Origin of the sequence: Corynebacterium sp. ACRPQ (assembly GCF_022347225.1) — a bacterium.
Taxonomy (GTDB): Bacteria; Actinomycetota; Actinomycetes; order Mycobacteriales; family Mycobacteriaceae; genus Corynebacterium; species Corynebacterium tuberculostearicum_D.
Map to the genome: position 1 here is coordinate 283,448 of NZ_JAKRNF010000001.1, position 42,541 is coordinate 325,988.

The window sequence follows — 42,541 nt, forward strand, 5'->3', positions numbered from 1 at the left end:
GGTATCGACTTCCCACGCGAGCTGGTGCTCGCCGCACTTAATTCCGGAAAGTCCGTGGTGACCGCCAATAAGGCCCTGGTTGCCGCGCACGCAGACGAGCTGGCGGAGGCCGCCGACCGCGCCGGTGTAGATCTCTACTTCGAGGCTGCCGTAGCCGCCGCGATTCCGGTAGTGGGCATGCTGCGGCGCTCCTTGGCTGGCGATCAGGTAGAGCGCATCTCCGGCATCGTCAACGGCACCACTAACTTCATCTTGGACGCGATGGAGTCCACGGGCGCTTCCTATGATGAAGCGCTGGCGGAGGCTACCCGCCTGGGCTATGCCGAGGCCGATCCCACCGCGGATGTAGAGGGCCATGATGCTGCCTCTAAGGCCGCCATCATGGCGTCTTTGGGCTTTCACACCCGAGTGAAGTTCGAGGACGTCCACTGCGAGGGCATCACCAAGGTCACCGCAGCGGATATCGCCGCGGCCAATGAAGCCGACTATTCCATCAAGCTACTGGCCATTTGCGAGCGCCTCCAGCGTGCCGATGGCTCCGAGGCGGTCAATGCCCGAGTGCACCCCACGTTGGTGCCCAAGGAGCACCCGTTGGCTTCCGTGAGCGAGTCTTATAATGCCATCTTCGTTGAGGCAGAGGCCGCAGGTTCCCTGATGTTCTACGGCAATGGTGCAGGCGGCAATCCTACGGCGTCTGCCGTGCTTGGCGACGTCGTCGGGGCAGCCCGCAATATCGTCCACGGCGGCCGCGCACCGGGTGAAAATACCTACGCCAACCTGCCTATCGCAGATTTCGGTGAGGTAGAAACCCGCTACCACATTGATATGGAAGTCCAGGACCGCACCGGCGTGCTGGCCGCCATCTCCGCCGTCTTTGCCGACAATGACGTTTCCCTGCGCACCGTGCGCCAAGAAGATGGCGCGGACACCGCCCGCCTCATCGTGGTCACCCATGCCGCAAAGGAGGCCACCTTGGATACCATTGTGGCTGCTTTGGGCGAGCTCGAAGAGGTCAAGGCCGTTCATTCCGTAATCCGCCTCGGCAGCTAGCCCCGGCCCATAGACTAGACAGCTATGAGTATCGAAGTTGAAGTCGGCACGAAAGCCATCGTGACTGTTCCTGCCTCTACGGCGAACCTGGGCCCAGGATATGACACCTTGGGCATGGCGTTGAGCCTGTATGACACCGTCGAGGTAGAGGTCACCGCATCGGGCCTTACGGTGGAAATCTTCGGCGAGGGCGCAGAAGACCTGCCGCGCGATGGCTCCCACTTGGTGGTCAAGGCGATTCGCTCCGCACTCTCGGCGGCCGACGCCACCGTGCCCGGCCTGCGGGTGGTCTCGCATAATAATATCCCGCAGTCGCGCGGCCTGGGTTCTTCCGCTTCCGCCGCGGTGGCGGGCGTGGCCGCCGGCAATGCGCTGGCGGGAAGCCCCCTGACCCGAGAGCAAGTGGTGCAGCTTTCTTCCGCCTTTGAGGGCCACCCCGATAATGCGGCCGCCTCCGTGTTGGGCGACGCCGTGGTGTCGTGGACAAATGTCCCTGTCGACGGCCATTCTTTGCCGGACTACCGCGCCGCGTCCATCAAGGTGCACGAAGATATCCGCGCCACCGCGCTCGTGCCTGATTTCCACGCCTCCACCCAGGCGGTGCGCCGCGTCCTGCCTTCACACGTGACGCATTCGGATGCGGCGTTCAACGTCTCGCGCACCGCGGTGCAAGTGGCGGCATTGCAGAACTACCCGGATCTCCTGTGGGAGGGAACCCGCGATCGCTTGCACCAGCCGTACCGCGCGGATGTGCTTCCCGTGACCGCGGAGTGGGTCAACCGCCTGCGCAACCGCGGCTATGCGGCCTACCTATCCGGCGCCGGCCCCACCGTCATGGTGCTGCACACCGAGGATATTGAGCAGAGCATTCTTGCCGACGCCCGCGAGCAGAACCTCCGCGTCATCGACCTCACCGTGGCCGGCCCCGTCCGCGTGGAGCTTACGCAGGCTTAATTTTTAGCCGGCACACGTTGGGGTGCTGGCGCGGTACCAAGGTGATCGAGGTGTCATCATCGCTGGTTTCTTGCAGGAAGCCAGCGTGTACCGCGCACAGGAACGGCGAAGGCTCAAGACCCGAAGAGACAAAGGGGCAAGCATGAAGCTCGATGTCGGTCGAGTCCGGCTTGGTGGCAGGATCAAAGCCCATATCGCGCAGGGTGGCAAAGAGCGTATCGAGCGCACCATTGGAGGCATCCGCGCCCGCGGCGCGCGCCCAGCGTCGCCCGATCTCTATGGCCTTGGCCGAGGCGGCGTCATCAAGCTCTTCCTTATCCGCCAGCATCGTGGTCAGCACTTCCACCAAGGTGATGTATTCCTCTGCCACCGCTTTATTATCCGGAATGCGGGCTTGGAAGATGAGGGAGGGGCGCCCGCGGCCCTTACTCGGCGCGGAGACTACGTTGACGGCCCCAGCGTTGACCAGCTCATCGATGTGTCCGCGGGCGGTGTTGACGTGCATGCCTAGTTCCTCGGCAACGGTGCCGGCCTTGGCGCCTTCGGGGTGGCGCTGCACAGCGGTGAGCACCTCGCGCTGCTTGGGCGAGAGGTTGAGGGCCTCCGGAAAGAGTTCGGTGGTGGACCGGGGAAGTGAATCAGGCATGGTGGAAATCCGCCTTGGGGTCTGCGAAAACAGAAATACTAGTTGGGGTGGACAAAAACGTTTGCTTTAGACACTGTTAAGGATACGATGTTACCCGCCGCGACGCTTAAAGCGAACTCGCGGTCTACCGGTACTGTAGCCTCTTGGCCGCCCAGATCAACGCGCAGCTGCGCTGCCGCGAGGCTGGTGGCCTCGACAGCCAAGACGCGAGCTGCCCATTGGTTGCAGGCCTCTGGCGCTGCGCCAATTGTGGCCGCATGCGGGTCAAAGGTCACCGCCACCTTCTGCCCAGGCTCAATAGACGCAGCCTCCTTAGTCGCCAGAACGGTAATATCGCCGCACGCGACCTCGACGGCGGACGCGCTGATCCCGGTCACGGTTCCTTCGAGGCGATTGAGCCCCGCTAGCACCGCAACGAAGCCCGTTGGCGGTGCCTCAAGCAGACGCGCGGTTGCGCCGTGGGCCCGCACCTGGCCGGATTCCATGACCAGCATGTCCTGCGCCAGGTGCGCGATATCGAGCGCATCATGGGTAACAAGCAGCGTGGTACGGTCTGCGCGGGCCGCGTGCAAGAAGCGGCGCCACCTTTCGGCCGATTTCACATCGACGGCGGCAAGGGGCTCGTCCACAATCAAGACCGCCGGCCGTGCGGCTAGCGCACGCACCAACGCCACGTGGGCGGCCTGGCCGCCGGAAAGGGCGGGAACGGGGACGTCGGCAAGCTCGTGCAATCCCGCTGCCGCCAGGAGCTCCTGCGCACGTACCTTATCGCGGGTGACCATGGCCACCGCCTCCACGGCCGTCGACCGCGGCGGCAACCCCGGCCGCTGGGTGAGCAAGACGACGTCGGCGCCCTCCGGGGAGACCTCCCCGCCGCTCAGGCGCCCGGCAATGCGCCCCATCAAGGTTGTTTTGCCGGAACCATTCGGGCCCACCACGGCCGTTATGGCGCGCGGGGAAAAATCCGTGCGCACACCGTCGACGGTCACAGACAGCGCCGGCAGATCAGTGGGCCGGGTAAGGGCGCGGAGCTTATCGACGTCCATCCCATGCAACCTCCTGGCCTGCGGCTGGTAGCTTCGCCGCCGCAGCACAGGCAAGCCCGCAAGCGCCAGGCAGGCCAAGGCCAACCCGATAAGCAGCGCGGAGAGCACGTACGCGCCATCCGCATCGACTTCGCGCTCTAAATAAATGCCCAGCGGCATGGTGCGGGTGACCCCCGGCTGCGAGCCGGCAAAGGTCAGGGTCGTGCCGAACTCGCCCAGCGAGCGCGCGAAGGCCAACCCCGCACCCGTAGCCAAGGCCGGGGCGATGGACGGCAGGGTAATTTTGCCCAGGACCTCCCACCGACCCAAGCCCACGCCGCGCGCAGAGGCGAGGATTTCCTGGTCCAGCTGGCGCAGCGCCGAATCGACCGCCACCACCACGAAGGGCAGCGCCACAAAGGTCTGCGCCATAACGACCCCGGGGAAGGCGAAGGCGAAGTGGATGCCGAGGGCGTCGAGAAGCGGGGCCAGGTATCCCTTGCGGCCAAAAGCTGCGGTAAGGGCCAAGCCGCCCACCACCGGTGGCATGGCCAAGGGCAGGTAGACCAAGAGGCGCACTACGGCGCTGCCGCGGCCGAGCTGCTGCACCCACAGGGCCAGCCCCAAGCCCAGCATGAGCGCAAGGATCATGGATTGGAAGGCGGCCGCCACTGAGATGGGCAGCATGTCCCGGATCTCGTCGCGCGCGAGGTAGTCGCCGATGCGCGCCCAGGGCACGCGCAGGCCAAGGGCGGCAACAGGGACGATGATGGTCGCTACCGCAATGAGACCAATGAGGCCGATAAGAAGCGGGGCTTTGGGGCGAATAGGCTGTGGGGCGGACATAGTCTACTCTGCCGGGGTGAAGCCGCGCTCGCGCCAGGTGGACGCAAAGTCGCCGCTCAAGATATCGAGCACCGCGCGAGCCTGGTCGGGGTGGGATGCTTCTGCGGTAACGGCGCCCACAATCTGGTTAGTGAATTTCTCTGCCCCAGGAATGTCAATCACCTCGACATCATCGCCGGCCGCGGCGGCATCGGTGGAATAGACCCACCCAGCATCCGCCTCGCCCGAGGCGACCTTTCCTAAAACGTCGGCTACCTGGCGTTCTTGGGAGGATGGATGGACGTCCAGGCGCTTATCAGAGATGATCTGGGAGGAGATATCGCCGCAGGGAACTTGGGGATCGCAGAGCACGAAGTGGTCGGAGTGGGGCAGATCCTCCACGGAATGGATTCCCGCCGGGTTGCCCTTGGGCACGACCATGACCATGACATTGGTGGCAAGCACCTCGGGCGTGGCAACCGTGCCATCCTGCACCGCCTTATCCATGGTCTTTTTCGAAGCCGTGAGGAGAAGATCGGCCGGGGCGCCCTCGCGCAGCTTGCTCACCAAATCGGAGGAGCCGCCATTTTCAAAGCTCAGATTTACCGGCGGCGCGAGCTGGCCGGCGCGCTGAGTGAGTTCATCATTGATGACGCGGGTGGAGGATGCAGCCAAGACATTGAGCGTGGCAGCATCCGCGTCCTGGGCGGAAGTCGTTGACGTTGGGGGAGCGCAGGCCGCAAGGGCGAATGCGAGGGCGGCGAGGAGTGCGGCGGCGCGCTTCTTCATCTGCGGAGGGCTCCTTCTACGGCGGTAGTGTGACCTATCCAGGATAGCCCTCCGCCCCGCGCGGGTTTAGCTCACGCGGGTGAACTTGATGTGGAAGTCGTTTTCTTCTTCCTTGAGGTAGTCCAGCTCAAAGCTCTCCTCGCGGGCCTCTACCTCCTTGAGCAGTGGAATTGGATTATGCGGGGCGATGAGGATCATGGACTCGCCTACGTTCAAGGTGTCCAGTGCGCCATGGATGGCGCCGTGGCGAACAGCGTGCGGAATTTCGGAGGCATTCAGAGTTGGGATGGAGTGTGGCTTATTGGCATCGGAGATGGGCAGTTGCATAGCGAGTGGTCCTTTCTTAAGGGGTGCGAGTTTCGCTCTGTAGCCAATATTAGTACGATAAAACCCGTGCAAAATAATAGCGTGGCGCATCGCCTCATCTTCCTCGCCTTCGCAGGTCTATCGTTGCTGGTAGGCCTGGCTGCGGGTGCCACCCTATTGGGGTTGACCGCCACCCCTGGCGCGTCTTTCGCCGCCGACCACGGACCACTCATGGTATTCGGCTTCGTGGGCGGAGCCATCGGCCTTGAGCGCACCGTTGCCGTGCGCACCTCCTGGGCGTGGGCCGGGCCCGTCTGCCACGTTGCCGGCGTGCTGGGCATTCTCGCCGGCCTGCCGCGGGCGGTCCCGGCCGTGTGTTTTGCCGCCAGCTTCCTTGTCCTTGGCTTCATTTACGCCACCATCTATCGCCGTCAGGCGAGCCTCGCGATCCTGGTGCAGGCAGCCGGTGTGATCGGGGGAGTAGCAGCAGCTGCCCTGTGGGCCATGGGCCCGGGTTTTGCCGCGGCGATGCCGTTGTGCGTCCTCTACGCGGTGGCCACCATCATCGGCGAGCGCATGGAACTAGCGCGCGTCACCATGGCCGGAACCCGCGCCGAAAACCACCACACCCTTCTGGTTCTGGGGCTGGCGGCAGCCAGTGTCGTCTACGTGCTTGCCCCAGCGGTGGGCTATCGCGCCATGGGCTTGGTGCTCATCGCCATCGCTGCGGCCACCGCGCGGGTAGACGTGGCCAAGAATCTGGTGCGCTCTCACGGCCTGCCGCGCTACTCGGCGGCGTGCATGTTGGCCGGCTACGGCTGGCTCGCCCTCGGCGGTTACCTCTGGCTGCTGCACGGGCAGTCCACCGGCTTTGCCTATGATGCCGCAGTGCACGCCATCTTCTTGGGCTTTGTCATGTCCATGATTTTCGCGCATGCTCCCATCATTTTCACCTCCGTTATCCGCCGCCGATTGCCGTACCGCCCGGTCCTCTATGTGCCGGTAGCGCTCTTACACGGCGGCCTCGCGTTGCGCATCCTTGCCGATTGCGCCGAGCACACCACTGCCCTCCGCACCGGCGGGGTGGTTACGATAATCGCCGTGTTAATTTTTCTCGCTTGCGGCATTGTCTTGACTGCGAAGGAGGCGCAACGTGCGCATTCATGACGTGTCCCTGGCCGCGCGCGGCCGCTGGCATACCCTGAGCGCCGCCATTATCGGCCTGTGGATCCTTACCGGCCTCGGCCTGCTCATCGCTGCATCCTTGGGCGCTCCTGTGGTGTGGTGGGATATCATCCACCCCTTTACCATTGGTGCGCTGACCACGGCAATCATCGTCTTTTCCACCCATTTCACCGAGGCCTTGACCCGGACTGCGGGCGGGGACTACCGGGGCGTCGGCAGTCGCGTGGGCCTAGTGCAGCTCGGGCTTATCTTGCTGCTCATTGATAGGGCAGGGTATGACTGGGGCCCGCTTGCCGACGCCGCCTCTGCCCTCATCATCGCCGCCCTCACCTGGCACCTGTGGTTCATCGCGCGGCGCCTGCGCGGCTCATTGTCTGGTTCTTTTGCCGTGACCGTGCCCTTTTATATCGCGGCGTCTGTGTTCATGATTGTCTCCGTAGTGCTCGTGATCCTCAGCGGTAATGGGGTAGGTGAGTATTCCCTCCTCGTCGGTGCCCACTCGCGCGGCATGATCTGGGGTTTCGCGTGGCTTACCGTCATCGGCACGGTGGTCACGTTGCTCCCCACGCTATCGGCCACCGCGATTTCGCCCACCGCTCGCGCGCGGTGTACTCGCGCGCTCATCGTGCACTGCGTTGGCTTGTCCTTGGCGATGGCGCTGTATGCGGTGGGCCTTACCCGCGCCGCAGGCGTGGCCCAACTGCTCGTGGTCCTGGCGGCGGTGCTCATCATCCAGCCGGTGCTTGCCACCGTCATGGGGCGCTCGCCGCGGCTGACCACCGCCACCGTTGCCGTTATCGCCGGACTGCTGTGGATGCTGGCGCTGTGTGCTGGTGACGCCATTTCCGCAGCGGTGGGCGCCTACCCGCGCGCCATCACGCTGGTTTTGTTGCCCGCCTTCCTCGGCGCCGGCCTCTTGCAGTTGGTCACCGGTGTCCTTCACCACCTGCTTCCCATCCTTACCGGCGCACGCCCTAATACCACCGAGCGCACCGGCTACGCCCGCCTGTTGCTCATCAACTTAGGCGGACTGCTGACATTGCTGGGCGCTACCGTGGCCGGGCTTATCATGATGGGGATAGGCCTTGCCGCCAACGTCATCGCCGTCGGCCGAGCCATCTACCTTAAGAAAAGACTGGAGAGTTAAATGCTGAGCGTTTCTTCCTCACAACCTGCGGACAAACCCGCGCCGAAGGATTCATCGTGGGCCTCGTGGTTGCTCATCGGCATCGCGCTGGCAGCGGTCATCGCGCTCGCGGTGGTCAATTCCACCGGCAAGGGCTCGGAGTCTGCGGCACCGGTATCCTCTGGCGAAACGCAGACCATTGACGTGGGCGTAGACGGCATGGCCTTTACCCCCTCGTCCATCGATATCGACCCCGGCACCCACCTGGTGGTCAACTTCACCAACTCCGGCGACCAAGTCCACGATCTTAAGATTGGCGACGCCGAAACCGGCCGCGTTGACCCCGGTGAGACCGTCCAACTCGATGCCGGAGTCATCGACTCCTCCGAGGAAGGCTATTGCACCATCGCCGGCCACAAAATGCAGGGCATGACCTTCCAAGTCAACGTGGGAGACGGCGCCGCTGCAGGACATGACCATGCGGTGTCCTCAGCTAGCAATCCGCATGTGGACGTGCCAACCGCCGCCGAACTCGGCGCACAGCGCGACGACTTTTCTGCCTTCGACGCCACCTTGCAGCCGGCCGCTGAGACGAAGACGCACAAAGAGACCTGGACGATGACCGAGGAAGTCGTGGAGGTGGCCCCAGGCATCAAGCAGATGCGTTGGCTTTTCAACGGCCAAGCCCCTGGCCCCACCCTGCGCGGCAAGGTGGGCGATAGGTTCGAAATCACCATCAAGAACGAGGGCTCCATGGCCCACTCCATTGACTTCCACGCCGGCGAGGTCAACCCAGATAAGACCATGAAATCCATCCAGCCGGGCGAGGAATTGACCTACAAGTTCACCGCGAACCGCTCCGGCATCTGGATGTATCACTGCTCCACGATGCCCATGTCCCTCCACATTGCTAACGGCATGGCCGGCAACGTCATCATCGATCCACCGAACCTCAAGCCCGTTGACGCGGAGTATAACCTCATGGCTACTGACGTCTTCCTGGGCGAGGAATCCACCGGCGCCGACGCCCAGCGCGTTGCCGACGGCCGCTTCGACCTCATGGCCTTCAATTACTACCCTGGCCAATACGATGCAGAGCCCATCAAGGCCAAGGTAGGCGATACCGTCCGCCTGTGGTTGACCAACCTAGGCCCCGACCAGCCTTTGAGCTTCCACGTTGTGGGCGAGCAATTCGATACCGCCTACAAGGAAGGCGCCTACCTCATCAAGAATGAGGACTCGACCGGCTCGCAAGCCCTAGACCTCCTCCCGGCGCAAGGCGGATTCGTCGAGATGACCTTCAACGAGCCCGGTACCTATTCCTTTGTCAATCACATCATGACTAACGCCGAGAAGGGCCAGCACGGCAAGTTCATCGTTACCGAGTAGCCCTCCAGCGGTACGGCCCCTCCCGCTCCTCCCGCCCTTCGCGCTCACCAGCGACCGTTCGTGGTCACATTTGATGCCCACCGTGAGCGCGAAGGGCGGGTTTCTGTATTCGTCCATCCCTCGCGCTCACGGAGGCGGCGATTTCGCGCTTGCTGCGGCTCTCAGTGAGCGCGAAGGGAGGGGAGGCGGAGACTTCTCCCTTGGCGGTCACCGGCGGAAGTGGAGGACTAGCCGAGCGGCTGCCGGTGAGCGCGAAGGGCGGTGTGGGGAGGGAACGCAGGAACCTCGCGCAGCTCCGCACGGGTGTCGTAGTCGCGTTCAGAGCCGGTGCCGGGAATCTCGATGAAGTTGGCGCCACGGATGAGGCGGCGGACGGAGACGTTCCGGGTCGTAGGAAGGGACTCGAGCTGTGTGCGGAGCGCGGGAGCGCGCCAGAGGGAACACAGCGGCTGGAGGTAGCCGTCGGCGGCGCGGGTGAGTACGGCATCGGCCGAGGAGGAGGCGAGGGCCGAGCACAGACGGGGAAGCAGTAGCGGCGAATCGGGGGCATCCACGGCGAAGAGGGCGAGCTCGGAGCAATGGGATAACGCCTGTGCGCCGGCCGCGATGCCGGCGACGGGACCACCGTAGAGCGGTGACTCGCACACCTGGGGCAGGCCGAGGCGATGCGGGGAGACGGCCACGGTCGGGGTGCCGTAGGGAAGCTGGGCGAGCAGGCGGTCGATAAAGCGCGTGCCGTGGGCGGAAAGGGAGGCTTTATCGGCGCCGCCCATGCGCCTGCCGTGGCCGCCGGCGAGGATGACCGCGCCGAGCATTAGGACTCCGGGAGGGTGCGGGACCAGTCCCCAGAGCGGCCGCCGGATTTCGCCACGATTCCGCAGCGGCGGATATACGCGGAGCGGTCCACGCCCTTGACCATGTCGATGATCGCGAGCGCGGATACGTTTACGGCCGTCAGCGCCTCCATTTCCACGCCGGTGCGGTCGGCGGTGCGGACGGTTGCGGAGATGGAAACGTGGTCGTCGGCAAGCGTGAGCTCCACTGCGCAGCCGTGTACGCCGATGGTATGTGCCAGTGGAAGCAGCTCGGGGACCTTCTTGGCGGCCGAGATTCCGGCAATGCGGGCTACCGCGAGGACATCGCCCTTGGGTACAGTGCCATCGCGCAAAGCGGTCATGACCTCCGGAGAACAGGCAACCTCGCCCTCAGCGGTGGCGGTGCGCACCGTGGGCTGCTTCTCGGTGACGTCGACCATGTAGGCGGCGCCGTCAGAGTTCAGGTGGGTAAATTCCATGGTTGCTCCTTAATACAGATAAACGGTGATGTCCTCGCCCATGGCCGGCGGCTCGGAGTCGATGAGGCAAAAGCCAGTGGTGCCGGCCAGCGACACCACGCGGTGGCTGCCGTGGGGTAGGTGCGAGGTGATGGCGGGCGCTGCCTGAAAGTCTACGGTGACGGGAACAATGGTCGGCCGGCCGCGGGAGGCGGGAAGGGGAGACTCCACTCGAGCGTGCAGGTTGACCCGCTGGCGTGGCGCGGGGTGACCGGACAGTGCGGCGATAAGTGGCCGGGCATAAAGCTGGAAATCGACGAAGGCTGCCACGGGATTGCCGGGCAAGCACAGCACCGGGGTGTCATTCCACAGGGAGTAGCCCTGCGGGGCACCCGGGCGCTGGTCGACGTGCCCAAACCACGCGGAATCCGTGCGCCCGAGTACGGTGTGCACGACGTCGAAGGCGCCGGCTGACACTCCACCTGAGGTGAGGATGAGGTCGTGGGACGGGGACAACTGATCGAGCGCAGCGGACAGCTCGGCGGGGTTGTCGCCCACGTGCACGTGCGTATCTGCGCCGGAGAGGGCAGCGAGCATCGGGCCATTGGAATCCGGTAGTTGGCCGGGGGCGAGCTCTACTGGGGAAGAGACGAGTTCTTCGCCGGAGGAGATGACCGCGATGCGTGGGCGCCGGTAGGCCGTAACGGTATATACGCCGGAGGAGGTGAGGGCGGCGATGACGGCGGCGTCGATAAGCGTGCCGGCGGTGGCGACTGGCGCGCCGGGCTGTATGTCCTCGCCGGCGGGGCGGATATGTGCCTTGGTGGGGGCCTCCGTGATGGTGGCCTCGTCCGGAAGTGCTACCGGGCCGGCCGGGGTGGTGGTGTTTTCCACGGGAATGACGAGCATTCCTGCGGTATCGGCAACCGGGGCGCCGGTCATGATGCGAACGGCGTGGCCGGCGGGCACAGCGATGGGAGCCGCGCCGGCCGGTACATCGCCGGCGACGGGGAGGGTCCATGGCGCGGAGGAGGAAATATCCGCGGCATGGACGAGGAAGCCATCCATCGCCGAATTGGCATGGGGCGGCACGGGGAAGCGCGCGGTGGCGTCGGCGGCGAGGACGCGGCCGATGAGGGAGGCGTCGACGGGCGCGGACTCGGCCGGCGGCGTGGAAGCCAGCGCGAGTACGGCGTCGAGGTGCGCGGAGATGCTGCGGGGCGTGGACATAAGATTCAGGTTAGCCGCCGATGGCGGACATCGGACGGTCTGGTTGGAGAAAGCCCTCGTCATCAATGCCATGACCGGGCTTTTTGGTCCACATTTCCCCGGCCCAAGCCTCCATGATGTCCTCATCGCTCGCGCCGGAGCGCAGCAGGTCTCGCAGTGGGGTTTCGGAATTGCCAAAGAGGCAATTGCGAATGGCGCCATCGGTAGTAAGTCGGGTGCGGTCGCAATCGCCGCAGAAGGGGTGGGTGACCGAGGCAATGATGCCCAGCGTGCCGCGCGTGCCATCCGGAGCGCTGACCTCCCACAGGGCGGCGGGGGCGGAACCGCGTGGCTCGCGCGCCGGCGCCATGGAAAAGTGGGTGCGCAGGCGGGCGAGGATATCTTCGGCCGTGACCATGTCCTCGCGGCGCCACTGCTCGCGTGGCCCAAGCGGCATCTGCTCGATGAAACGGAGCTGGGCGCCGTGGTGGACGGCATAGTCCGCCAGTGGAACGATGTCTTCTTCGTTGACCCCGGGCATGACCACGGCGTTGATCTTGATGGGATGCAGGCCCGCGGCATCCGCGGCGGCGATGGCCTGCAACACGTGGTCGAGCCGGTCGCGGCGGGTGAGTGCGGCGTAGCGCTCGCGGTCGATGGTGTCGAGCGAGATATTGATGCGGTCGAGCCCGGCCGCGGCGAGGGCGCCGGCGCGCTTTTCTAGGCCAAGCCCGTTGGTGGTCAGCGCGGTGGATGGGGAGCGGCCTTGGTCGGTGCGCAGCTCCTTGGTCGCGGCAATAATTTTCTCCAGCGACCTGCGCAGCAGGGGCTCGCCGCCGGTAAAGCGTACTTGGCGGATGCCCAGCTTGTCGACGCCTATCCGGATCAGCCGGATGGTTTCCTCATCGCTCAAGGTTTGCTCTGTGGGCATCCACTCCAAGCCTTCGGCCGGCATGCAGTAGGTGCAGCGCAGGTTGCAGCGATCCGTGAGGGAGACGCGCAGGTCGCGGGCTTGGCGTCCATAGCGATCCACCAGTGCGCGCGTGCCATCAGCGGCCGGTGCAGGCAGATCCGCCGGCGGTTTCGCTCGGCCCACGGTAGGCAGGGGCAGGGAAACCACGGGCTGCTGGGAGGAAGGGGTCATTGGTGCCAGTCTAAGAGAGGGGACGAGGTACACCAAGCTGCTACGGCGACTGACGCCAATTTATTCCTAGTTTTCCCGGCTTAAATCGGCGGCGTTGGTGGCATCGAGGCGCTGGGATTCACCCGGTCCTTTGAGCCGGATGATGTTGTACTCGCCCTCTGCCAGGTGGGCGCGCAAATCTTTCTTATCGAACTTGCCCACGGAGGTCTTATCGATGGACTTCACAAAGGTCCAATACTCCGGCAGCATCCAGCTTGGCAGCTCCTTGCGCATGCTGGCGCGCAGGCGCTCCGCGGTCTCGATGGTGGGCGAGGCGCCCTCGGCCAATACTGTGACGGCGAGTGGGCGCTCGACCCATTGCTTATCGGGATAGCCAATCACGGCGGCCTCGACGACAAGCTCGTCAGACATGATGAGGTTTTCTAGCTGCACGGAATAGATCCATTCGCCGCCGGAGCGAATGACATCGCGGGCGCGGTCCTCCACGGTAAGGAAGCCATCCTTGGTCACAGAGCCGACGTCGCCAGTGCGCAGCCAGCCATCGGCGGTGAACTTATCCTCCGCGGCCTCGACTTGTCTGCCGCGGAATTCGGAGGCGATTTCGCCCGGCTCAGCGGTGGGCGAGTGGTAGTAGGAACCGGTGACCAGGTTGCCGCGCACCTGCAGCTCGCCGGCATTGCGGTCGGTGCGAGCGACGACTTGCCCATCATTGACCACGCGGTATTCCAGCGAGGCGGGGATGCGGCCTTGGGATACGCGGTAGGCCCAGCGGGTATCGCCGGAGGCACCCTGGGGCGGGCGGGCAACGCTGCCCACGGTGGAGGTTTCCACCATGCCCCACACGTGGACCACATCGACGCCGTAGCGCTCCTCCCACATCTTGATCAGCGTCGGCGGGACGGGGGAGCCGCCGGCGTAAATCTCGGTGAGTGTCATGCGCTCTGGTGGATGATGCATGTAGTGGACAAAGAGCTGAATCCAGATGGTGGGCACGCCGTGTGCCACGCGCGGAGAAGTAGCGGCGATGGCCTTGGCAAGGGTGGGGGCGGACACGTCGGCGTCGGGAAGCACCAGCGGGGTGCCCGTCATGAAGCAGGTGAAGGGAACGCCCCAGCTGAGCACGTGGCAGATAGGAATGCAGCACAGGAAGGTCTCGCCGTGGGTAATACACAGCGAGTCCGAGGAACGCAGCTGCATGGCCTCCAGGTAGAGGGACCGGTGCGAATACAGCACTCCCTTGGGAGCGCCCGTGGTGCCCGTGGAATAGCACAGCGCCGCGGCCGTGCGCTCATCTAGTTCGGGCCAGTCATAGACGGTTGAGCGGCCGTCGATAAGAGCCTCATAGGAATACACCTCAACCCCGCGGGGGAAAAGGTGGGCAAATTGCTGCGCTGGTTGGGCGCCGGTGATGATGACGCTTCCCACGGAGTTGGTGCCCATGAGCACCTTGCCCAGCTGCTGCGCCAGGCGGGGATCGCAGACGATGGCGGAGATTTCCGCATGGTTAATAATGTGGCGAATCTGGTCATTCATCAGCTGTTTATTCAGCGGGGCAAAAATCGCGCCCTTGCAGGCGGTGCCGAACATTACCTCCAAGTGTTCGGCGCAATTCCACATAAAGCTGCCCACGCGCTCATCGCTGGTGATACCCAATTCATCGTGAATGGCGTGGGCGAACGCGGCGGCGCGGGCGGCGATATCGCGGAAGGTAACTTCCTCGGCCGGATCGAATTCCGAGCCGGTGCCCTCACCGTGCCAGGTGGTAACCGTGGTGTCCCCGTGTACCGAGGCACCGTATTCCAAAATGCGGGTCAGGGAGAGGGGGATATCCATCATCGTGGAAAGCATGCCTCTACTGTAGCGGTGTCATGGTGCGGGCGTTGCGCCCTATGCGTTATACTTGTTCGCGACTGGTAGGAAACCGGAAAGTTTTAGCTCCCCTTTCCTATGCATTCGGGCCCAGAGAAGTATTTTTGCCCGCAGTCGTTTCTTGATTTCTTCCGGTTCGCGCACTAGCTGTGCGAAGTCTCCTCGAGGACACGGAAGAGGCCTCATACTTATTGCCCGGCAGGACGCGCATGCGCCTTGGCACGAGGGCGAGAAGTCCTAGAAAAATACACATTGGCTTCCAGTGCAACGCCGCGAGCATAGGCTGCGGCGGCTCCCGCATAATCGGACCTGGTCAAGCAACGAAAGGATATCCGTGAGCGAAACGGACAACACCGCAGCACAGGATCTTGCATCCCTGAAGCTGCCGGAATTGCGCAAAATGGCCGCAGAGCGCGGCCTACGTGGTGTCTCTGCCCTGCGCAAGGGGGATCTCATCACCGCCATCAAGACCGGACAGGTTCCGCCTAAGGCCAAGGCCAAGGTGGAAAAGGCCGCTCAGGTAGAAAAGGCGGACAAGGCAGAGAAGCCTGAGAAGGCAGATAAGCCGCGCAATAAGGCGCAGGATGAAGCGCCGCACAAGGCGGAAAAGCAGGAAGAATCCAGCGAGAAGAAGGATAATCGCCAGCAGGGCTCTGGTGAGGAGCAGCGCTATGAGTCGCGCTCCCAGGCCCGCCGCGCTCGCCGCAACCGCGCCCGCCGCCAAGAGCGTCAGGAGCGCCAGGAACGCCAAGAGCGCGAGGAGCGCAACCGCAACGAGGAGCAGGGCGGCACTAAGGACAGCCGCGACAAAAACTCCCAGGACGGCTCCGATAGTCAGGGCGAGAAGAATGACCGCGGCGATAATAAGCAGCGCGGCAACCGCCATGAGGACAACAATAACCACGAGCGCGGCAACCGCCGTGGGCGCCGCAACCGCCGCAACCGCCGCGGCCGCGGAAATAACAATGACAATAACGGCGGCAACGATTTGCAGGTCCGCGAGGGCGATGAGCTGCAGGCCGTCGGCGGCATCTTGGACGTCGTAGACAATAATGTCGCCTTCCTGCGCACCACGGGCTACCGTGCCGCGGCTTCCGACGTCTTTGTGAACAACGGCATCGTCCGCCGCCTGGGCTTGCGCTCTGGTGACGCTATCACCGGCCAGGTCAAGGTCTCCGGCCCGACGCATACGCACGGCAATGGCCGCAACCGCCGCAAGTACAACCAGCTGGTACAGGTCGATACCGTCAACGGCATCGATCCGGAAGGCGCAAAGCAGCGCCCGCACTTTAATAAGCTCACCCCGCTGTACCCGAATAAGCGCTTGCGTTTGGAAACGGATCCGAAGATCCTCACCACCCGCGTCATTGACCTCATCATGCCGATTGGTAAGGGCCAGCGCGCGCTTATTGTCTCCCCGCCAAAGGCCGGTAAGACGACGATTCTGCAGAATATCGCCAACGCGATTTCTACCAATAACCCGGAGTGCTACCTCATGGTCGTCCTCGTAGACGAGCGTCCTGAGGAAGTTACGGACATGCAGCGCTCCGTCAACGGTGAGGTAATTGCCTCCACCTTTGACCGCCCGCCATCAGAGCACACCTCCGTGGCGGAGCTGGCTATCGAGCGCGCCAAGCGCCTGGTGGAGCAGGGCAAGGACGTCGTGGTCCTGTTGGATTCCATTACCCGCCTGGGCCGCGCTTATAACAATTCTTCCCCGGCTTCTGGCCGCATTCTCTCCGGCGGTGTGGACTCCAATGCGCTCTACCCACCAAAGCGCTTCCTGGGTGCCGCCCGCAATATCGAAGAGGGCGGTTCGCTGACGATTATCGCCACCGCCATGGTGGAGACCGGCTCTACCGGCGATACAGTCATCTTCGAGGAATTCAAGGGCACGGGCAACGCCGAGCTGAAGCTGGATCGTGGCATCTCCGAGCGCCGCGTCTTCCCGGCCGTGGATGTCAACCCGTCCGGCACCCGTAAGGACGAGCTGCTGCTCGTTCCAGAGGAGGCACGCATCATGACCAAGCTGCGTCGCATCCTCTCCGCCCTGGATTCCCACCAGGCCATTGACCTGCTCATTAAGCAGCTGAAGAAGACCCGCTCCAATGGCGAGTTCTTGATGCAGGTGGCCTCCTCGGCCCCGATGGCTGCGGATAAGGATGAAGAAGATTATGTCTAATCAGGTTTCACTCGTTGATGACATCGTGTCCGAGTACCAGGGCATTGAGATGCAGATGGCCGATCCGGAAGTAGCCGGCGACCAGAAGCAATTCCGCAAGCTCTCCAAGCGCTACGCGGAGCTGCGCCCCATCATCATGGTCAATGATGAGCTGACCCAGGCGCGCGAGGATCTCGCTGATGCCAAGGAGATGGCCTACGAGGATCATGACTTCCAGGAAGAAGCGGACCGGCTAGAAAAGTCCGTGGAGAACTTGGAAGAAAAGCTCGCTGACCTGCTCGCGCCGCGCGATGAGCAGGATTCCGAGGACATCATTATGGAAATCAAGGCCGGCGCGGGCGGCGAAGAAGCAGCCCTCTTTGCCGGCGACTTGGCCCGCATGTATGAGCGCTATGCGGATAAGACGGGCTTTAATTGGGAGGTCTTGGGCCTCAATGAGTCCGATTTGGGCGGGGTGAAGGATATGACGATTTCCTTCCGCTCCAAGTCCCCGTCGCGCGATGGTGCATGGTCCGTATTCAAGTTTGAGGGCGGCGTGCACCGCGTACAGCGCGTTCCGGTCACTGAGTCCCAGGGCCGCATCCAGACCTCTGCCGCCGGCGTGCTGGTCTACCCGGAGCCGGAAGAGGTCGAGTCCGTCAATATCGATGACAAGGATATTCGCGTCGACGTCTACCGCTCTTCCGGTAAGGGCGGTCAGGGCGTGAACACCACCGACTCCGCGGTGCGTATTACCCACCTGCCCACCGGGCTCATCGTGACCTGTCAGAAGGAGCGTTCCCAGATTCAGAATAAGGCGCGTGCGCTGCAGGTTCTGCAGGCCCGTCTGGATCAAATGGAGCGCGAGGCCCGCGAGGCTGAGGCCGGCGAGCAGCGCGCCTCCCAGGTGCGAACCATGGACCGTTCCGAGCGTATCCGCACCTATAACTGGCCGGAAAACCGCATCACGGATCACCGCATTGGTTACAAGGCCAATAACTTGGACTCCGTGCTGAACGGTGACATGCATGACCTTATTAAGGCTCTGCAGGACCAAGAGCGCGCCGAGCGCCTCGAGGCCGAGGGCTAAACCAGCGTGGAAAACACGTATGGACAGGCGCTGCGCCGCGGGGTGCAGCGCCTTCGTGCTGCCGGGGTGGCCAGCCCTGAGTGGGATGCACGCATTATGGCCGCGCACCTCATCCACTGCGGCCACATGGATATCCCGCTCGATCAGGCTCCTATGCCCGGCTTCGACGTGGCCTATGATGCGCTGCTGCGCCGCCGGGAGGCCCGCGAGCCTTTGCAGTACGTACTAGGCAGCGCCTGGTTCGGACCGCTGGAGCTCAAGGTGGGCCCCGGCGTGTTTATCCCGCGGCCGGAAACCGAGGTTATGGCGGACTGGGCGGTGCGCAATGCGGACGGCCCGCGGCTGGTTGATTTGTGCACCGGCACGGGCGCGCTAGCGCTCTACCTACACCACTATCTGCCTGACGCGCAGGTGAAGGCAGTGGAGCTTGCCGACGCCGCCCTCGCCTACACCCAAGCCAATGCCCGTAACACCGGGGTAGAGGTCATCCAGGCTGATGCCACGGCCGACGATACTTTGGCGGAATGGAATGGGACCGTGGATCTCCTCGTGACCAACCCGCCCTACGTGCCGGAGACCCCGGATCTTGAACCGGAGGTCTACCACGACCCGCATAACGCGGTTTTTGCCGGAGCGGATGGGATGGGGGTCATTACAGGCCTTATCCCGACCATTGCGCGCCTTGTGCGCCCCGGCGGCAAGGTAGCCATCGAACACGACGATTCCACGAGCGAGGCCGTCCAAGCCGCATTGGCTCGACACGGCGGCTTTGCACAGATCGCCCCGCTGCAGGATCTGACGGGAACGCCCCGCTTTGTCACTGCGGTGCGCGGAGTAGACTAAGACACCATTGAGGGCAGGAAGGGGAAAAGAATATGCAAGGAAAGATTTTTAACTGCGCCGATGATGCCGAGCGCGAAGAGGGCATGAATATTGCGGTCAAGGCCGCGCAATCCGGTCGCCTTGTGGTCATGCCTACCGATACGCTCTATGGCCTCGGCTGCGATGCCTTTGATAATGATGCCGTAGCCAACCTCTTGGCCACTAAGCAGCGCGGCCCGGATATGCCGGTGCCGGTTTTGGTGGGTTCCTGGGATACCGTTCGCGGTCTGGTTGCTTCCTATACGGATACTGCGCGTGACTTGGTGGAGGCCTTCTGGCCCGGTGGCCTGTCCATTGTCGTTCCGCAAGCGCCGTCTCTGCCGTGGAATCTGGGCGATACCCGCGGCACCGTGATGCTGCGCATGCCGTTGCATCCCATCGCCATCGAGTTGCTGCGCGAGGTTGGCCCCATGGCTGTCTCCTCTGCCAATATTTCTGGCCACCAGCCGCCGACCACGGCGCTTATGGCCAAGCAGCAGCTTGGTAAAGCCGTGACGGTTTACTTGGATGGGGGAGAGACGGCCGTCGGCAAGCCCTCGACCATCATTGATCTCTCCGGCGAGCGCCCGTACCTGCTGCGCGAAGGTGCGCTTTCGGCCGAGGAAATCGGCGAGGTCATTGGCGTCGACGCGCAGACCCTGCGCACCCGCCCACAGGCTTAAGGAGGCATTCGCGTGAGCGGCAGCGGTGTCCCGCTGCGCGAGCTGGCCCTCGTCATCCTCGTCGCAGCAGCATTTACGTATCTCACCACCGGTGTGGTGCGCTCCTTTCTGGTGCGTACCGGCCGCGTGGCGGAAATTCGCCAGCGTGACGCCCACACTCAGCCCACTCCTCGCCTGGGAGGCGTGGCCATGTTTACCGGCTTCGCGGCGGCAATATTCCTCGCCGCCCAGCTTCCAGCTTTGACTCGCGGCTTTATGCCCGTCACTCCGGAGATGAATGCAGTGCTCTGGGCCGCCCTGGCGCTAGTGCTTGTCGGAGTGGTCGATGACCTGGTGGAACTCAGTGCCATAGTAAAGCTTTTTGGCCAGCTCTTTGCGGCCACCTTGATGAGTGGGCTGGGGCTTACCTGGACGCTGCTTTTCATCCCTTTTGGAGGAGGCACCACGGTCGTCCTCGACCAATTGCAAAGTACCCTGGTCACCGCATTCTTTACCGTTCTGCTCATCAATGCGATCAACTTTGTCGACGGCCTCGATGGCCTAGCGGCAGGCCTTGGCATGATTGCGGGCGGAGCAATTCTGGTCTTTTCCTTGACCGTTCTCCACGACCAAGGCGGTGCAGTCTCGGCCTACCCACCGGCCATCATCAGCGCTGCCTTGGTGGGAATGTGCGCTGGCTTCTTGCCGCATAACTTCGAACCGTCGCGCATCTTCATGGGCGATTCTGGCTCGATGCTTATTGGTCTCTTGCTCGCTGCGGCCTCGACTTCCGCGTCTGGCAAGATCAACATGTCGCTTTACGGCACGGTGGACATTGTCGCTTTGATGTCTCCCATCATCGTGGTGGCCGCAGCGGTGTTTATTCCAGTCCTAGACCTTGTCTGGGCCGTCATTCGCCGTCTGTCCCAGGGCCGCTCACCGTTTTCTGCGGATAAGGCGCACATCCATCACCGCCTACTCTCGCTCGGCCATACCCACCGCCGGACCGTGCTGGTTCTTTACCTGTGGGTCTCCGCCGTAGCCTTCGGCGCGGTGTCCTTTTCCATCGTGCCCGCGCCGGTGGCCATTGGCGTCACCATCGTTGCCTTGCTCCTCGCGTTCGCGGCGACCCTCGTGCCTTTGCGCCAAGGAAAGATTGGGCCTGCCGCGCGAGAGACCGTCGTGGTGAAGGAATCTGAGCCCTCGTGAGGTAGGGTGTGTAGCCGTGAGTGAAGCACAAGCGACTACGCAACCCTCGGAATTTGATGACCACCGCCGTCCCATGCAAAGGGCGGTCAAGCTGGGTGGTCTTGCCCTGCTGGTTATTACGGTGGTCTCCTTAGCCGTCTGGGGCGGTATCAGTGGTCTCCCCGGTATTTGGGGAGTCCTGGTCGGTGCCGCTATCGGTGGCGGCTTCGTCTTATTTACCGCCTTGTCGGTATTGCTAACCGCCAATACCACTCCTGCCAACACCATGGCCGTGGTGCTGGGCGGTTGGCTGCTCAAAGTCATCGTCTTGGTCATGGTGCTTCTCGTAATCCGAGATATGGATTTCTATGACACCGTGGCGCTATTCGTGACCGTCATGCTGGCCCTTTTCGCCACTTTGGGCACGGAGGTGTGGGCCGTCGTCACCTCGCGGGTTACGTACGTCTCGTAGCAGGGAAGTGGCCTTTGTTGGGGCCCACCGCTTTTCTGGAAGGAAAGGTGGTGGGCCCTTTTGCTTTGCGTGCATGCAATCGTTTCTGCTGTGGTTACCCCCGTCAAGGTGGGGAAATAGGCAAGTGTGATGAACTCCACGTAGCAGGATTTAGGCAGAATGTGGCCTTTTTGTTGTGAATTTGTGGCGGAATTGAGCCCGCAGCGGTGAAACTAGGGGCGTTAGTGGCCCCCCACGTGCGAAAACTCTTGATCTAACTGATACGCTTTTCTTCGGGTTACCGCGGGTTAGCACAAAAGCTGGCTTTCGCAGCGGTGAATCCCTGTCTTGCGCACGCTGATGTGCGACGGAGTCCGTGTGTGAGGCAGAGAGTTTGAGACGTCCATCGCACCACACGGCCTTCGACAAGCTGTGTGGCCCGAACACGGGAGAGAACGCTGAGCGTTACAACATTGGCCATGAAGGGTAGCTTCCACGCACCCGAACTGGACCCAGAATTTTTCCCGGGGCACGTAACCGATGATGGCGGAGTCGTTGACCTCTGGTTGAGCGATTTTGCCAACGGTTGGTTCGCTTTGGATCGCATCATGCTCGTTCGCCTTCTGATGGCGGCCGTGCTGGTGCTCCTATTTGTTGTCGCCTTCAGGAACCCCAAGTTGGTTCCTAAAGGAATTCAAAACGTAGGCGAGCATGCGATTGACTTCGTGCGAGTTCAGATCGCAGAAGACATCTTGGGCAAGAAGGAAGGACGTCGCTTCCTTCCACTTTTGGCCTCTATCTTCTTTGCAGTTTTGTTCTGGAACCTCACAACTATTGTGCCGGGCCTGAACATTTCTCCGAACGCCCGTATCGGTATGCCAATCGTCTTGGCAGCTGTTGCGTATATCGCCATGATTTACGCCGGCGCTAAGCGCTATGGCTTTGGCAAGTTCATCAAGTCCTCGGTGGTTATTCCTAACCTGCCGCCGGCCTTGCACATTCTTGTCGTGCCGATTGAGGCTTTCTCTACGTTTGTTATGCGCCCAGTCACCTTGGCTCTTCGTCTTATGGCGAACTTCCTGGCTGGTCACCTCATTTTGGTCCTGTTGTACTCGGCTACGAACTTCTTCTTCTTCCAGTTCAACGCTTGGACCGCAGTGGGTGGCTTGACCCTGGTCGCAGCGGTTCTGTTCACGCTTTACGAGCTTATCGTCATCTTCCTGCAGGCATATATCTTTGCCCTGCTGACGGCGGTATACATCGAATTGTCGTTGCATGCAGATTCGCACTAACAACAACGCGAACCTCGCGGTTAACTAAATACCCCAAAATCAAACCAACACCGCCCCGCAGGACACTCCCGCGGGATATACATTGAAAGGGAACGACTTTCACATGAACGAGATCATCCTGGCTCAGGACGCAGCAACCACCTCCTTCGACGGCCTTCAGTCCCTCGGCTACGGCCTGGCCACCATCGGCCCGGGCCTGGGCATCGGCATCCTCGTTGGCAAGACCGTTGAGGGCATGGCACGCCAGCCTGAGATGGCCGGCCAGCTGCGTACCACCATGTTCCTGGGTATCGCCTTCGTTGAGGCACTTGCCCTCATCGGCCTCGTTGCAGGCTTCCTGTTCTAAAGAACGCTTTACACAAGTAAATCGAACTTTAAGAACGGAGACCCATGAACAACGTCATTTACTACCTTGCAGCAGAAGGAAGTGAGCACCTGCCGCTGGAGAGCGGCAACTCCATCCTCCTGCCCAAGATGTACGACTTAGTCTGGTCAATCATTCCGTTCGCCATCATCTTGCTGATTTTCGCGAAGTTCGTTCTTCCGAAGTACAGCCAGATGCTGCAGGAGCGTGAAGACCGGATCGAGGGCGGCTTGAAGCGTGCCAAGGCCCAGCAGGCCGAGGCTAAGGCTGCTCTGGAAAAGTACAATGCTCAGCTGGCCGACGCCCGTGCAGAGGCAGCCGAGATCCGCGAGCAGGCGCGCGAGCGCGGTAAGCAGATTGAGGCCGAGGCTAAGACCAACGCGGAAGAAGAGTCCCGCCGCATCGTCGCCAATGGCGAGAAGCAGCTGGAAGCCTCCCGCTCGCAGGTTGTTACTGAGCTGCGTTCCGAAATGGGCCAGAACTCCATCAACCTGGCGGAGAAGATTCTGGGCGGCGAGCTTTCCGACGCCTCTAAGAAGTCCTCCACCATTGATGGCTTCTTGTCCGAGCTCGACTCTGTGGCACCGGCCGGAAAGTAGGCAACTATGAAGGCAGCTAGCCGCGAAGCACTCGCAACCTCGCAAACCCGCTTGGATGAGATCCTGGCAGGCGATAACAATGTCGCCACCGCCGCGCAGGCGGGCCTGGATATCTTCGAGGTTGTCGATGTCTTGGATGCAGACCGCGAATTGCGCGTCGCATTCACCGATATCGCCGCCCCGAGCGAGGCACGTAAGTCCCTGGCAGAGACCCTGTTCGGCTCCAAGATTTCCGGTGGCGCATTGCGCATCATCCAGGAAGCTGCGGCCGCACAGTGGTCCACCCCGAAGGACTTTGTCAAGGGCTTGGTGTCCCTGGGCCGCCGCGCACTGCTGCGCGGTGCTGAGGCGCAGGGTCAGCTGGGCCAGGTAGAAGACGAGCTCTTCCGCCTGTCCCAGATCCTTGACCGTGAGGGCGAGCTCACCCAGCTGCTTTCCGACCGAACTGCTGATTCCGCCCGCAAGCGCGGATTGCTGGCAAACGTGCTCTACGGCAAGGTCACGATGTTTACTGAGGCACTCGTGCTTCAGGCCATCTCCCGCCCAGAGCAGAACCCGATCGATGACGTAGCCGCACTGGCCGATACTGCAGCTGACCTGCAGGACCGCACCATTGCGCGCGTTACCGCAGCGGGTGAACTAAACGAAGGCCAGCAAGCAGTACTCGCTGAGAAGCTGGGCAAAATTTATGGTCGTGCGATGTCCATTCACTCTGAGGTTGACACCAGCCTCCTCGGTGGCATGCGCATCCGCGTCGGCGATGAAGTCATTGATGGCTCCACGGCAGGCAAGATTGCCCGCCTGCGTGCCCAGATGGCGTAGCCGAAACGACAGAAACGATTTAAGTAAGTGCTGGAAGATACTACCGAGAGCAGGAAGAACATGGCGGAGCTGACGATCTCCTCCGACGAGATCCGTAGTGCGATTGCGAACTACACCTCGAGCTACTCCGCGGAGGCCTCCCGTGAGGAGGTCGGCGTGGTCATTTCGGCAGCTGACGGTATTGCGCAGGTTTCTGGCCTGCCATCCGTTATGGCGAATGAGCTGCTCGAGTTCCCAGGCGGCGTTATTGGCGTCGCACAGAACCTCGACACCAACTCCATCGGTGTCGTGGTCCTGGGTAACTTCGAGTCCCTCAAGGAGGGCGACGAGGTTAAGAGGACCGGCGAGGTTCTCTCCATCCCAGTGGGCGAGGAATTCCTCGGCCGCGTAATTAACCCATTGGGTCAGCCGATTGACGGCATGGGCCCAATCAACGCTGAAGAGGAGCGCGTCCTCGAGCTGCAGGCACCGTCCGTGCTGCAGCGCCAGCCGGTTGAAGAGCCAATGCAGACCGGCATCAAGGCTATCGACGCAATGACCCCGATCGGCCGCGGCCAGCGTCAGCTGGTCATCGGTGACCGTAAGACCGGTAAGACCGCGGTCTGCATCGATACCATTTTGAACCAGAAGGCTAACTGGGAGTCCGGCGACAAGGATAAGCAGGTACGCTGCATCTACGTCGCTATCGGCCAGAAGGGCTCGACCATCGCCGGCGTGCGCCGCACCCTTGAGGAGCACGGCGCACTGGATTACACCACCATCGTGGCTGCACCGGCTTCCGATTCCGCCGGCTTCAAGTGGCTGGCACCGTTCTCCGGTGCAGCGCTGGGTCAGCACTGGATGTACCAGGGCAACCACGTCCTGGTTATCTACGATGACCTGACCAAGCAGGCTGAGGCCTACCGTGCCATTTCCTTGCTGCTGCGCCGTCCGCCGGGACGCGAGGCATACCCAGGCGATGTGTTCTACCTGCACTCCCGCCTGCTGGAGCGTGCTGCAAAGCTTTCCGACGACATGGGTGCTGGCTCCATGACCGCCCTGCCGATCATCGAGACCAAGGCAAACGACGTCGGCGCCTTCATTCCGACCAACGTCATTTCCATTACTGACGGCCAGGTATTCTTGGAGTCCGACCTGTTCAACCAGGGCGTTCGCCCGGCTATTAACGTCGGTGTTTCCGTCTCCCGTGTCGGTGGCGCTGCACAGACCAAGGGTATGAAGAAGGTCGCAGGTAACCTGCGTCTGGACCTGGCTTCCTACCGTGACCTGCAGGCCTTCGCGGCATTCGCATCTGACCTGGATGCTGCTTCCAAGGCTCAGCTGGAGCGCGGTTCCCGTCTGGTCGAGCTGTTGAAGCAGTCCGAGTCCTCCCCGCAGCCGGTGGAGTACCAGATGGTGTCCATCTACCTCGCCGAGGCTGGCATCTTCGACGTCGTTCCCGTTGAAGACGTCCGCCGCTTCGAGGACGAGGTGCACGAGTACCTCAATGCCAATACCCCAGAGGTCTTTGAGCAGATTTCCGGCGGCAAGCCGTTGACCGATGAGTCCAAGGACGCATTGGTTGCGGCAGCTAAGGACTTCCAGCCGACCTTCCGCACCTCCGAGGGCCACAACCTGGGCTCCGAGGCGCCGGTAGAGCCTTTGGATGAAAGCGACGTAAAGAACACCGAGCTCAACGTCTCCCGTAAGACGGCTAAGTAGAGTTCAGAACTCACAACTAACCGTCTAGATTAAAGAAGGGAGGAGAAACGATGGCTAATCTTCGCGAACTACGTGACCGCATCCGGTCCGTTAATTCGACTAAGAAGATCACCAAGGCCCAGGAGCTCATTGCTACCTCGCGCATTACCAAGGCGCAGGCTAGGGTAGAGGCCTCTCAGCCGTACGCGGCTGAGATGACCAGCATGATGAACAAGCTGGCTGCGGCTTCTACGTTGGAGCATGACATGCTGCGTGAGCGTGAAGACGGAAACGTCGCCGCCATTCTCGTGGTCACTTCTGACCGCGGTATGTGCGGTGGCTATAACAACAACGTCTTCAAGAAGGCTGCACAGCTGCAAGCTCTCCTGGAAAGCAAGGGCTACGAGGTAGTTCGCTACGTTACTGGTAATAAGGGCATCGGCCACTACAAGTTCCGCGAGGACGAGGTAGTTGGCAGCTGGGGCGGTTTCTCTCAGGATCCAACCTGGGAGACCACCCACGATGTGCGCCGTCACTTGATTGATGGCTTTATTGCTGGTTCCCATGGCACTACCAAGGACCGCGACGGCCTGCATGCGCAGGGTGAGGGCGCCGGTGTACGTGGCTTTGACCAGGTACACGTTGTCTACACCGAGTTTGAGTCCATGCTGACCCAGACCGCGCGTGCTCAGCAGCTGTTGCCAGTTCAGCCGGTTATTCAGGATGAGGAGTACCACCTCGGTGACTCCGCTCTGTCTGACTCCGAGTCTGCGGACGACGTTGCCGCAGGATTCGAGTTCGAGCCAGACGCAGATACGCTCATGGAAGCCCTGCTTCCGCAGTACGTCTCGCGTATCCTGTTTGCTATGTTCTTGGAGGCTTCCGCTTCCGAGTCCGCTGCACGCCGTACAGCTATGAAGTCTGCTACTGACAACGCAACCGAGATGGTCGAGGACCTCTCTCGCGTGGCTAACCAGGCCCGTCAGGCACAGATTACCCAGGAAATTTCAGAGATCGTCGGTGGCGCTGGCGCGCTATCTGACAGCGCAGAAAGTGACTAGATTATGACTACAGCTCTGCAAGAGCAGAATGCACAGTCTTCGGCAGTCGCCGGTCGTGTCGTGCGCGTCATCGGTCCGGTTGTGGACGTGGAATTCCCACGTGAGGCACTGCCGGCCCTGTACAACGCACTGCACGTCGACATTAAGCTCGAAGCTGTTGCAAAGACCGTCACCCTCGAGGTCGCTCAGCACCTCGGTGACAACCTTGTCCGTACCGTGTCCATGGCACCGACCGACGGCCTCGTCCGCGGTGCCGAGGTCATCGACTCCGGAAAGCCAATTTCCGTGCCGGTCGGCGACGTCGTCAAGGGCCACGTCTTCAACGCCCTCGGTGACTGCCTCGACGAGCCGGGTCTCGGCCGCGATGGTGAGCAGTGGGGCATCCACCGCGAACCGCCAGCGTTCGACCAGCTCGAGGGTAAGACCGAGATTCTGGAGACCGGCATTAAGGTCATTGACCTGCTGACCCCGTACGTTAAGGGCGGCAAGATTGGCCTCTTCGGCGGCGCAGGTGTGGGTAAGACCGTTCTCATTCAGGAGATGATTACCCGTATCGCCCGTGAGTTCTCCGGTACCTCCGTCTTCGCCGGCGTCGGCGAGCGTACCCGTGAGGGCACCGACCTCTTCCTGGAGATGGAAGAGATGGGCGTGCTGCAAGATACCGCACTTGTCTTCGGCCAGATGGATGAGCCGCCAGGAGTCCGTATGCGCGTGGCTCTGTCCGGCCTGACCATGGCGGAGTACTTCCGCGATGTGCAGAACCAGGACGTGCTGCTGTTCATCGACAACATCTTCCGTTTCACCCAGGCCGGCTCTGAGGTTTCGACCCTGCTGGGTCGTATGCCTTCTGCCGTGGGCTACCAGCCAACCCTGGCTGATGAGATGGGTGTTCTGCAGGAGCGCATTACCTCGACCAAGGGCCGTTCCATTACGTCCCTGCAGGCCGTTTACGTTCCTGCCGATGACTACACCGACCCGGCCCCGGCAACGACGTTCGCTCACTTGGACGCCACCACCGAGCTGGACCGTGCTATTGCTTCCAAGGGTATTTACCCAGCAGTGAACCCGCTGACCTCTACCTCTCGTATCCTCGAGCCGGGTATCGTTGGCGAGAAGCACTACGAGGTTGCACAGCGCGTCATCGGTATTCTGCAGAAGAACAAGGAGCTCCAGGACATCATCGCCATCCTTGGTATGGACGAGCTGTCTGAGGAAGATAAGGTCACCGTTCAGCGTGCCCGCCGTATCGAGCGCTTCTTGGGCCAGAACTTCTTCGTCGCACAGAAGTTCACCGGCCTGCCGGGCTCCTACGTGCCGCTGTCTGAGACCATCGATGCCTTCGAGCGCATCTGCGATGGCGAGTTTGATCACTACCCAGAGCAGGCCTTCAACGGCTTGGGTGGCTTGGACGACGTCGAGGCTGCATACAAGAAGTTGAACGAGAAGTAGGGAGAGGCACATGGCTGACATCACCGCCGAATTGGTTTCCGTCGAGCGCCTGCTGTGGTCTGGACAGGCCTCCATGGTCACGGCTGAGACCACCGAGGGTGAGATCGGCGTGCTTCCCGGTCACGAGCCAATGATCGGTCAGCTGATCGATAATGGCGTGGTGACCATCCACCCAGTGGACGGCGAGCGCCGCGTCGCCGCCGTGCAGGGTGGCTTCCTCTCCGTTACCCAGGACAAGATCACCGTCCTCGCTGATTGGGCCATCTGGTCCGATGAGGTGGATGAGGAGAAGGCTCAGAAGGATTTCGTTTCTGAGCACGAGCTCACCAAGTCCCGTGGCGAGGCCGCACAGCGTGCAGTTCGCCGCGCCAAGGCTTAATACCTTGGATTGGTAGGAGAGGGCAGCAATAGCCGCCCTTCCTGCTCTCTTAAGGCGCATCGGTTTATAGCCGGTGCGCCTTCTTCGTTTTTTCTTTGCCTTTTCTTATTGGCGTGTAGGCCCTTCAAGGCGCTACAATCCAAAGAATCAGTTTCCCCACAGAGCGAGGATGGCGTGAAAAGGCCCATGAATTCAACGGTGGTTGCAGTGCTTCTGTGGGCCCTTGGAGTGGCCCTGCTGCTAGTTATTTTTCTGGCTGCGCTTCGCTTTTTCACCGTGCGATCGCGCGGTACTTCAGTCCTCCTGCGCCGAGTTCCGGCTAAGAATTCCCTTTCTTGGCGCCATGGTTCGCTGCGTTATGAAGGAGAATTCGTGGAGTATTTCAAGCTCCGTTCTGTCTCTCCGCGCTGCGATCTGCGCATCAACCGCCTCGACATCGAAGTAGTGAGCACCCGCCCGCTTGATGATGACGAGGCTTCTTTTATGTCCGCTGCCACCGAGGTCGTTCGCTTTCGGGCTAAGGGAAAAGAATATGAGCTGGCTTCCGACGCCCACGGCATCATGGCCTTCGGGGCGTGGGTCGAGGCCGCTCCATCCAAGCGCCAGCAGCGCTTTGACTTCCGGCAATTGCGCGAGCGCGCTACCCGTCAATCCAAGCGATAGGCCCACCCGCTAGGGTAGAGAGCATGCGTTTAGTAATCGCCCGATGCTCAGTAGATTACGTGGGCCGCTTGGATGCCCACCTGCCGATGGCAGACCGCCTGCTCATCGTCAAAGCGGACGGTTCCGTGTCCGTGCATGCCGACGACCGCGCTTATAAGCCGCTCAACTGGATGACACCCCCGTGCACCCTGAAGGAGTCCGCGATTGAGGACCTCGACGGTGAAGATACGGGCGAGGTCTTGTGGCTGGTGGAAAACCCTAAGGGCGAACAGTTGCGCATCACCATTGCTGAGATTCATGAAGAAATCTCCTATGACATGGGCGAGGATCCAGGCCTAGTCAAGGATGGCGTGGAGGCCCACCTACAAGAGCTCTTGGCGGACCAGATTGATACCTTGGGCGAGCGCTACACCCTGGTGCGCCGCGAATATCCCACCGCCATCGGCCCCGTAGACATTATGGCGAAGGATGAAAACAACAATAATGTGGCGATTGAGGTAAAGCGCCGGGGTGGCATCGATGGCGTAGAGCAGCTGACGCGGTATCTGGAGCTGCTTAACCGCGATGAGCTTCTCGCCCCTGTGTCCGGTGTATTCGCGGCCCAGGAAATCAAGCCGCAGGCACGTACCTTGGCTGAGGACCGCGGGATTCGGTGCGTCGTACTGGATTACCAAGAGCTGCGTGGGCTCGAGTCGAATGAATTGCGGCTGTTCTAATGCCACGGCGAAATAGGCGCAAACCCGTAGAGATCCGATCCCTGCCTAAGGACGGCTCAACTTTCCTCGGCTCGCAAACGGTCGAGGGGCCAAGCTGGACGCACGGCGAACCCTATGTCATGCGGCATATCGGTTCTGCTCGGGCCCAGAAGTATTACGTGTGCCCGGGGTGTAACCAGAACATCCCACCCGGGGTGGCACACATCGTTGCCTGGCCGCGGGACGTGGGCCGCCAGGGCGACGATCGCCGGCACTGGCACCGCCACTGCTGGGAGCGTAGGTAGACTGGCGGGCATGATTGTTGCATTTTCTGTAGCCCCTGCGGTGGTCAATAATGACTCCCAAGAAATGGCCGATGCTGTGTCCGAGGCCGTGCGCGTGGTCCGCGAATCCGGCCTGCCCAACGAGACCAATGCCATGTTCACCTTGCTCGAAGGCGAATGGGACGAGGTCTTTGACACGATTAAGAAGGCCACCGATGCAGTGCGTGCGGTTTCCCCGCGCACTTCTTTGGTGGTTAAGGCCGATATTCGCGAAGGCGTAACTAACCAGCTAACGGATAAGGTAGATGCGGTTAATCGCCGCCTTGCAAAGGAGGACTAGATGACTTCACCAAATAATGCTTATGTAGGAGGAGCGCTCGACCTCAGCCAAGTCAAGGCGCGAGCCGAGGCCCGGCAAAAGGCACAGGAGTCGCCGCAGGCAAATGCGGGCGGCATCCAACCCTTCTTCGCGGTAACCGAGGCCAACTTCGACCAAGATGTGGTTCGCCGGTCTACGGAAGTTCCGGTCGTGGTCCTCATCGGTACTGCTCGCTCTACCCAGTCGGAGCAGTTGAAGACTGACCTTGCGGATTTGGCCGCGCAAGGAAACTTGAGCTTCTTGGTTGCTTACGTGGATGCGGATGCTACTCCGCAGGTTGCGCAGGCCTTTGGCGTTAAGAATCTGCCGACAGTCGTGGCCTTGGGCGCTGGACAGCCGCTGACCAATTTTGAGGGCGCGCAACCCAAAGAAGCCCTAAAGCAATGGGTCGATACCTTGGTGCAGAATGTTGGTCCACAGCTGAAGGGCTTGCAAGGCAATGAGGCATCGGAACAGCCACAGGAGGAAGAAGAGGATCCGCGGCTCCAGGAAGCAGAAAGCTTCTTGAACGCCGGCGACTTTGATGGCGCTCTCAACGTCTACAACTCCATCTTGGAATCTGAGCCCGATAATGTGCAGATCAAGCAGGCGCGTGACACCACGGTCTTGCTCAAGCGCCTCGACCCCGCCAACCAAACCGAGGATCCGATTGCGGCCGCGGAGGGGGATAAGGGGGACGTCGATAAGCAAATGCGGGCTGCCGACGCCGAAGTGGTAGCCGGCGCTCCAGAAAAGGCCTTCGATCGCCTCATCGAGACGATGAAGACAACGGCCGGCGATGAGAAGTCCCGCGTACGCGAGCGCCTGCTAGAGCTCTTTGGGCTCTTTGAAGGCAATGACCCGCGCGTGCTCGACGCCCGCACCAAGCTGGCGAGCGCCCTGTACTAGCTTGGGTAGCATGGGAAAGCATGACTTCAGTGCTTTTTCTTTGCAATACCAACCGAGGCAAGTCGCAAATGGCAGCGGCGCTCGCCCTCAAGCATGCACCAGATTGGGATATTTACTCTGCTGGCGTGCAAACTACCGATGAGCACGTCAAGCAGGGAATCAACAAAGAAGCGAAAGCTTCCCTGGCGAAGGTAGGAGTAGAAATGTCAGGTACGCCCACTCTCGTGGATCCCCAGATCGCCGCAACTGTTGACCACGTGGTGGTGGTAGGCGACGCGGATTATGATGGCCCTGCGCAGAGGTGGGACATTGAGGACCCATCGCTACGCGGACTTGAAGGGGAAGAACGCATGGACGCGTTGCGCGATGACATAGACGCTCGCGTAGCTGAGTTCGTGCGCGCTCAGCGGTAGCTCTTTAGCCTTTCAAGACATACCACTGCACGGAATTGGCCGGCAGATGCAGCGTCGTGGAGTTGTTCTCCACGCGGATGCGCTGGGGAAGTGGGTTCCCAGCGCCTTCATAGACGGCGTCGTCGGTGTTGAGCACCATCTGCCACTCGCCGTCGTGTGGAACCCAAAGGCCGTAGTTGGGAATGGACGAACCAGAAAGGTTGCACACGGCGAGTAGAGCAGAGCCGTCTGCGCCGTAGCGGACGTAGCCCAGAACGTTATTGGTCGAGTCATCCGCCTTGCCCCATTGGAAGCCGTCCTGGCTGAAATCCTGGCTCCACAGTGCTGGGGTACCGCGGTAGACGAGGTTGATATCGCGCACGAGGCGCTTGATGCCCTGGTGCCATTCGCTACCCCAACCGTCGAGGTTGCTCCAGTCCACGGAATGTCCCTCGGCCCACTCGGTAGTCTGGCCAAATTCCTGGCCCATGAAGAGCAGGTTCTTGCCGGGGTGGGAGAACATGTAGCCATAGAGGGCGCGCAGTCCGGCGGCCTTATTCCAGTCGTCGCCAGGCATGCGCTCCCACAGCGAGCCCTTGCCGTGCACAACTTCGTCGTGGCTAAACGGCAGTACGTAGCGCTCGGAGTAGGCATAGACCATGGAGAAGGTGAGCTCGCCGTGGTGATAGGAACGGTGAATGGGGTCGTGCTTGAAGTACTCCAAGGTGTCATTCATCCAGCCCATATTCCACTTCAGGGAAAAGCCTAGGCCGTTTTCAGAGGTAGGGGCGGTAACGCCCGGCCAGGAAGTGGATTCCTCAGCGATGGTGAGCACGCCTGGATGCGTGCGGTTGAGGGTGGCGTTGGTTTCCTGCAGGAATTGCACGGCCTCTAGGTTCTCGCGGCCGCCATATTGGTTGGGCAACCACTCATCGCGGGAATAGTCCAGGTAGAGCATGGAAGCCACGGCGTCTACGCGCAGGCCGTCGATATGGAATTCTTCGGCCCAGTATAGGGCGTTGGCCACGAGGAAATTGCGTACCTCATTGCGGCCGAAGTCAAAGACATAGGTGCCCCAATCGGCTTGTTCGCCGCGGCGGGGATCGGGATGCTCATAGAGAGCCTGGCCGTCAAAGCGACCAAGGGCCCAATCATCCTTGGGGAAGTGTGCCGGCACCCAGTCCACGATGACGCCGATGCCGTTTTCGTGCAGGGCATTGACCAGCTCTCGGAATTCATCCGGCGAGCCCCAACGCGCAGAAGGCGAGTAGTAGCCAGAGACTTGGTAGCCCCAGGATCCGCCGAAGGGATGCTCGGCCACGGGCAAGAGCTCGACGTGGGTGAAACCGTGCTCCTTGAGGTACGGGATGAGCTCCTCGCGCAAGCGGTTGTAGTTGGCACCAACCTTCCACGAGCCGACGTGAACCTCATAGACGCTCATGGGCACATCGAGGTTGCCGGTGCGTTTGTCCATCCATGCGGAATCGGACCAGGCGAAGCTGGTGGAATCCACGATAGAGTCCGTCTCCGGCGGGCAGGCGGTGCGCTTAGCTAGGGGATCGGCCTTGTCCTTGCAGCCCTCGTGGCTAAAGATGGCGAACTTATAGTGCTCGCCAGCACCGATACCGGGAACAAAAACCTCCCATACTCCGGTAGATCCTAAAGAACGCATCGGATATTGGGTGGGGTTCCAGCCACAGAAATCGCCCACAACGGCAACTCCCTGGGCATTAGGAGCCCACACGGCAAAGGAGACGCCGGAAACGGTACCCATCTCGGTGTCATAGGAACGCAGGTTGGCGCCGAGGACATCCCAGAGGCGCTCGTGGCGGCCTTCCCCAATCAGGTGCAGATCTAGCGAGCCGACGGTGGGAAGGAAGTGGTATCCATCGGCCACGGTGCGGGTAGGGGCCTCGGGGTAGGTGATCTCTAGGCGGTAATCGCAGTTATCGCCGATTTCCGCCTCCCAGATGTCATCGCCGACCAAATCCATGGACACGGACTGCGTGGGAGTGTGCAGCTGCACCTCGGTAGCGCCTGGTTGGCGGGTGCGGACGGTACCTTCGTGCCAGCCGTAGAAACCGTGCGGGTCATGGTGGCGGCAGTCATTGAGGCGAGCGAGGTCGGCGGCCGGGATAGTCATACAATCAGAGTACCTAGTTCGAGTGCGGTCCGGTGGGCGAATATTTACGGGCGATAGTCGCTTACTCCGCGCCAGGTGAGCTGTTCCTGGAGGGCGTGGTCGGCAGGGGGAAGGACGAAGACATGGGCGACGTCGCGAAGCGGCTCTAGGCGCACAAAGTTGCGCTCGGACCAATGGTAGGCAGAGCCGGTAATCGTGTCCTGGACGGTATAGGACTCGCCGGGGTGGCGGCCGATAGCCTGCATATCTACCGTGACGGTGGCTTCCTGTGCATTGCGCGGATCCAGGTTGACCACAACGAGGACTACGTTGCCGGTGGTCGGATCCGCCTTCGAATAGGCAATGATGGCTTCATTGTCGGTGTCATGGAACCGCAGGGTGCGCAGTTGCTGCAAAGCGGGATTATCGCGGCGGATCTGGTTAAGCAGCCGGATATAGGACTCAAGGGAATCTCCGGAGGCAGCCGCCGCCGCAAAATCGCGCGGGCGTAGTTCGTACTTCTCAGAGTCGAGGTATTCCTCAGAACCTGGGGCTACCGGGGTGTGCTCGTAGAGTTCGAAGCCGGAGTACACGCCCCATAGAGGCGACATGGTGGCTGCCAATACAGCGCGAATGGCGAACATGGCGCGCCCGCCAGTCTGCAGGGACTCGTGCAGGATATCCGGGGTATTAACAAAGAGGTTAGGGCGGCAGATATCTGCTTGGTCGACGTGCATTTGGCCAAACTGGGTGAGTTCGTGCTTGGAGGTTTGCCAGGTGAAGTAGGTATAGGACTGGGAAAAACCTGCCTTCGCTAGACCGAAGAGGCGAGGGGCGCGGGTAAAGGCCTCGGCCAAGAAGATGACATCCGGATGGGTGGCATGCACGCGGGTAATTAGCCAGTCCCAAAAGTTTGCCGGCTTGGTGTGCGGGTTATCCACGCGGAACGTACTCACTCCGGCTTCGACCCAAATCATCAAGGTTTCATAGATTTCGTGGTAGATGGCATCAGGAGCGTTATCGAAATTAAGCGGATAAATATCCTGATACTTCTTTGGCGGGTTCTCGGCATAGGCGATGGTGCCATCCGGAAGTACGGTGAAAAATTCAGGGTGGCTCTTCGCCCACGGATGGTCGGGCGACGCTTGAAGAGCAAAATCGAGTGCTACTTCCAGCCCGAGTTCCTGGGCGCGGGTGACTAGTTTCTGGAAATCCTCCATTGTGCCCAAGTCCGGATGGGTGGTGGAGTGATCTTGGATGGCCCAGGGGCTTCCCACATCCCCAGGCTCGGCAACGACCGAGTTATTCTTTCCCTTGCGGTGCACCTTGCCGATGGGATGGATAGGCGGAAAGTACACTGTATCGAAGCCCATATCGGCCACCCGCTCCAGTGCCTTGGCAGTGGTAGCAAAAGTGCCGTGGACCGGATTTCCCTCTTCATCCCAGCCTCCCGTGGAGCGGGGAAAAAGCTCGTACCACGAGCTATAGAGTGCGGCCGGGCGCTCCACATATACCTCGTGGATCGTGCCCTCCACCAGCAGGTCGCGCAGGGGATGCGAGTGCAGGATGCCTGCCACCTCCTCCGAGAGCGCTACCTGCACGCGCTTATCGACGTCCAAGGACTCATCCCCCAAGTCCCGAGCGGCCGCAAAGAGCGGTTCCACCACATCCGACGGGGTTTGCAGAGCCGCGCGAGAAAACAACTCTGCGCCATGCTGCAGGTCATTGGCCAGCTCAGCAGCGGATTGCCCAGCCGCCATCTTCTTGGTTACCGCGTTTTTCCACGTGGCGATGGGATCGGACCAGGCATCGACGCGGAAGTACCAGGTGCCTTGGGTGCCCGGGGTAAATACGCCGTGTACGCGATCCTGGTCATCGGGATCAACCTGCATGGTGACCGAGGAGGTAGCCGTGGTCCGTGCCGCCCACGCAGACAGGGTTGCCGAGACCGCGTCGTGGCCCTCGCGCCAGACGAGGGCGGTGACAGGAATTACCTCGCCTACAATTGCTTTGGAGGCTACAGAACCGGCGGAGATAAGCGGGCGGACATCGTCAATACCAAGGCGAGTAGTCATGCCCATAAGACTAATGCAGCTGTGTCAATTTCACCGGGCAAAGAACAAATCAGTCACAATGGAAGGCGTGAACGACGTAACTCCCACTGATCAAGATTGGCTCGTAGATTTTCGCGGCGTCGAGCTGCGCCGCGGCGGCAAGACCCTCGTCGGACCCGTGGACTGGCAAGTAGAGCTCGATGAGCGCTGGGTCATCATCGGCCCCAATGGCGCGGGCAAGACCTCGCTGGTGCGCATGGCCGCGGCCGAAGAGTTCCCCTCGAAAGGCACCGCCTTTTTGATGGGGGAGCAAATCGGCAAAACCGACATGCGCGATCTGCGCGCGCTTATCGGCATCTCCTCCGCGGCGGTGCAATCGCGCATCCCGGACACTGAGCGAGTGGACGATCTAGTTGTCTCCGCCGGCTACGCTGTGTTGGGCCGCTGGCGCGAAGAATACCAGGACATGGATTTCTCCCGCGCGGATGACATCTTGGCCCAAGTTGGCGCCACCCACCTCAAAGAGCGCACGTGGGGAACCCTGTCTGAGGGAGAAAAGAAGCGCGTCGTCCTCGCTCGCGCTCTCATGTCTAACCCGGAGTTGCTCATCCTCGATGAGCCGTCCGCCGGAATGGACCTGGGAGGCCGCGAAGACCTGGTGGGATACCTTGGCAATCTAGCTATGGATCCCGATGCCCCAGCGATAGTCATGATCACCCACCACGTGGAGGAGATTCCCTATGGCTTCACCCACGCCATGCTGTTGGATGAGGGTAAAGTTGTGGCAAAAGGACTGATTAATTCCGTCCTCACCTCCGAAAACCTGACTCGCGCCTTCCACCAGCCAATTCAGGTGGACCGCATTGGACAGCGATACTTCGCCCGCCGAGCTTCTCTATGACCAATCCTTTTCATGATCGTCTCGATGCCATTGACGCCAGCGATACCACCGGCTTCCACGGTGGGCGCCTGGCGGCAACCGTCCTGCTCCTTCGGGACGGCGCTGACGGTCTTGAAGTGTGGGTACAAGAGCGCGTCCACACGATGCACAACTACCCGGGGCATTCAGTATTTCCAGGCGGCGGTGTAGACCCCCGTGACTTTCCGCCGCGTGCCTGGGACTCGGGCGAGCTATGGGCCGGAAAGTCTGTCATCTCCATGGCCCGCCGGATGGGCGTGACCAAGTACAAAGCCCACGCTCTCGTTTTCGCCGCTGCCCGCGAGCTCTTCGAAGAGGCCGGCACCCTTTTCGCCATCCGCGAGGACGGCATTGTCTCCAATGCGCGGCGCTACCACAAAGAGCGAAAACTACTAGAAAACCACACCATTTCCTTTACCGAATTCCTCAGCAATAACGGCATGCGTGTCGACGCCGATATGCTCCTTCCCTGGGCGCGCTGGGTAGGAAAGGGAAAGAGCCATTGGTTCGACACCTTCTTCTTCGTTGGGGTGTTGCCCTCCGGCCAAGAACCCGATGGGGATACCGATGAAGCAGACGATGCCGGATGGTTCTCCCCGCAGCTCATCCTGGACGGCTGGCGCGCCGGGCTGGTGCGCCTTGCCATCCCCACGTGGGCACAGATGCAGAGGCTGAGCAAGTATTCCTCCGTACAAGAGGTCCTAGAGGATGCGTCCTTTTCGGACCTGCGCCCCGTCATTGGGGATCCCCGCGAAGATCCCCGTTACCGCGAATTCTTCTCCACCACCCCTTTAGACCGAATATGAGTTATACCCCCGCAGAAGTTGACTTCCTTGCCGAGCACCAAGAGGACATACCACACCTCGACCTCACCTTAACCAAGGCTTCTCGGCTCAAAGACACCGAAATCCTAAAGTCTAAGTTCGGTGAGTATGGCCGCGCGGTCATGGAGCTGGTAACCGCCCGCAGTTCCGGCAAGCTTCCGCACGATTGGCTTATGGATGCGGACTCCGCCCAGCAAGCAACCCCCTTCGAAGTGGCGGCGTATCGGACGAAATTCCTCGCCGAGCAGGGAGTGCGCAGCGTTCACGACGTCACCTGTTCTATCGGCACCGAAGGCTATAACTCTCCGCTCGACTATTTTGGCTCAGACCTGGATGAATCACGGGTAAGAATGGCGAGGCATAACCTCTCTTCCGCCAGGATTTTCCGCGCGGATGCGCTGACGACTACTACCACTGCCGATGTTCTCCTTGCAGACCCGGCCCGCCGCGCCGGCGGCAGGCGGATCACGCGGCCGGAGGATTTGGTGCCACCGCTCCCGGAGGTCGTCGACAAGCACCGCGGCAAGGAATTGGCCATCAAGTGCGCGCCTGGCCTTGATTTCAGCGAGTGGGATGGTCTCGTTACCGTCGCAAGCGTCGATGGCGGGGTAAAAGAAGCCTGCCTTTATACCCCAGGCCTTGGCAGCGGCCGAAGGGCAGTGGTGATTCGTGGAGGCAAGCTAGATGTCCTCGACGACCGCGCAGACAACCTACCCGATGCCGGAGACATTGGCAGTTACCTCATCGACCCGGATGGGGCCATCGTGCGAGCGGGATTGGTCCAGCATTACGCGGCCAGGGAAGGGCTGCATCAAATCGATCCGCGCATCGCATACCTGACAGGAGAGAGGATTCCGGAGGGGACTTCGGGATTTCCATTCATAGAAAAAGTACCCCTAAAGAGATTAAAATCCGTACTTAAATCCTATGATGCGGGAAGCCTAGAAATCCTTGTACGCGGGGTAGAAGTGGACCCTGACCAGCTGCGGAAGAAGATGAAGCTGAAGGGAAAGAAACCTTTTGCGGTCATCATTACGCGAATTGGCTCACAGGGAATCGCCTTGCTGTGTCAACCCCGAGTATTATCGTCCGAGGATAATTACGCAACATAAATATATCGGAAAGGTGAGTGCCCAATGCCAACTATCGTGGCTCTGGTCAAACACGTGCCGGATACGTGGTCTACCAAGTCTTTGAACGATGACCACACCCTGGATCGCACCTCCGTGGATAACGTCATTGATGAGGTTAATGAGTACTCCGTGGAACAAGCCCTGCGACTGCGCGACAATAACCCCGATGCTGGCTACAAGGTCGTAGCGCTGACGATGGGGCCGGCCCAAGCCGACGAGGCACTGCGTAAGGCTTTGGCCATGGGCGCCGACGATGCCGTGCTCGTCTCTGACGACTCCCTGGCTGGAGCGGACGCGCTATCGACCGCGTGGACCCTCAATGCCGCGCTCAATAAGCTTGACGACGTCCAGCTGATCACCGCCGGTGCCGAGGCTTCCGACGCCTCCACCGGCCTGCTTGCCGGCCTGCTCGCCGAATACCGCCAGCTGCCGGCCCTTACCGGTCTCCACAAGGTAGTGCTAGTTGACGGCACCCTGCAGGGCACCCGCGATGATGCACGCGGCACTTGGGAACTCGAGGCGCCGCTGCCAGCGATCGTTACGGTGAACGATAAGAGCGACAAGCCGCGATTCCCCAACTTCAAGGGCCTTATGGCAGCTAAGAAGGCGGAGATCACCACCTTCACTCTGGCCGACCTGGGCATTGAGGCCATCGCGCCGACGACCTCTGTGTCGGCCGCGGAGAAGCGCCCACCACGCACCGCCGGCGAAGTTATTTCGGAGCCCAACCCGCAAGATGCAGCGAAGAAGATCGCTGACTTCCTGTCCGCAAAGAACTTGATTTAGGAGTAGATATGTCGCACGTTTACGTACTAGTTGAGCACGACGCGGACAACCTCCTTCCCGTTACCGGCGAGCTGATTACGGCCGCGCGGGAATTGGGTACGGTGTCCGCAGTGGTCGTCGGCAAGCAGGCCGATAAGTTCGATGCCGAGCTTGCCGCCCTCGGTGCCGCACAGGTGGTTCAGGCAACGGCCGAGGATTATGATCAGCGTTTCCTTACCCCGGAGGTTGATGCCCTGCATGCGCTTGGCGCTGCGAACCCAGCGCCTATCGTGCTGGCCGCAACTCCGGCCAATAACGAGATTGCCGGCCGACTCGCAGCTCGCCTCGCCTCTGGCGCACTGGTCAATGTCAATGGCATCGACGCCGATGGCTCCGCCCAGATGAGTATTTTCGGTGGTTCTTATGAGACCACCTCTACCGCCGCTGGCCAGTGCCCGATCTACACCCTCCGCCCAGGCGCGGTTGAGGCTGCGCCACAGCAAGTGGAGGCGCAGCCGGCGCCGATGCCGTTGCCGGCCGCCACGGGCAAAGACGTCAAGGTAACTTCCTTTACTCCGGCACAGAAGTCTGCACGACCGGAAATTACCGAGGCTAAGGCAGTCGTCGCCGGCGGCCGTGGCGTGGGCGACGAGTTCGGCGCCGTCGTCGAGCCGCTTGCCGACGCCCTCGGTGCCGCAGTCGGTGCCACCCGCGACGCCGTCGATGAAGGCTTTTATGACGCCGCCTATCAGATCGGCCAGACCGGTGTTACCGTCTCGCCCGACCTCTACATCGGCTTGGGTATCTCTGGCGCTATCCAGCACACCTCCGGCATGCAGACTTCCGGCACCATTGTGGTGGTCAACCAAGACCAGGATGAGCCCTTCTTCCAGATCGCCGATCTCGGCGTCGTGGGTGACCTGCATGAAATCGCACCGGCCCTGACCGAGGAACTGAAGGCGCGCCAGTAATGCCGCACTACTTCGACTATGCCGCTACCCAGCCGATGCGCCAGAGCGCGATTGACGCGTGGGTGGCGGCGGCCGGCTCCCTCAACTCCGGCGCGCAGTATGGTTCCGGCCGCAAGGCTCGGTCCGTGCTGGATGATGCCCGCGAAAAGGTGGCTTCCCTCCTCGGCTGCGAGCCCATCGAAGTCATCTTCACCTCTTCAGGCACCGAGGCGGACAATATCGCCATTCAGGGGCTCTACGCGGCTGGGCAAACAAACCGCATTATTTCTACCGATATCGAGCACCCCGCCGTGCGCGACACCGTCTCTAAGCTGGAGAAAACCGGAGCGGCCGTCGACATCCTTCCCGTCGACCGTTCCGGGCACATCGCAGATCTGTCGGTCCTAGACACGCTTGCCGACGTCGCTACCTGCATGTGGGCAAACAACGAAACCGGCGCCATTCAGCCCATCGAAGAGATCGCAGCCCGAGCGAATGCGACAGGCACGCCCGTGCACGTGGATGCGGTCCAAGCTGTTGGCAAAGTCCCCATCAACTTTTCCTCGCTAGGGATCACCAGCCTTGCCGCCAGCGCCCACAAGTTCGGCGGCCCCCGCGGCATCGGTCTGCTTTTGGCCAAGCGCAGCCCTGCGCCCCAGCCGATTGCCTACGGTGGCGGCCAAGAGCGAGGTATTCGCCCTGGCACCGTGGACGTCGCGAGCGCTTCCGGTCTAGCTGCGGCGCTGGAGGAATCCGTTTCCGAAATCGCCGTCCAAGGCGAGCGAATTGCGGCTCTCCGCAATAAGCTGCGCGACGGAATTCTCGCCACCATTGATGACGCGGTGGTCAATTCCGCTGAGCCGTGCTTGCCTTCCCACCTGCACGTCTCTTTCCCCGGTGCTGACGGCGATAGCCTCATCATGCTGCTGGATTCCTTGCAGATCGAGGCCTCTACCGGCAGCGCTTGCAGCGCAGGCGTAAACCGCATGTCTCATGTCCTCGAAGCAATGGGCGTAAGTGAGGCGGAAGGTATTGGTTCTCTTCGCTTTACTCTTGGCCGACTCACTTCGGACGAGGACGTTGACTACGTCTTGGCTCATCTGCCGGAGGTCATTTCCCGAGCCCGCTCCGTCTAGCTATCATTCCTTTCCTTTGCCGCCGCCCGCCGGGCGGCGATAGCTTGGCCCACCGTTAGTGCCCAGTTCTTGTTCTTGGGCGCTAGCGGTCCTTGGGGCTCATCGTATTCCCAGCGACCGTCATCAAAGAGCCATACTATGTCCCCAGTATGTGGATCCATGATGTAGAAGGCGCCACCATCAGTTTTGATGTTGTGATGGTGCTGGCACAGTGAGGCCAAGTTGCTTCCCGAAGTTTTCCCTCCCTTTGCATGGTCAATTCGGTGGTCCTTTTGACAGTTTTCTGCGGGGCGATTGCAGCCCGGGAATCGGCACACGCCATCGCGGCCTTCTACGTAGGCGCCAATGAGCGGGGGAGTGACGTAGCTTTCGCTCTCCATTCCTTTGGCACGATCCATGTCTCGCGTCTGGGTGGGGCACAGACTGTCAGCGGTCTCTGGGCTTACCCACCCGAATCCCCGGATAAATGCGGGAGCCGCCTCCTGGTC

Annotated in this window: 43 protein-coding genes (1 of these 43 only partly in view); 31 read left to right on the plus strand and 12 right to left on the minus strand. The window is 61.3% G+C overall.

Translation table 11 applies throughout. The annotated features are described in order from the left end of the window. Positions 1–1,050: the 3' portion of a homoserine dehydrogenase gene (locus tag MHY24_RS01330; RefSeq protein WP_204609445.1), read on the plus strand. 294 nt of this gene lie to the left of the window's left edge; 1,050 of the gene's 1,344 nt are visible here — the last part of the coding sequence; its start codon lies off the left edge, out of view; the stop codon is at positions 1,048–1,050. Positions 1,051–1,074: 24 nt separating this feature from the next. Continuing rightward, a complete protein-coding gene (thrB, locus tag MHY24_RS01335) occupies positions 1,075–2,004 on the plus strand; it encodes a homoserine kinase (protein WP_204609443.1) in 930 nt (309 codons plus the stop codon). On the opposite strand, the gene MHY24_RS01340 is transcribed toward thrB, so the two are convergent. The 4 genes from MHY24_RS01340 to MHY24_RS01355 form a co-directional block, all read right to left on the minus strand. After that, complete coding sequence (locus MHY24_RS01340; RefSeq protein ID WP_239228081.1) at positions 1,991–2,650, minus strand: metalloregulator ArsR/SmtB family transcription factor; 660 nt, start codon at positions 2,648–2,650, stop codon at positions 1,991–1,993. The genes thrB and MHY24_RS01340 overlap by 14 nt on opposite strands. Before the next feature lie 38 nt (positions 2,651–2,688). Beyond that, positions 2,689–4,521 (minus strand): ATP-binding cassette domain-containing protein, encoded by a 1,833-nt coding sequence (locus MHY24_RS01345; RefSeq protein ID WP_239228082.1) that lies wholly within the window; start codon positions 4,519–4,521, stop codon positions 2,689–2,691. Positions 4,522–4,524: 3 nt separating this feature from the next. After that, the gene (gene modA / locus MHY24_RS01350) at positions 4,525–5,289 is read right to left on the minus strand and encodes a molybdate ABC transporter substrate-binding protein (RefSeq protein ID WP_239228083.1); all 765 of its coding nucleotides are present in this window, start codon (positions 5,287–5,289) and stop codon (positions 4,525–4,527) included. 66 nt (positions 5,290–5,355) lie between these two features. After that, positions 5,356–5,616 (minus strand): DUF2249 domain-containing protein, encoded by a 261-nt coding sequence (locus tag MHY24_RS01355; RefSeq protein WP_239228084.1) that lies wholly within the window; start codon positions 5,614–5,616, stop codon positions 5,356–5,358. Positions 5,617–5,682: 66 nt separating this feature from the next. On the opposite strand from MHY24_RS01355, the gene MHY24_RS01360 reads away from it, so the two are divergent. From MHY24_RS01360 to MHY24_RS01370, 3 genes are read left to right on the plus strand one after another with little or no spacing between them, the layout of a single operon-like run. Then, a complete protein-coding gene (locus tag MHY24_RS01360; protein ID WP_239228085.1) occupies positions 5,683–6,762 on the plus strand; it encodes a hypothetical protein in 1,080 nt (359 codons plus the stop codon). After that, a complete protein-coding gene (locus MHY24_RS01365; protein ID WP_239228086.1) occupies positions 6,749–7,927 on the plus strand; it encodes a beta-carotene 15,15'-monooxygenase in 1,179 nt (392 codons plus the stop codon). The genes MHY24_RS01360 and MHY24_RS01365 overlap by 14 nt, the downstream gene beginning before the upstream one ends. Then, complete coding sequence (locus MHY24_RS01370) at positions 7,928–9,295, plus strand: multicopper oxidase domain-containing protein (RefSeq protein WP_239228087.1); 1,368 nt, start codon at positions 7,928–7,930, stop codon at positions 9,293–9,295. Between the two features lie 227 nt (positions 9,296–9,522). Here MHY24_RS01370 and MHY24_RS01375 read toward each other — a convergent pair whose 3' ends face one another. The 5 genes from MHY24_RS01375 to MHY24_RS01395 all read right to left on the minus strand — a co-directional run bounded on the left by MHY24_RS01375 (position 9,523) and on the right by MHY24_RS01395 (position 14,769). Further along, the gene (locus tag MHY24_RS01375) at positions 9,523–10,110 is read right to left on the minus strand and encodes a molybdenum cofactor guanylyltransferase (RefSeq protein ID WP_239228088.1); all 588 of its coding nucleotides are present in this window, start codon (positions 10,108–10,110) and stop codon (positions 9,523–9,525) included. Further along, positions 10,110–10,589, minus strand: coding sequence for a cyclic pyranopterin monophosphate synthase MoaC (gene moaC, locus MHY24_RS01380; RefSeq protein ID WP_198492889.1), 480 nt, complete (start codon positions 10,587–10,589; stop codon positions 10,110–10,112). Before moaC ends, MHY24_RS01375 begins: the two co-directional genes overlap by 1 nt. A 9-nt stretch (positions 10,590–10,598) precedes the next feature. After that, on the minus strand, positions 10,599–11,798 hold the full coding sequence (locus MHY24_RS01385; protein WP_239228089.1) for a molybdopterin molybdotransferase MoeA: 1,200 nt from the start codon (positions 11,796–11,798) through the stop codon (positions 10,599–10,601). Between the two features lie 10 nt (positions 11,799–11,808). Continuing rightward, positions 11,809–12,921: a GTP 3',8-cyclase MoaA gene (gene moaA, locus MHY24_RS01390; RefSeq protein WP_239228090.1), complete on the minus strand. Its 1,113-nt coding sequence runs from the start codon at positions 12,919–12,921 to the stop codon at positions 11,809–11,811. Between the two features lie 66 nt (positions 12,922–12,987). Further along, positions 12,988–14,769 (minus strand): long-chain fatty-acid--CoA ligase, encoded by a 1,782-nt coding sequence (locus MHY24_RS01395; RefSeq protein ID WP_239228091.1) that lies wholly within the window; start codon positions 14,767–14,769, stop codon positions 12,988–12,990. A gap of 355 nt (positions 14,770–15,124) precedes the next feature. Here MHY24_RS01395 and rho point away from each other — a divergent pair, with 355 nt between their 5' ends. The 20 genes from rho (at position 15,125) to MHY24_RS01495 (ending at position 32,171) form a co-directional block, all read left to right on the plus strand. Then, on the plus strand, positions 15,125–16,972 hold the full coding sequence (rho, locus tag MHY24_RS01400) for a transcription termination factor Rho (protein ID WP_204609421.1): 1,848 nt from the start codon (positions 15,125–15,127) through the stop codon (positions 16,970–16,972). Continuing rightward, a complete protein-coding gene (gene prfA / locus MHY24_RS01405) occupies positions 16,965–18,041 on the plus strand; it encodes a peptide chain release factor 1 (protein WP_239228092.1) in 1,077 nt (358 codons plus the stop codon). The genes rho and prfA overlap by 8 nt, the downstream gene beginning before the upstream one ends. Positions 18,042–18,047: 6 nt before the next feature. Continuing rightward, positions 18,048–18,884, plus strand: a complete 837-nt coding sequence (prmC, locus tag MHY24_RS01410; RefSeq protein WP_239228093.1) for a peptide chain release factor N(5)-glutamine methyltransferase — start codon at positions 18,048–18,050, stop codon at positions 18,882–18,884. Between the two features lie 32 nt (positions 18,885–18,916). Then, positions 18,917–19,585 carry an L-threonylcarbamoyladenylate synthase gene (locus tag MHY24_RS01415; RefSeq protein WP_005327639.1) on the plus strand — a complete coding sequence of 223 codons (669 nt, stop codon included), beginning with the start codon at positions 18,917–18,919 and terminating at the stop codon, positions 19,583–19,585. 12 nt (positions 19,586–19,597) lie between these two features. Then, on the plus strand, positions 19,598–20,773 hold the full coding sequence (locus tag MHY24_RS01420) for an MraY family glycosyltransferase (protein ID WP_239228094.1): 1,176 nt from the start codon (positions 19,598–19,600) through the stop codon (positions 20,771–20,773). Between the two features lie 73 nt (positions 20,774–20,846). Next, positions 20,847–21,224, plus strand: coding sequence for a hypothetical protein (locus MHY24_RS01425; protein WP_218840748.1), 378 nt, complete (start codon positions 20,847–20,849; stop codon positions 21,222–21,224). A 458-nt stretch (positions 21,225–21,682) separates the two neighbouring features. After that, complete coding sequence (atpB, locus tag MHY24_RS01430; protein WP_049361382.1) at positions 21,683–22,495, plus strand: F0F1 ATP synthase subunit A; 813 nt, start codon at positions 21,683–21,685, stop codon at positions 22,493–22,495. A 103-nt stretch (positions 22,496–22,598) separates the two neighbouring features. Further along, positions 22,599–22,841: an ATP synthase F0 subunit C gene (locus tag MHY24_RS01435; RefSeq protein ID WP_049361381.1), complete on the plus strand. Its 243-nt coding sequence runs from the start codon at positions 22,599–22,601 to the stop codon at positions 22,839–22,841. A gap of 44 nt (positions 22,842–22,885) precedes the next feature. Then, the gene (locus tag MHY24_RS01440; RefSeq protein WP_049361380.1) at positions 22,886–23,458 is read left to right on the plus strand and encodes a F0F1 ATP synthase subunit B; all 573 of its coding nucleotides are present in this window, start codon (positions 22,886–22,888) and stop codon (positions 23,456–23,458) included. A 6-nt stretch (positions 23,459–23,464) separates the two neighbouring features. Then, the gene (locus MHY24_RS01445) at positions 23,465–24,280 is read left to right on the plus strand and encodes a F0F1 ATP synthase subunit delta (protein WP_204609411.1); all 816 of its coding nucleotides are present in this window, start codon (positions 23,465–23,467) and stop codon (positions 24,278–24,280) included. A 60-nt stretch (positions 24,281–24,340) separates the two neighbouring features. Beyond that, positions 24,341–25,981: a F0F1 ATP synthase subunit alpha gene (atpA, locus tag MHY24_RS01450; protein WP_023021750.1), complete on the plus strand. Its 1,641-nt coding sequence runs from the start codon at positions 24,341–24,343 to the stop codon at positions 25,979–25,981. Between the two features lie 50 nt (positions 25,982–26,031). Beyond that, positions 26,032–27,021 carry a F0F1 ATP synthase subunit gamma gene (locus MHY24_RS01455; protein WP_239228095.1) on the plus strand — a complete coding sequence of 330 codons (990 nt, stop codon included), beginning with the start codon at positions 26,032–26,034 and terminating at the stop codon, positions 27,019–27,021. Positions 27,022–27,024: 3 nt separating this feature from the next. Further along, positions 27,025–28,470, plus strand: coding sequence for a F0F1 ATP synthase subunit beta (gene atpD, locus MHY24_RS01460; RefSeq protein ID WP_049361377.1), 1,446 nt, complete (start codon positions 27,025–27,027; stop codon positions 28,468–28,470). Between the two features lie 10 nt (positions 28,471–28,480). Next, on the plus strand, positions 28,481–28,849 hold the full coding sequence (locus tag MHY24_RS01465; protein WP_239228096.1) for a F0F1 ATP synthase subunit epsilon: 369 nt from the start codon (positions 28,481–28,483) through the stop codon (positions 28,847–28,849). A gap of 186 nt (positions 28,850–29,035) precedes the next feature. Further along, positions 29,036–29,512, plus strand: a complete 477-nt coding sequence (locus tag MHY24_RS01470) for a DUF2550 domain-containing protein (RefSeq protein ID WP_239191476.1) — start codon at positions 29,036–29,038, stop codon at positions 29,510–29,512. 23 nt (positions 29,513–29,535) lie between these two features. Continuing rightward, positions 29,536–30,228, plus strand: a complete 693-nt coding sequence (gene nucS / locus MHY24_RS01475; protein WP_179386385.1) for an endonuclease NucS — start codon at positions 29,536–29,538, stop codon at positions 30,226–30,228. Continuing rightward, positions 30,228–30,512, plus strand: a complete 285-nt coding sequence (locus MHY24_RS01480; RefSeq protein ID WP_234447200.1) for a hypothetical protein — start codon at positions 30,228–30,230, stop codon at positions 30,510–30,512. The genes nucS and MHY24_RS01480 overlap by 1 nt, the downstream gene beginning before the upstream one ends. A gap of 10 nt (positions 30,513–30,522) precedes the next feature. Next, positions 30,523–30,831, plus strand: a complete 309-nt coding sequence (locus tag MHY24_RS01485) for a thiamine-binding protein (RefSeq protein WP_005323373.1) — start codon at positions 30,523–30,525, stop codon at positions 30,829–30,831. Continuing rightward, positions 30,832–31,758 carry a tetratricopeptide repeat protein gene (locus MHY24_RS01490; RefSeq protein WP_239228097.1) on the plus strand — a complete coding sequence of 309 codons (927 nt, stop codon included), beginning with the start codon at positions 30,832–30,834 and terminating at the stop codon, positions 31,756–31,758. A 20-nt stretch (positions 31,759–31,778) separates the two neighbouring features. Beyond that, positions 31,779–32,171, plus strand: a complete 393-nt coding sequence (locus tag MHY24_RS01495; protein WP_239228098.1) for a low molecular weight phosphatase family protein — start codon at positions 31,779–31,781, stop codon at positions 32,169–32,171. A gap of 4 nt (positions 32,172–32,175) precedes the next feature. Here MHY24_RS01495 and glgB read toward each other — a convergent pair whose 3' ends face one another. Together glgB and MHY24_RS01505 are read right to left on the minus strand one after the other, a co-directional pair. Then, entirely contained in the window at positions 32,176–34,293 is a 2,118-nt protein-coding gene (glgB, locus tag MHY24_RS01500) for a 1,4-alpha-glucan branching protein GlgB (RefSeq protein ID WP_239228099.1), read from the minus strand. Between the two features lie 44 nt (positions 34,294–34,337). Further along, positions 34,338–36,347: a maltotransferase domain-containing protein gene (locus MHY24_RS01505; RefSeq protein ID WP_239228100.1), complete on the minus strand. Its 2,010-nt coding sequence runs from the start codon at positions 36,345–36,347 to the stop codon at positions 34,338–34,340. Positions 36,348–36,405: 58 nt separating this feature from the next. On the opposite strand from MHY24_RS01505, the gene MHY24_RS01510 reads away from it, so the two are divergent. The 6 genes from MHY24_RS01510 to MHY24_RS01535 are packed head-to-tail and all read left to right on the plus strand — an operon-like array spanning position 36,406 to position 42,053. Next, entirely contained in the window at positions 36,406–37,227 is an 822-nt protein-coding gene (locus tag MHY24_RS01510) for an ABC transporter ATP-binding protein (protein WP_005327654.1), read from the plus strand. Further along, positions 37,224–38,051 carry an NUDIX hydrolase gene (locus MHY24_RS01515; RefSeq protein WP_239191469.1) on the plus strand — a complete coding sequence of 276 codons (828 nt, stop codon included), beginning with the start codon at positions 37,224–37,226 and terminating at the stop codon, positions 38,049–38,051. Before MHY24_RS01510 ends, MHY24_RS01515 begins: the two co-directional genes overlap by 4 nt. Next, positions 38,048–39,181, plus strand: a complete 1,134-nt coding sequence (locus tag MHY24_RS01520) for an SAM-dependent methyltransferase (RefSeq protein WP_239191468.1) — start codon at positions 38,048–38,050, stop codon at positions 39,179–39,181. The genes MHY24_RS01515 and MHY24_RS01520 overlap by 4 nt, the downstream gene beginning before the upstream one ends. Before the next feature lie 24 nt (positions 39,182–39,205). Next, positions 39,206–39,988, plus strand: coding sequence for an electron transfer flavoprotein subunit beta/FixA family protein (locus tag MHY24_RS01525; RefSeq protein WP_239228101.1), 783 nt, complete (start codon positions 39,206–39,208; stop codon positions 39,986–39,988). Between the two features lie 8 nt (positions 39,989–39,996). Then, positions 39,997–40,938: an electron transfer flavoprotein subunit alpha/FixB family protein gene (locus tag MHY24_RS01530; RefSeq protein WP_239228102.1), complete on the plus strand. Its 942-nt coding sequence runs from the start codon at positions 39,997–39,999 to the stop codon at positions 40,936–40,938. Continuing rightward, positions 40,938–42,053: a cysteine desulfurase family protein gene (locus tag MHY24_RS01535; protein WP_239228103.1), complete on the plus strand. Its 1,116-nt coding sequence runs from the start codon at positions 40,938–40,940 to the stop codon at positions 42,051–42,053. Before MHY24_RS01530 ends, MHY24_RS01535 begins: the two co-directional genes overlap by 1 nt. On the opposite strand, the gene MHY24_RS01540 is transcribed toward MHY24_RS01535, so the two are convergent. After that, positions 42,050–42,541: HNH endonuclease signature motif containing protein (locus MHY24_RS01540; RefSeq protein WP_239228104.1), on the minus strand; the 492-nt coding region annotated here is incomplete at its 5' end. The two genes, MHY24_RS01535 and MHY24_RS01540, sit on opposite strands and share 4 nt — an antisense overlap.

Bases quoted from the DNA above. Each gene is read 5' to 3' on its own strand.
- thrB (WP_204609443.1), top strand. From the start codon at position 1,075: ATGAGTATCGAAGTTGAAGTCGGCACGAAAGCCATCGTGACTGTTCCT.
- MHY24_RS01340 (WP_239228081.1), bottom strand. From the start codon at position 2,650: ATGCCTGATTCACTTCCCCGGTCCACCACCGAACTCTTTCCGGAGGCC.
- MHY24_RS01345 (WP_239228082.1), bottom strand. From the start codon at position 4,521: ATGTCCGCCCCACAGCCTATTCGCCCCAAAGCCCCGCTTCTTATCGGC.
- modA (WP_239228083.1), bottom strand. From the start codon at position 5,289: ATGAAGAAGCGCGCCGCCGCACTCCTCGCCGCCCTCGCATTCGCCCTT.
- MHY24_RS01355 (WP_239228084.1), bottom strand. From the start codon at position 5,616: ATGCAACTGCCCATCTCCGATGCCAATAAGCCACACTCCATCCCAACT.
- MHY24_RS01370 (WP_239228087.1), top strand. From the start codon at position 7,928: ATGCTGAGCGTTTCTTCCTCACAACCTGCGGACAAACCCGCGCCGAAG.
- MHY24_RS01375 (WP_239228088.1), bottom strand. From the start codon at position 10,110: ATGCTCGGCGCGGTCATCCTCGCCGGCGGCCACGGCAGGCGCATGGGC.
- moaC (WP_198492889.1), bottom strand. From the start codon at position 10,589: ATGGAATTTACCCACCTGAACTCTGACGGCGCCGCCTACATGGTCGAC.
- MHY24_RS01385 (WP_239228089.1), bottom strand. From the start codon at position 11,798: ATGTCCACGCCCCGCAGCATCTCCGCGCACCTCGACGCCGTACTCGCG.
- moaA (WP_239228090.1), bottom strand. From the start codon at position 12,921: ATGACCCCTTCCTCCCAGCAGCCCGTGGTTTCCCTGCCCCTGCCTACC.
- MHY24_RS01395 (WP_239228091.1), bottom strand. From the start codon at position 14,769: ATGCTTTCCACGATGATGGATATCCCCCTCTCCCTGACCCGCATTTTG.
- prfA (WP_239228092.1), top strand. From the start codon at position 16,965: ATGTCTAATCAGGTTTCACTCGTTGATGACATCGTGTCCGAGTACCAG.
- MHY24_RS01415 (WP_005327639.1), top strand. From the start codon at position 18,917: ATGCAAGGAAAGATTTTTAACTGCGCCGATGATGCCGAGCGCGAAGAG.
- MHY24_RS01425 (WP_218840748.1), top strand. From the start codon at position 20,847: ATGCAAAGGGCGGTCAAGCTGGGTGGTCTTGCCCTGCTGGTTATTACG.
- atpB (WP_049361382.1), top strand. From the start codon at position 21,683: ATGAAGGGTAGCTTCCACGCACCCGAACTGGACCCAGAATTTTTCCCG.
- MHY24_RS01435 (WP_049361381.1), top strand. From the start codon at position 22,599: ATGAACGAGATCATCCTGGCTCAGGACGCAGCAACCACCTCCTTCGAC.
- MHY24_RS01440 (WP_049361380.1), top strand. From the start codon at position 22,886: ATGAACAACGTCATTTACTACCTTGCAGCAGAAGGAAGTGAGCACCTG.
- MHY24_RS01445 (WP_204609411.1), top strand. From the start codon at position 23,465: ATGAAGGCAGCTAGCCGCGAAGCACTCGCAACCTCGCAAACCCGCTTG.
- atpA (WP_023021750.1), top strand. From the start codon at position 24,341: ATGGCGGAGCTGACGATCTCCTCCGACGAGATCCGTAGTGCGATTGCG.
- MHY24_RS01455 (WP_239228095.1), top strand. From the start codon at position 26,032: ATGGCTAATCTTCGCGAACTACGTGACCGCATCCGGTCCGTTAATTCG.
- atpD (WP_049361377.1), top strand. From the start codon at position 27,025: ATGACTACAGCTCTGCAAGAGCAGAATGCACAGTCTTCGGCAGTCGCC.
- MHY24_RS01465 (WP_239228096.1), top strand. From the start codon at position 28,481: ATGGCTGACATCACCGCCGAATTGGTTTCCGTCGAGCGCCTGCTGTGG.
- MHY24_RS01470 (WP_239191476.1), top strand. From the start codon at position 29,036: ATGAATTCAACGGTGGTTGCAGTGCTTCTGTGGGCCCTTGGAGTGGCC.
- nucS (WP_179386385.1), top strand. From the start codon at position 29,536: ATGCGTTTAGTAATCGCCCGATGCTCAGTAGATTACGTGGGCCGCTTG.
- MHY24_RS01480 (WP_234447200.1), top strand. From the start codon at position 30,228: ATGCCACGGCGAAATAGGCGCAAACCCGTAGAGATCCGATCCCTGCCT.
- MHY24_RS01485 (WP_005323373.1), top strand. From the start codon at position 30,523: ATGATTGTTGCATTTTCTGTAGCCCCTGCGGTGGTCAATAATGACTCC.
- MHY24_RS01490 (WP_239228097.1), top strand. From the start codon at position 30,832: ATGACTTCACCAAATAATGCTTATGTAGGAGGAGCGCTCGACCTCAGC.
- MHY24_RS01495 (WP_239228098.1), top strand. From the start codon at position 31,779: ATGACTTCAGTGCTTTTTCTTTGCAATACCAACCGAGGCAAGTCGCAA.
- glgB (WP_239228099.1), bottom strand. From the start codon at position 34,293: ATGACTATCCCGGCCGCCGACCTCGCTCGCCTCAATGACTGCCGCCAC.
- MHY24_RS01505 (WP_239228100.1), bottom strand. From the start codon at position 36,347: ATGACTACTCGCCTTGGTATTGACGATGTCCGCCCGCTTATCTCCGCC.
- MHY24_RS01510 (WP_005327654.1), top strand. From the start codon at position 36,406: ATGGAAGGCGTGAACGACGTAACTCCCACTGATCAAGATTGGCTCGTA.
- MHY24_RS01515 (WP_239191469.1), top strand. From the start codon at position 37,224: ATGACCAATCCTTTTCATGATCGTCTCGATGCCATTGACGCCAGCGAT.
- MHY24_RS01520 (WP_239191468.1), top strand. From the start codon at position 38,048: ATGAGTTATACCCCCGCAGAAGTTGACTTCCTTGCCGAGCACCAAGAG.
- MHY24_RS01525 (WP_239228101.1), top strand. From the start codon at position 39,206: ATGCCAACTATCGTGGCTCTGGTCAAACACGTGCCGGATACGTGGTCT.
- MHY24_RS01530 (WP_239228102.1), top strand. From the start codon at position 39,997: ATGTCGCACGTTTACGTACTAGTTGAGCACGACGCGGACAACCTCCTT.
- MHY24_RS01535 (WP_239228103.1), top strand. From the start codon at position 40,938: ATGCCGCACTACTTCGACTATGCCGCTACCCAGCCGATGCGCCAGAGC.